The organism is Weizmannia agrestimuris, from assembly GCF_943193165.1.
GTDB classification, from domain to species: Bacteria; Bacillota; Bacilli; order Bacillales; family Bacillaceae_C; genus Weizmannia; species Weizmannia faecalis.
Map to the genome: position 1 here is coordinate 1 of NZ_CALPDC010000015.1, position 55,219 is coordinate 55,219.

Genomic DNA, 55,219 nt, shown 5'->3' on the forward strand with positions numbered 1-55,219 from the left:
GGTAGCCGAAAGTGTACAAAAAGAGTGTCTAGGAATACCCGATATTTAAACCTTGTCGAGAAAAACTTGACACATACCGTTTTTCGTATTTCTTTCCCTGCCTAGGCGGACATTCGGTATAATGGAAGAAGAATGTGCATAGGAGGGAGGACTTCGGATGAAAAAATGGTGTGCAGCTTTGACGGCGATTCTACTTGCAGCTGGACTTTCCGCCTGCGGGAACGGATCTCCATCGTCAGACGGCGGGAAAAACACGGCAAGTGGCGGCGATGCCGAAAAACTGGTAGACCAAAAATGTTCTGCCTGCCATGGCGATCAATTGCAAGGAAATGTCGGGCCGAATTTGCAGCATATCGGTTCTAAGCTCAGCGAAAAACAGATTTTAAATGTCATTGAAAACGGAAAAGGAGACATGCCAAAAGGGCTTTTAAAGGGAGACGATGCCCAAAAAGTCGCGAAATGGCTTTCCAAGAAAAAATGACAAAAACGGACCGGAAAACCGGCCCGTTTTTTGGTAAAGGTGGAAAGTTTTTTCTACAGCAACTGCAAAAATACCGGCTCAGTAAGGGATAAAAAGGCGAGCGTTACGCGACCTTTTTGAAAAAAACGAAAAAAATAAAATTAAACGTTTACAAATATAAAAGTCATGTGTTATAATGTAAAAAAATTTCCAATAGGTTGTAATACAGGAAATAAATTCACATCATGTTTCTGTTATTCGTTTGTACCTTTGTACTACTTCTAACCATACGGAGATGGGTTTACAAAAACGGGAAGCCAAAGAGATAATGGATCTTTATGGAAGAATGGGGGAGAAAAATCATGGGGTTTTGGGTCATGCTTTTTTGCTTTGTTGTCGGAATTGTTCTTCTTGTGAACAGCTTTAAGTACAGGAAAAACAAGACAGCCAGATTTGGGATTGAACTTGTAGTCGGGTTCATTTTTTTGGCAATATCAGTATATATGGCACTGCCAAAATGAGAATGCTTATGATATAAAGGAATCATTTGTAACCATGCTATCTATATTACAATTGATTAGTAGTGGTTAGGTTCAGGCATTATTATGATCTTCGTACCAACTAACATTACAGGTCAAGGATATAATGAAAATAGATGAATAGGGACATTTTTAGTGGCGGACTGTGTTGTAAGCGTAATTTCTTTTATTACCGGGTTTTTTTCGAAAAAGTGAATGCGAGGACACAGTGAATGAAAATAGGGATTCCCATACGACGGGAATCCCTATTTTTTGTCGAGGGAGGGAGAATGATGGGGAAGTGTCAACGGTATTCATTTATAGTTTCAGACAAGGCTTAAAAAGTTCCAAAATGCGAAGCGATCCTCAAAAAAATGTTCACCCCCATTAGAAAATTTGAAACAAAACTGTAATGTCGCTTAAGGCAAGGGATGCTATAATAGTTAATGTGCGAATTTCGAGCAATTATGCGGATTCTCGCGCGTTGAAAAGAGAAAAAAGTCAAATTTTATGCAGAAAGGCTTTTACGCAGCCTTTTCTTACAGCAAATCATCCCGTGCGGATCTTTTACTGGGACGGGTGTATGGGTATTGCAAAAATTGGCGTTTTTTGCCGGTGCCGTTGACACATTTTTCATTTCGGCACGCTACATTGAAAAAGCCAGGTGAGGAAATGATAGAATTAAAGGACGTCTATAAAAAGTACCCGAACGGCGTCATGGCCGTGAGCGGGTTAAATATAAAAATCAACCAGGGCGAATTTGTTTATATCGTTGGCCCGAGCGGCGCAGGCAAATCCACGCTCGTCAAACTGATTTACCGCGAAGAAAAGCCGACAGCAGGGGATGTCATCGTGAACGGCGTCAATCTTTCAAAGCTCCGGGACAAACGGATTCCTTATTTCCGGCGGCAGATCGGTGTCGTATTCCAGGATTTTAAGCTGCTGCCGACATTGACTGTATATGAAAATATCGCGTTTGCCCTCGAAGTGATCGAGCAGGAACCTTCCTATATCCGGAGCCGCGTTATGGAAGTACTCGACCAGGTCGGGTTGAAAAATAAAGCAAGAATGCTGCCTTCTGAGTTGTCCGGCGGTGAACAGCAGCGGGTTTCCATCGCCCGTTCCATCGTCAACATGCCGAAAGTGGTTATTGCGGACGAGCCGACTGGAAACCTCGATCCAGAAACTTCATGGGACATTATGAAAATCCTCGAAGACATCAACGTAACCGGGACAACGATTGTCATGGCTACCCATAACCGTGATATTGTAAACACAAACAAGCACCGCGTCATCGCCATTGAAGGCGGGAAAGTGGTACGCGATGAGCAGCTGGGAGGTTACGGTTATGAAGATTAATACGCTTAAACGCCACTTCCGGGAAAGTTTTAAAAGCCTTGGCCGGAATGGCTGGATGATGTTTGCATCGGCAAGTGCCGTAACGATTACCCTGCTTCTGGTCGGCGTATTTTTTGTGATCATCCTGAACATGAATAAATTTGCTTCCGATATTGAAAACGACGTGGAAATTCGCGTCCATATCGATTTAGCGGCAAAGGCTGCCAACAGGGAAAAATTGAAAAGCGAGATTGAGAGTCTGAACGCCGTCAATTCTGTCAAGTTTTCTTCTAAACAACAGGAATTAAAAGAATTGGTTAAAAGAATGGGTGATGATTTTAAACTGTTCCAGCAGGACAACCCATTGTATGATGTATTTATTGTCAAAACAAAGCAGCCGACAGACACGCCGAAAGTTGCAGCGCAAATTCAAAAAATGGACCATGTCGAATCCGTCATTTACGGTAAAGGAAAAGTGGAAAAGCTGTTCCATGTTTTAAGTATCTGCCGCAATGTCGGGGTTGTGTTAATCATTGCCCTGCTGCTTACGGCGATGTTCCTTATCTCGAATACGATTAAAATTACGATTTTTGCCAGAAGAAAAGAAATCGAGATTATGAAACTGGTAGGGGCGACAAACTGGTTTATCCGCTGGCCTTTTCTTCTCGAAGGGCTCTGGCTCGGGATCCTGGGGTCCATTCTGCCGATTGTGCTGATTTCCTTCGGCTATTACTCCGTTTATAAAATCGTGGAGCCGAAGCTTCAAAACAATATTATCCATATGCTTGATATCAGCCCGTTCATTTACGGCGTAGACGGCCTGCTGCTCGTGCTTGGCGTCTGCATCGGAATCTGGGGAAGTTCGATGTCGATCCGCCGTTATTTGAAAGTGTAACGGGAACGGCAGGGATGTATTCCGGTCCCGTCCGCCTGATTTTTATGCTATACCCTTTTCCGTTCGTTTTAAAACATAGGAAAAACGGGGCGTTGCGTCCCCGGATACATAAAACAAAACCATATTGCTCTGAGGGGGAAAAAGATGAAGAAGCGTTCCATTCTGCCTGCTGCCGTTGTATGCACGCTCAGCTTGGGCGGCCTGTTCGGCTACCAGTCCAATGCGAGTGCGGCAGGAGATTTGCAGCAGAAAAAAAGCGAGATTGAGAGTAAACTTTCCAATGTCCAATCCGAAATGGACAAAAAAGACAACCAGATTTCCAACATTCAAGACAAGCAGGCTTCTCTCGGCAGCCAGCTTGAGGCGATTGAGTCTAAAATTCAATCGGCGAACAAAAAAATCAGCGAGCAGGAACAGAATATCAGCACAACGAAAAGCCAGATTGCTGATCTGAAGAAAAATATCGCCGAAATCAAAAAGCGGATTGAAGACCGAAACGCCATTTTAGAAGACCGCGCCCGCGCAATGCAGAAAAACGGCGGCGGTTCGGTTAATTATTTGGATGTTTTTTTGGAAGCGAAAAGCGTCGGTGATTTTATTGACCGCTTTTCGGCAGTGAAGACATTGGTTGAAGCAGACCGGCAAATTTTGGAAGAACAGAAAAAAGATGAACAGGATTTAAAAGACAAACAGGCATCAGTAGAGAAGAAACTGTCCGATTTGGAATCGATGCTGTCTGATTTACAATCATTAAAAGACAGTCTGAAACAGGATGAGAGCGAGAAATCGGCGTTAATCAAACAGCTGGACAAACAAAAAGATAGCCTCAAAGAAGAGAAAATGTCGCTGAGCGAACAAAAGAGCATCCTGGCTGACCAGAAAGCTTCCATTGAAAAAGCGATTGCGTTTGCGAAAAAGCAGGCTGAAGCAAGAAAAGAGGCGGCGGCAAAAGCAGATGCAGCAGCAAAGGCACAAACGAATGCAGGATCAATAGGATCAGCAGGATCAAACGCAGGGACAACCCGCTCTGCATCGGTCAAGTCAAGTTCCGGGAGCCATTCCGGCGGATCCCTTCCGCAAGTATCTTCCGGGTCCTTTACGCGACCGGCATCCGGATATATTTCATCTGAATTCGGCGGGCGTTCCGGCGGGTTCCATCCGGGCATTGACATTGCCAACAGCATCGGGACACCGGTTGTCGCTGCAGCCGACGGTGTCGTGTTCAGGGCGTATCACTCTTCTTCATACGGGAATTGCGTCATGATCACCCATTACATTAACGGGAAGTTGTACACAACCGTTTATGCCCACTTGAGCTCGTACAGCGTCAGCACCGGGCAGCACGTCAGCAAAGGGCAGCAGATCGGAGCAATGGGAAATACCGGGGAATCAACAGGACCGCATCTTCACTTTGAAATTTATAACGGCCGCTGGACACCACCGCCACATACCGGTGCCCAAAACCCGAGAAACTACGTTAACTTTTAATAAGAACGAAAAAAAGAACCGTATCCATTGGTGCGGTTCTTTTTGCATGCAATGGCAGGGAAAGTGCTGTACGATAGGTAAGGCGCAAATATTATGGTATGATACAATTGTTATTTTTGCTGCGCAAACATATCCTATATCAATTCCAAAACACTTCACCGTGTTCCCGGATACCGGCCGGGAACAAACCTCAAGCAGGAACAAAGGGTGTACGAAAAGGAGAACGCAATGATTATAACGGTACTACTAGTTATCTTGTTTCTTTTGAATTTTATTCTGGCGGGAACCGTTATTTTCCTTGAACGGCGGGATGTCGGCGCAACTTGGGCATGGCTTTTGGTTCTGTTATTCCTGCCGATTGCCGGCTTTATCCTGTATTTGGTATTTGGACAAAATTTAAGCCGCCGTAAAATTTTCGACTGGAAAGTACAGGAGAAGATTGGCATTAAGGAAATTTCCCAGCAGCAAATTGAACTGCTGCGCGAAAACCGGTTTCCGTTTCATGATGAGCGGACAATCCAGTACAAGGATCTCGTTTATATGCTGCTGATGAATGACGGGGCGATCCTTTCCCAGGACAATCACGTCGATATCTTTACAGATGGCAGGAAAAAATTCGAGGCTTTATTTGAAGACATCCGGAATGCAAAAGACAGTATTCATCTTGTATATTATATTTTCCGGAATGACCGCCTCGGCCATGAATTGATTGAACTGCTGTCGCAAAAAGCAAGAGAAGGCGTAAAGGTGCGGCTGCTTTATGATGATATGGGGTCGCGGATGCTGTTCCGCCGCAAATTTTTCCGGCCGCTTGTTGTTGCTGGTGGGGAAGTGGCGTCCTTTTTTCCTGCCCGGATCCCGCTCGTCAATTTGCGCGTCAATTTCAGGAATCACCGGAAATTGGCGATTATTGATGGGCAGATCGGATATATCGGCGGTTTTAACGTTGGGGATGAGTATCTTGGTCTGAATAAGAAATTCGGTTACTGGCGGGATACGCATCTACGGATTGTAGGGAGTGCTGTTTATGCCATGCAGACTCGCTTTATTTTGGACTGGAATCAGGCGTCACCGCATGATGTAAGAGATGAAGAACGTTATTTCCCGGTCATCCCATCGCAGGGTGAAACCGATATCCAAATCGTCTCAAGCGGCCCCGATTCTGAATGGGAGCAGATTAAAAACAGCTATATTAAAATGATCAATTCCGCCAAAAAATATATTTATTTGCAAACACCGTATTTTATTCCGGATGACAGCCTCCTGAATGCGCTGACGCTTGCCGCCTTATCCGGAGTGGATGTTCGGATTATGATTCCAAATAAACCGGATCATATGTTTGTCTATTGGGCGACGCTTTCCAACATCGGCCAGCTGTTAAAAACGGGCGTCAAAGTGTACATTTATCAAAAAGGGTTCATCCATGCGAAAATGATTGTCGTAGACGGGAAAATTGCTTCCGTTGGGACGGCCAATATCGATGTGCGCAGTTTCCGTCTCAATTTTGAAGTGAACGCCGTGCTGTACGACCGTGAGCTTTCCGGCACACTTGCCGGCGTTTTCCGGGACGATATGGCCGAATCAACCGAATTAACGCTCCATGATTACCAGAACCGGCCGCTTTATGTGCGGTTTAAAGAGTCCATTTCCCGGCTATTGTCGCCAATATTGTAGAAGAAAAAGAAAATTTTTTCAAAAAAAGGTTGACGGTTTGCCATTGTTCTTCTATAATCTTAAACAATAAGTCATTCAAAATTGAATTATGAAAAGAAACTCTTATCGAGAGCGGCGGAGGGACTAGGCCCTGCGAAGCCCGGCAACCTTCAGGCATTTGCCTGAAAAGGTGCTAATTCCTACAGACATGCGTCTGAAAGATAAGGGAGGAACTTACATACATTGTAACCCTCTTCCCTTACGAAGAGGGTTTTTTCATTTCCTCTTCCATCTTTCACGAAAAAATTTTAAAAAATCAGGAGGCTTTAAAATGACACAACCATCATTCCAACCGGAAACTTTATTGTTGCACGGCGGCCAGGAACCGGACCCGGCGACAGGATCGCGCGCCGTACCGGTATACCGGACGACTTCTTACGTTTTTCCGGATACAGAACATGCGGAGGGCGTCTTCAATTTATCAAAAGAAGGTTTCATTTATTCCCGTCTCGGCAATCCGACTGTGGATGTTTTTGAAAAACGTGTTGCTGCACTGGAAGGCGGAACAGCGGCTGTCGGTTTATCATCCGGCGCATCGGCCATTGCCTTTTCCATTTTGAACATCGTGCGTGCGGGTGATGACATCGTATCCGCCAGCAATCTTTACGGCGGCACCTATAATTTGTTTGCTGTGACATTGCCGAAATACGGCATTAACGTCAAGTTTGTGGACGGGTCCGACCCTGAAGCGTTCCGCCAGGCGATCACCCCGAAAACAAAAGCATTGTACGCGGAAATTATCGGCAACCCAAGCCTGCAGGTGCTCGACGTGGAAAAAGTGGCGGAAGTGGCCCATGAAAACGGTATTCCTTTGATTGTCGACAACACGTTTGCTTCTCCGTATGGCGCGAATCCGATCAAATGGGGCGCGGACGTGGTTGTCCATTCGGCGACAAAATGGATCGGCGGGCACGGAACGGCGATCGGCGGTGTTGCCGTTGACGGCGGGCGTTTTGACTGGAACACAGACAAATTCCCGGACTTTAGCGAACCGGATCCGAGCTATCACGGCTTGCGCTACGGCGTCGACACGGCACAGGCTGCGTTCGCCACAAAACTTCGCGTTCAGCTTTTGCGCGACTTCGGGCCTGCTTTAAGCCCGGACAACGCCTTTTTATTCCTGCAAGGGCTTGAAACGCTGCATCTGCGTGTGGAAAGGCATAACGAAAATGCATTGAAAGTCGCGGAATTTCTGAAAAACCATCCAGATGTTGCTTGGGTCAATTACCCGGGCCTTGAAGACCATCCGTCCCATGAGCTGGCGCAAAAATATTTGAACGGCGGTTACGGCTCCATTGTCAACTTTGGTGTGAAAGGCGGCCGGGAAACAGGAAGACGCGTGATCGACAATATTAAGCTGTGGTCGCATGTAGCGAATGTCGGCGACGCGAAATCGCTGATCATCCACCCGGCAACGACTACGCATTCGCAGCTGAGCGATGAAGAACTGGAAAAATCAGGGGTCACAGGCGATTTGATCCGCCTGTCCGTCGGGCTTGAAGCCGTCGAAGATTTGACAGCCGACCTCGATCAGGCCATTACAAAAGCAACAGCCGTTACAGCCCGGTAAAAGCGGGGAGCGGGTCCGGCAGATTCGTGCGAAGGCCGCCATGCGAATGCCAACAGGCGATCCGGAAAACTTATACGATGTTCTGGGCTGATCCCATTGAACAATGTTGCGGCCCGGACGGTCTGCATACCTGATCCAGATCGGGAGCTTCTGGATACCGGCTGCACCGAATACTGTCGGACCGCTTGACCGTTTTAAATGAACAAAACGCTTCAGAGGCGAAAGAGCGCTAGATGTAGGGAGGAGTTTGGATAATGAGAGTGATTAAAGCAGCGCTGCTCGGCTTTGGGACGGTCGGCCAGGGCGTGTACGAAGCGGTCCGGACCCACCGGGAGCAGCTGAAAGAAAAGCTGCATGCCGAGGTAGAGATTGCAGCGGTTCTGATCAAAAACCCCCGAAAAAAGCGGAACATTGACAGTTCTGTACTCGTTACGACGGACTTCCGGGAAGTTCTCGCCATTCCCGGCCTTGAAGTCGTGTTTGAAGCGATTATCGGGGAAGAACCAGGCTTTTCCTACTGTTTACAAGCGATTGAAAAAGGCTGCCACGTCATTACTGCCAATAAAGTCATGTTTGCACGATATGGGAATGTGTTGCTTGAAAAAGCGAAAGAAAAAGGCGTGTTTGTCGGTTACGAAGCGACAACTGCAGGCGGCATCCCTGTGATTCGGACGATTTCCCAGCAGCTTCAGGTTAATGATATCCAGCGTGTACAGGCGATTTTAAACGGCACATCCAATTTTGTTTTATCGGCCATGCGCGAAAAACATCTTCCGTTTGAAGAAGCGTTGGAAATTGCCAGGCAGCACGGCTATGCAGAAGCTGACCCGGGCAATGATGTAAAAGGGCAGGACGCCTTTTGCAAGCTGATGATCCTGAGTCGGCTCGTATTCGGAACCCAGCCGGACTGGGAGAAAGTAGAAGTTGAAGGCATAGGCGGCCTCTCGCTTGCGGATATTGAAAGAGCGGATCGGCAGGGACTCCGTTATAAGCATATTGCGGACATATACCGTGATGGCGGTACGCTGAAAGCATCCGTTAAGCCTGTCCTTGTCCCTCCCGAACACGCCCTTTATGCGGTGGAAGGCGTCAACAATGCCATCACGATTTACGGCAGCCTGATCGGAAAAATTACCCTTACAGGTCCGGGTGCCGGAAAATTTCCGACGGCAAGCGCCATGATTGAAGACTTTGCGGCGGGTTACCGGCCCGTTCCGCAATTGGATGCCGTTTCGTGAACCAAGGAAACGTATCCATATTTTTTGCGATGCTAAGATGTCATTTTAGCGCGGGGGGAGAACCCCTCAACCTCTTTACGGCTTCTTCCGTTTTTGCTTTGCCGGCTCTTAGCGGAAGAGGCTTCTTTTTTACATGTTGTGATGGTGGCTCCGTCCCGTTCGTGCTGTTTTGTGAACAGCATGGTCATGGCCGGATCGCGTATCCCCTAAAGAAACCAGAGCCCGTTTTGCATTACGCATTTTTTAGCTTCACGGCAGCCTGTTTGCATCCTCGGCGGGACTTTCGCCGTCTTTTTCCGCTACCCGGCATATGCCCCCCGGCTTGTACATATATTGAATTATCGAGATGAAGAACCCCGCTTTTGGCGGCGCTTCTTGTACAAGGAGGGCATCACCATGAAACGAAAATGGCTGGCGCTTGCGATTTCGGGATCGCTGCTTGCCGGTGCAGGCGGCGGCTATACGGCAGGCCAATGGTTTTCACAAAAGGACAAGGCAGCCCCCACCCGCCAGGAAACAACCGGTGGGACAAGCAATATGCCGGACCTCACAAAAATTGCCCAGGCATACCAATTAATCAAAAGTTCCTATGTCCGGAAAGTTGACGAAAAAACACTCGTGGAAGGCGCAATCAAAGGCATGGTCAGTACATTGGACGATCCGTATTCCGTCTACATGGACAAAGAGACAGCCGCGCAATTCAATGACACGCTGGATTCCTCTTTTCAAGGCATCGGCGCCGAAATTACCAAAAAAAACGGAAAAATACTGATTGTTTCTCCTTATAGAAACTCCCCGGCGGAAAAAGCGGGACTGCGCCCGGAAGACGTGATTACAACAATTAACGGAAAAAGTACGGCAGGCATGGACTTATACGAAGTGACAACACGAATCAGAGGAAAAAAAGGCTCCAATGTGAAGCTGGGTATTTCAAGGGCCGGATCCGGCAAACAGATGACAGTGACGGTCAAACGTGATGAAATCCCGCTTGACACGGTCTACTCGAAAATGAAAAAGGCAAACGGGAAAAAAATCGGTTATATCGGCATTACCCAGTTTTCAAAAGATACGGCAACAGATTTTGCACAGCAGCTCGAAAAACTTGAAAACCGCGGCATGGAAGGGCTTGTTATTGATGTACGGGGAAATCCGGGCGGCCTTCTTTCCAGTGTTGAAGCGATTCTCAAGCAGTTTGTTACAAGAAACAAGCCGTATTTGCAAATTGAGGAACGGAGCGGGCACCGTGTCCAGTATGTGTCCAAACTGAAGAAAAAGAAGGCTTACCCGGTTGCGGTTCTCGTCGATAAAGGCAGCGCGAGCGCTTCTGAAATAATGGCGGCTGCACTTCATGAAACGGAAAATTATCCGTTAATTGGCGTCCGGACATTCGGCAAAGGGACGGTGCAGGAAGCGGTGCCGATGGAAGATGAGAGCATCATCAAACTCACCATGTTTAAATGGCTTACGCCCGATGGCCATTGGATCCATCATAAAGGCATTGCCCCGACGATTGAAGTGAAACAGCCGGACTATTTTGATGCCCAGGCTTTGCAAATTGCACACATTTTGAAAAAGGATATGAACAACACCCAAATCAAAACCGCCCAGCAAATGCTAAAGAGTCTTGGTTTTTCACCGGGAAGGGAAGACGGTTATTTCGATATCCAGACGGAAAATGCCGTCAAGGCGTTCCAGTTTGACAAAGGCCTTCCGGTAACCGGCAGCATCAATCAAAAAACGGCCGATGAAATGGAAAAATCGCTGTACAAAATGGCGCACGCGGAAAAAAACGATTTGCAGCTGCAAGTCGCCTTAAAGGTTGTCAGTAAGTAACGACGCATCAGCGGGCCGGGTTGCAAGCCAACGTGCAGCAATTTGCTTTTTTGCCCTTAACTCTCATGTTTCTGTCTTACTGCCACTTTTGCGACTCCCAGCGCAGTTGTAAAAATAACGGAAAAATAAACGTGGATGCCGGTTTGGATAGAAAATCTATGAGTCTGAAAAAAATCCTTATGGTCATTGTCTTATGCCGGTAATATAATAAAGAAAAGATAACTATGCTTTGAAAAAGGGATTAATGATGTATTGGAAATTAAGAATTCCTTTATTGTTACTTGTTTTTGGTATTACAGCTGGTTTTTGTCAAAAGTATCCCACGCTATTTTTGGCGAACGTAAGCTACTTTTTAGCAAGTGCAGTATATATTGGATTGGTAGCAGTCATATTTCTCGTTTTGGAAAAAACAGGAATAAACGAGAAGAAGGTCCACTTCATTTTTGCAATCCTCTTAATTTGTGTGGGATACTTATTTGACAGGTGGATGGCATAAGGGCTTGCTGAACGAATCCGATTCTGAGTTTGTCTCCACTTTGTCAGTAAGCTCTAGAAGAATCCATCTTCGAAAATGCGATTCTGTCTTTTCTATACATTGAATCAGTTTTCAAGTGCAAGCTTTTCCCTGGATTTTTATCACACCCTTGCCTCTAATTTTTGCCAAAGCTGTCAGCATCCTTGCCAAATCTAGGAATTTTACTTATTTAGCAAGCCCTATGTTAAGGAAGCGCGGGAAAAAGAAGGCCTTTCTTCACATAGAGTCCGTCTACGTTAAGAAAGCAAGCAAAAACGAGACTCTTCCTTCACATAGGGCGCGTCTAGTTATGCCCCTTTGAACTGTCCTCCGGAACTCTTTGAAGTCCATCCCCGCAGCGAGGCACGAGCGAGGAGGCTCGCCGGCCGCCCACGAAAAGCGAGTGGATTTCGCGCGCATTAACACCCCTGTTATCCATCTTTATACAGAAATATTACGTCACTTCGGGGCAGCTTCCTCCTGAGCCAGGAAAGCAAGCATAGCGCGGTAGCCAAAAGTGTACAAAAAGAGCGTCTTAGAATACCCGATTTTAAACCCCTGTCGCGAAAAACTTGGTACATATCCCTATCGCTGAAAAACTTGACACATACAAAATCCGGAATTTCGAAGCGCTTTTCGCCAAAATCTGCTAAAATAATACTACAAATAGGTACGTGCGGGGGATGGTGTTTCGGTTGGAACAGATTTGGCTCATTGAAGTGTTAAAAGGCATCGGAAGATTTTTTCTCCATCCGATATTCTATTATGCGCTGTTGCTCGCGCTCGTTTCTGGTGCGGCAAGAGTGAAGCGGGAAAGAAACGATTTTCATATCAGGATTTATAAAGGATCGCTTGAACTGCGGTCTTTATTTCCTGCCGGGCTCATATGCGGGTTGATCCTTTCCGCTCTCTCAGTGGCGGCGGGGGTTGAAGTGTCATGGCCTGTTCTTGCTGCGGTGGCGGCTGCGACGATTTTATTTTCGCTCGTAGGCCAATTCCGGTTTCTCTCACCGGCATTTACCTTGGGCATACCGGTACTCCTGTTTTTTGTTTTCACATGGCTGCCGGTTCAACTGCCGGATTGGATGAGCGGCACAACCGATGCGATGGTTGCCGGGCTCTCCATTTTAGCAGGTCTTCTTTTGTTAGCGGAAGGCGTGCTGCTGAGGACAAGCGGCACGAAGCATGTTTCCCCGAAACTGCGGAAAAGCCGGCGCGGTTTGAATGTCGGTGCATTTGTGGCCAAAAAACTCTGGCTTGTGCCGGTCGTTTGTTTTCTGCCCGCAGGCCCGCTTTCGGTCACCGCTTCATGGTGGCCTGTTGTGAACTGGGGTGGACATACGTTTTCACTGGTGCTTGTCCCGTTTTTAATCGGTTTCCAGCACCAAATCCAGAGCACTTTACCGCAATCTGCATTGAAGCGGATCGGGACCTGGGTTATTTGGGCGGGCATCATGACGACCGCAATCGGAGCAGCAGGGCTCTATTTTCCTTATTTTCCTGCAGCAGCAGCCGTTTTTGCCATTGTCGCGAGAGCATGGATCTCCATTCGCCACCGGATGCGTGAAAACAACGCACCGTATTATTTTACACAGCAGAACAACGGCATGATCGTTTTAGGGATCATACCGGGTTCAAAAGCGGAGAAAATGGGGCTTTCCATCGGTGAAGTGATTTCCAAATGCAACGGCGAGCCCGTTCGCAATACGGATGAATTTTACCGTGCCCTACAGAAAAGCCCGGCTTATTGCAAACTTGAAGTCATCGATACGAACGGGGAAATGCGCTTTGCCCAGGGCGCGCTTTATGAAGGCGAGCATCATGAACTTGGCATATTGACCGTAGAAAATAACATCAACTGGGATCCGGACCAGGCGGGATGACCGGAAAATAGAAAGCGGCGGAAACTTCCAAAAGGAGGTCCCGCCGCTTTTTTCATCGACACATCGTAACCACAATTGCGTTTGTCACTGACCATCTCGTACGGAGGCGATTTCAAAAGGCCGGTTGCGTTTTTCGTTGACTATGATCCTTGCAATTCTATCTGTCAAAATTCAAAACCTGTTTTCTATGGAAAACACGTTAAAAATATTGAAAACTTAATTGACAATGATTCTCACTATCAATATAATTATAATTGATAATGAAAATCAATTACAACGAGCTGACAAAAGAAACGGGGGAGTACGAATGGAATGAAAAAAAGATATTTAGTGCCCCTGCTTGCCGTCCTGTCCATCATTTCAATTTTCATCGGCGCAGAAAATATCAGACCGGCGGATATGCTCCATTTAAGCAGGGAGCAGACGGAAATTTTGCTGGCAAGCCGCCTGCCGCGTCTGATCAGCATCATCATTGCAGGCATGGGCATGAGCATCTGCGGCCTTGTGATGCAGCAGTTGACGAGAAATAAATTTGTCTCCCCGACGACAGCCGGCACGATGGACTGTGCCCGGCTCGGCATTTTGGTTGCGATCATTCTGTTTTCGGCGGCAAGCCCGCTGATCAAAATTGCGGTTGCTTTTTGCTTTGCACTGGCTGGCACCTTGCTGTTCATGAAAATACTGGGCCGGATTAAATGGAACGATACAATTTTCATCCCGCTTGTCGGGCTGATGTTTGGCAATATCGTAAGCTCTGTATCGACTTTCTTTGCGTATAAATTCGATTTAATCCAGAGCCTGTCCTCATGGCTGCAAGGCGATTTTTCAGGCGTGCTGAAAGGGAAGTACGAGATGCTTTATTTAGCAGTTCCCGCCGTTTTTGTCGCGTATGTGTTCGCAAACCGGTTTACGGTCGCCGGCATGGGGGAAGATTTTGCCAAAAACCTTGGCCTGAATTACAAGCAGGTGGTCAATATCGGCCTTGCCCTTGTCGCGCTGATTACTTCGGCAACTGTACTGACAGTCGGCACCATCCCGTTTCTGGGCTTAATTATTCCAAATATTGTGTCCATTTACCGTGGCGACCATATGAAAAAAAGCATTACGGTGACGGCGCTGCTTGGGGCAGTGTTCCTGCTATTTTGCGATATTTTGGGGCGCCTTGTCATTTATCCATATGAAGTGCCGATCAGTTTAACAGCCGGCATCATCGGGAGTGGCATTTTTGTATATTTGCTGCTGAGGAGACACGCTTATGCATAGTCGTTCAAAACTGCTTATGCTTGCCGCAATCGCAGCGGGCCTCATTGCAGCGTATATTTGCATCGGATCTTACTGGGATTTCAACTATATTATCCCTTCAAGAATCCGGAAAATTTTCGCCATCATCCTGACCGGCTGTGCGATTGCCTTTTCAAGCCTTATTTTTCAGACGATTACAAACAACCGCATTTTAACGCCGAACGTACTCGGGCTGGATTCCCTTTATCTCATGATCCAGACGGCGGTCGTTTTCGCAATGGGAGCCAAAACGCTAACGATGATGCAGAGCCATGTCAATTTTGTGGTTTCACTCGTGGCGATGGTGCTGTTTTCTGCCGTTTTGTTCCACTTAATTCTTCGCCGGGGCAGGCAAAATATGTATTTTCTGCTTTTGATCGGGATGATTTTTGGCACTTTATTCGGCAGTTTCACTTCTTTTATGCAAATGCTGATCGATCCGAATGAGTTTCAGGTGCTGCAGGATAAAATGTTTGCCAGCTTCAACAATGTGAATGTCCATTTGCTGTGGGTTTCTTTTGTGCTTGTTGTATTGTGCGGGTTGTATTATCTGCGTTTTGCCAAGTTTATGGATGTGATGCTGCTCGGGCGGGATCAGGCGGTCAACCTTGGTGTCGATTATAACCGGGTAGTGCGGCATCTGCTTTTGATTGTCGTCATCCTTGTCTCCGTCTCGACGGCGTTGGTCGGGCCGATCACATTCCTTGGCCTGCTCGTTGTCAACGTCGCTTATCAATTTTTTGATACATACCGGCATACAATCCTTATACCGGGTGCGATGCTGATCAGCGTCGTCTTCCTGACAGGAGGGCAGCTGCTTGTGGAAAGAGTCTTCCAGTTCTCTGTTCCGCTCAGCGTCATCATCAATTTTGCCGGGGGCATCTATTTTATTTACTTACTTTTAAAGGAGAGTCGCGCATGGTAAATGTGATGAATGTCTTAAAAAGCTACGGGAGCAAGAAGGTCATTGATCATGTGTCTGTTAAAATTCCAAAAGGGAAAATCACTTCTTTTATCGGGCCAAATGGTGCCGGGAAAAGCACCCTGCTTTCGATCATCAGCCGGCTTGAATTTTCGGATGAAGGGGATGTATACATAGACGGGGAGGCCGTCAGCCGTACAAACAGTAAAAAGCTGGCGAAAAAAATATCCATCCTGAAGCAGTCCAATCATATGAACATCCGGCTGACAGTAAGGGAACTTGTCGCATTCGGGCGCTTTCCGCATTCAGAAGGACGGCTCACGGATTCGGATCAAAAAATGATTGATAAAGCGATTGCCTATATGGAACTGGAAGAATATGAGAACCAGTACCTGGATGAACTGAGCGGTGGGCAGCGGCAGCGCGCATACATCGCAATGGTGCTGGCCCAGAACACGGAGTATATTTTGCTTGATGAACCGTTAAATAATCTTGACATGAAACATTCGGTCCAGATTATGAAAGTGTTGCGCAAGCTTGCCGATGAGCTGGGCAAAACCGTTTTAATTGTCATTCACGACATTAATTTCGCCTCGTTTTATTCCGATTACATTGTGGCGATGAAAGACGGGAAAATCGTAAAACAGGGGAAAACGGATGACATCATTCGCCCTTCTGTTTTAAAGGAAATTTACGATATGGATATTCAAATTCAGGATTACTGTCAAAATAAGTTTTGCTTATATTATGGATGAAAAGGGGATTTGAGATGAGAAAGCGCTATTTGGCCGGAGTCATGATTTTGTTGTTAGCAGTATTTGCTGCCGGGTGCGGAACGAAAGAAAGCGCCGGGGGTAGCAGTGCCTCATCAAAGAAAATAACTGTAAAGCATGAACTTGGAACCACGAAAGTCACGGAAAACCCAAAGAAAGTCGTCGTGTTTGACTTTGGTGTGCTGGATTCGATGGATAAGTTGGGCATTAAAGTGACAGGTGTGCCGCAGGACAATCTTCCGTCATATTTGAAAAAATACAAAAGCAGCAAGTATGAAAATGTCGGCGGCGTCATGGAACCGGATTTTGACAAGATCAGTGAAATCCATCCGGACCTGATCATCATTTCCGGCAGGCAGCGGGACAACTACAAGGAATTTAAGAAAATTGCCCCGACGGTTTATATGGGGCTGGATACAACGAAGTATATGGATTCCTTTAAACAGAATATGGAAACGCTCGGCAAAATTTTCAATAAAGAAAATGCCGTGAAAAAGCAATTGGCCGATATTGATGATTCAATCAACAGCCTGCATGCAAAAGCGGAAAAAGTGAACGGCAAAGCGTTGATTGTCCTGACAACCGGCGGAAAAGTGAGCGCGTTCGGACCGGGTTCACGGTTTGGCCTCATACACGACGTATTTGGTGTACCGGCTGCGGACAAAAACATTAAAGCATCCATTCACGGGCAGAATGTGTCATTTGAATATATCGTGAAAACCAATCCCGACTATTTGTTTGTCATTGACCGCGATGCAGCCATTGGGCAGGGCGGAAACGCAAAGAGCGTCATCGAAAACGACCTTGTCAAGAAAACGAATGCTTACAAGAACAAACATATCGTTTATCTTGACCCGGGTTACTGGTACCTTTCCGGTGGCGGGCTCGTCTCCGTATCCGAAATGGTGAAGGAAGTTCAGAACGCGATCGATTAAGTCATTCAAAAGCCAATTTCAAAAAAACGGACGAATCGGAGGGCTACCGACTCGAATATGTCAAAGCCCAATTTCAAAAAAACCCCCGCATGATGCGGGGGTTTTTTTTCACTCTGCATAAAATTTGCGCGCTTTTTCCAAAAAGGCCATATCCGCTTCTTCCAGTTCTTCTTCATGATATATGGCTTCTACCGGACAAACTGCCTGACAAGCGCCGCAATCGATGCAAATATCCGGGTCGATAAAATACTGGTCTTCCCCCTCGGCAATACAATCCACGGGGCATACATCCACGCATTCGGCCGCTTTTTCACCGATGCACGGTTGGGTAATTACAAATGCCATTTTCCAGATCACCTTTTTCCTATATGTAATAATATCCGTCTAGCGTTGCGCTTATATACATCCATTTTGCCAGCTGGGCATCCCGGGCTGGCGGGGTGACAATACGCAATATTCGAAGCCGGGCGTCCATGCTTTATCTTTTAACGATCATTTTTAATATAACAAAATGGTACGAATCTTTCAATCAAAACTCTCTGCATATCGGCATATTGCGGAAAAAAACGAAACAACAAGCTTCTTAAAAGCAGGACATTTTACGATGAAGGCTGAATATAACAATAAAGAAACGGAGGGGGCAAAATTGAAGGCATATGCTTTTATAATCGGAATAATCATTGCTGCGATTGGCATCATTGCGGGGCTTTTTACCGGGGATTTTTCAAAAACCTATTGGCTCTACGGGATAGCGGCAGCAATTGGAATTGTATTCTCCGGCATCACGATGGGGGCGTTTGTGGGCGGCATGGAGACGCGGGCAAACTATTTTTCTGAAACAAATCAGCCTGACGATGCTATTTTTCCTGTTCGGATTGCCGAATCTGATTACCGTACTGGTGGGATTTCTCATCCAAATGTACGCTTAACATTTACATATTTCCCGGCCGCGCGTGGAATGCTTGAGATCCAGCTTTACAATGGAAAAGCAGGCACGATACAATGAAGAAAAACAAGTCGGGGAGCGGGGCTATAACAGATGGCTAAAAAAGTTTTGGTTGTGGATGATGAACCATCCATTGTGACCCTTTTAAAATTTAATCTTGAGCAGGCCGGTTTTGAAGTGCTGACTGCCAGTGACGGAAACGAGGGATATGATACAGCAAGGAAAGAAAAACTTGATGTCATTATTCTCGATCTGATGCTTCCGGGCATGGACGGCATGGACGTTTGCAAGCAGCTGCGGCTTGGGAAAATCAATACGCCCATTTTAATGCTGACAGCCAAAAGCGATGAACTGGATAAAATTCTCGGCCTTGAACTCGGGGCAGACGACTATATTACAAAACCGTTCAGCCCGCGGGAAGTGGTGGCACGTGTGAAAGCGATCCTGCGGCGGGCAGAAACAAAAACAGAAGAAGAAACCGCTGAGGCGATAAAAGTGGGCGACCTGCGCATTTTACCGGAACAATTCGAAGCCTATTTTAAAGAGAAAAAACTGGAGCTGACCCCGAAAGAATTCGAATTGCTTTTGTATTTGGCAAACCATGCAGGAAAAGTGTTAAGTCGCGACCAGCTGCTTAATGCTGTTTGGAATTTCGATTTTGCGGGTGATACAAGAATCGTCGACGTACACATCAGCCACCTTCGCGAAAAAATGGAAGAAGATACGAAACAGCCGCAATATATTAAAACAGTCAGGGGTTTTGGCTATAAAATGGAAGTGATGTAGCAGGAAAGGGCTATGCAATGAATAAATTATGGATCCGCATTTTTATTGCATTTTTATCGATTTTGGCCGCCGTATTGCTGGCTATCGGTTTTTTCGTTGCTGATATGATTCAACATACATATATGGACATGGCGCGCACGCAGCTTTCCCAGGATGCAGATCTACTGATGAAAACGATCCGTCCGCAAACATTCAAAGACAAGCCGGATGTACTGCAAGGAAAAGTCCGGCATTATTATTCCAACCACGAACCGCGTATTACCATCATTGATACAAACGGGAAAGTGCTCGCAGATTCGGACGATGATCCGGCAAAGATGGAAAATCACGCAAACCGACCGGAATTCAGGCAGGTTATTAGGCAGCATAAAGCAAGCGGTGAGTCCATCCGCTCAAGCCATACGCTCGGGTACAATATGATGTATGTCGCAAATCCGGTAAAAGAAAATGGGAAAGTTATCGCAGTCATCCGGACCTCCATTGCGCTTAACCGGATTGATGCTGTGCTAAAAGGATTGTGGTTCAGCCTCGGGCTTGCAATGGCGGTGGCCTTCCTCATTTCCGGCTGGATCAGCTATGTGCTGGCACGGAAATTTACGCGCCCGATTGAAGCGAGCATTGAGGTTAGCAACCGCCTGATTGAAAAAGATTATGACAGCCGTGTCCGTGTCAATGCAAGCGGGGAATTGCGGCAGCTGACAAAAGCCATTAATAATCTTGCCCATAACTTAAAGCAGCAAATGAACGAGATTGATGAAAACGAGCAGCAGCTGACCGCCGTATTGGAAAATATGGACAGCGGGGTCATGCTTATTCAGACATCGGGGCGGATCATGCTCGTGAACCGGGCAATGGAAGAAATGACGGGTTTGTCGTCCGGCGAATTGATTGGAAAGCGCCATATCGAAGCGGGAAAAAGTTTCGGGCTCAGCCAGCTGATCGATCGTTCATTAAAAACGGGTGAACGGTTTCGGGACGAGGTCCATCTTTATTACCCGAAAGAGCGCATTCTCGATGCCCATATTGCGCCATATGTCGGGGAGAGCGGAGAGCTGCGCGGCGTTGTGGCGGTCCTGCACGACGTAACAGAAACGAGACGACTTGAGCAGATCCGCAGCGAGTTTGTCGCAAATGTCTCCCATGAATTGAAAACGCCCGTCACCTCTGTCAAAGGGTTTGCGGAAACGCTTCTGGACGGTGCCATGTATGATGAAGCGACACTCAGGGAATTTTTAAAGATCATCTATGACGAGTCCGACCGGCTGCACCGGCTCATTTCCGACATTCTCGATTTGTCCAGGATCGAGCAGCACCGCATTCCGTTGAAAATGGAACAGCTCAATGTGGTCGATGTGATTACAGAGACCGCCCAAACGATGCGGAAGAGAATAGAAAAGAAACAGCTGGAACTTGTCCTGCCACAAAAGCGGCACGTCATGATGGAAGCAGACAAAGACCGTCTCCGCCAAATCCTGTTGAATTTGGTAACGAACGCGATTGCCTATACGCCGGATAAAGGCAGGATTGAAATCAGCCTGATCGAAAGGGAAAATGAACTGGACTTGATCGTAAGCGATACAGGCATTGGCATTTCTGAAAGGGATTTGCCGCGCATCTTTGAACGGTTTTACCGGGTCGATAAAGCCCGGTCAAGGCAGTCCGGCGGCACCGGGCTCGGTCTTGCAATCGTTAAGCATCTTGTTGAATCGTACCATGGCAAGATCCGAGTGGAAAGCGAGGAAGGAAAAGGCAGCACCTTTATAGTCACCCTGCCACGGACGCAAACCAGGCCGGACGCTGTTTAAAAGTGCCCGGCCTGTTGCTTTTTGCGGATATGGGAGGTGTTCATAAGCGGGATGAAAGACAAAAAAGCAAGAGCTGCGGACCGAAATGTCCTTCATAAGCGGGATGAAGGACAAAAGGGGGCGAACTGCAAATTTTGTCCATTCGGCAATACATGATTTACACATTTAAACTGCCCTGCTCCCTTAGTTTTTCCATTACCTTTCCCGCCGTTTCTTTTCCATTCACGATGCAATCGGCGATGCCGACGCCGTAGTAAGAGCAACCGGCGAGCACCACGTCCGGGTCGCTTGCTGATAGCTTTTTGGTTAGCGCTTCTACCCTCTGACGGTGGTGCAAATCGTACTTCGGCATCTTGCCCAGCCATTTTGTCACTTCCGCTGCCACTGGCTGTGCACTTATCCCGAGCGCCTGCCGCACATCTTTCAGCGCCGTTTCAATCAGGCCCTCCTGATCCATCGCATTCAGCCGGTTAAACAGTGCGGCATCCGCGTCTTTATAAAACAAGCGCAACAGCAGGCGTCCATTTTTCGACGTGTGTGGCCATTTCCGGCTTGTCCATGTGCAGGCATTGCAAACGAGCCCACTTCCGCCAGAAACAATAAAACCTGTCCCGTCTTTCGGCAAGACTGCATCCGGCACGTCAAAACCAAGATAAACGGTGATCACCGAAGCGGCCTTAAACTGATCCCATTCCTTATCCAAAGCAGGGTTCGCAAGCAGTTTCTTCGCTGCAGCATGCGGTACGGCAAGCACCACCACATCTGCTTTAAGCCTGCGCCCGTCCGACAATACAACAGTATAGCCTTTTTCGTGCCGTTCAAGCGCATCTGCTTTCACGCCTTTTATGATGTCAGCGCCCGCTGCCTTTTCCTCAAGGCGGTCAGCCAGTTCGGACAAACCGTTTTTAAACGATACAAATTTTTTCTTCTCAGGAGACAAGAAAGTTTGCTTATGTTCGGACAAACCTTTCATAATGCTGCCATACCGATTTTTATAATCGACAAGAAACGGCATTGTTGTCGCCAATGTCAGTTCATACAAATTGCCGGAGTAAACGCCGGACAGCACCGGCGCAATTTGTTTCTCCACCAGTTCTTTGCCGAAAAAAGCCTCCAAAAATTCTCCGGCTGAACTGTCTTTTGTAAAAGAATGGTTTTTCGTAAACAAATCTTTCAGCGCCGTCAGTTTCCCTTTCGTTGAAACAAGTTCACTGCCAAAAAGGGCATCCAAACTTGCCGGAATGCCAAACACTGCCTCTCGCGGAATCGGTTTTAACCCATCTTCCCGGTAAAGATACGAGATGCCGGTAGCATTGTGGCGGATCCGGTTTTCAAGCCCAAGTTCTTTCAAAAACCCGGCTACCCCTTTTTTGCGGGCAACGATCGAATCCGCGCCCGTTTCCATAATAAAACCCTCTTTCCGGACGGTACGGAGCTTTCCGCCGGCTTCCGGATTTTCTTCCACAAGGGCCAAGGATACCTGTGCCCCTGTTTTTTCAATCTGTTTATGAAGCTCGTACAATGCGGTAAGGCCCGTAATGCCCCCGCCAATGATCACGACCGATTTCAATTTTATACCTCCGTTCAGCCTCTGTTACTTCTATTATAAACAAACCGGTTTCTTCTATTTTTTATGTTTTTGCCTAAAATGTGACAATCACCCTTTAAAATCTTACACCTGGTTCTATCATCTTTACAAACTCTTAACATTCCATTCATATCTGCTTAATACCGCACGATTATCTTTAAAAGTGCAAGGAGCAAGCCAATAAAAAACAGGGGGCAAAAAAATGAAGAAAAAGTTTGCAGCGGTATTTGGCTTATTCACGATTTTCGCAGTGATTGCAGCCGGGTGCGGGAACACAAAAGAGACGACAGTATCCGGCAAGGGCGCAAAACAGGAAAGCATCACGGCTGTCGGTTCAACCGCACTCCAGCCGCTTGTGCAGGAAGCCGCGACACAATATATGAATGATCATCCTGAAGCAACCATTAACGTACAGGGCGGCGGCAGCGGAACTGGATTGAGCAAAGTTGCGGAAGGCGCTGTCCAAATCGGGAATTCTGACGTTTTTGCCGAGGAAAAAGACGGCATTGACGCAAGCAAAATTACGGACCATAAAGTTGCGGTTGTCGGATTTGCGCCGGTTGCAAATCAGGATATCGGCGTCGATAACCTGACAAAACAGCAGCTGATCGGCATCTTCACTGGAAAAATTAAAAACTGGAAAGAAGTCGGCGGAAAAGACCTAAAAATCGTTGTGATCAATCGTGCGGAAGGATCTGGCACACGGGCCGTCTTTGAAAAACAGGCTTTAGATGGCGCTACTGCAGTGAAAGCGCAGGAACAGGACTCTTCGGGCACTGTGCAAAAAATTGTCAACGAAACACCGGGGGCTATCAGCTATCTCGCATTCTCTTATATGAACAATAAAGTCAAAGCTTTAAAAGTGGACGGCGTTGAACCGACAGAAGAGAACGTCAAAACAAACAAATGGAAAATTTGGGCTTATGAACATATGTACACAAAAGGAAAGGCAAAAGGCTTAACGAAAAAGTTTATAGATTACATGCTTTCGGATGAAGTGCAAAAAAACTTCGTTCCGAAACTCGGGTACATGCCTATTTCTGAAATGCAAGTTGAACGGGATGCAAGCGGAAACGTTACAACAAAATAAAGTGGATTTAAAACTTTGCGGAGCTCTGAACTGATGCAAGCAGCAGAATGATCGCCAGAACGATACGGTTTCCGGTTATCCGGGGCACGTCCGGCGGCACATTTCTGCTTGTCTTGTCCTTTTTTGAAAACCGCAACTGAAAAGGATAGACCATGTAAAAGCACAAACAGCCGAGCGGGCAAAGCAGGTTGCTCGCAAAGTAGAAATTCATCCGGAAATCAAAGCGGCAACCATGCCCGTTTTTAGAAACCGTAACCGGAAGGGGATTTGAACAACGTGAGTGAAAATGCACTCAAATGGACAGAACAGGTTGTCAAAAATAAAGCTAAGCCGCGTTCGAAAATCAAAATAGAACGGCGCGGGAAAATGATGACACTGATTTGCATTGCTTTGATGGCGGTTGTTGCCGCATCGATTTTTATTTTTGTCGCAACAAAAGGGCTTGCCCTTTTCTTTGAACATCATGCCAGTGTCCTAGAATTTTTCACTGGAAAAGACTGGAACCCGGGCAAAAAGGATGCTGCCGGAAACCCGGTTGCGGGGGCTTTGCCTATGATAACCGGTTCCTTTGCCGTCACATTTCTTGCCGCTATCGTCTGTGCGCCGCTTGCAATCGGCGGGGCTGTATTTATGACGGAAATTTCCGCTAAACGGGGGCAAAAAATGTTGCAGCCGGTCATCGAATTGCTTGTAGGCATTCCGTCGGTTGTTTACGGATTTATTGGATTAAGCGTCGTCGTTCCTTTTCTTCGTGAACATATATCAGGAAGCGGCTTTGGCATTGCGGCAGGAACTATTGTGCTTGCGGTCATGATTTTGCCGACTGTGATGAGTCTGTCGGTGGATGCAATCCGGGCTGTGCCCGATTCGCTCCGGGAAGCCTCGCTTGCACTTGGGGCGACGCGCTGGCAAACGACTTACAAAGTTGTGCTGCGGACGGCGCGGCCGGGCCTGTTAACGGCTGTTATTTTCGGGATGGCCCGGGCATTCGGCGAAGCACTCGCGGTGCAGATGGTGATTGGCAACGCAACGGTGATGCCCCGTTCATTGTTCGAACCGGCATCCACTTTAACAAGCATTTTAACGATGGGCATGGGCAATACCGTGATGGGAAGCGTGGAAAATAACGCGCTTTGGACGCTGGCGCTCGTGCTGCTGCTCATGTCGCTCGTCTTTATCATCATCGTCCGTTTTATCGGCCGCAGGAGGGATGCAGCATGAAAACAAAAATGGCAGACCGTATCGCAACATCTGTTCTTTACTTCATTGCCATGTTTATCGTCGCCATTCTTGCGGGGCTCGTCGGATACATTCTTGTAAAAGGGCTGCCGCACGTCAGCTTGTCATTCATTTCGTCCCCTCCCCAAACCTTTAAAGAAGGCGGGGGAATCGGGCCGCAGTTGTTCAATTCCTTTTATTTACTCGTGCTGACAATGGCGATCAGCATGCCAATCGCACTTGGCGCAGGCATTTATATGGCAGAGTATGCACGGAAAAACCGGCTGACGGATTTGCTCAGGACGGCGATTGAAGTGTTGTCTTCGCTTCCGTCTATTGTGGTCGGGCTGTTTGGTTTTCTGTTCTTTGTCCTGTCGATGGGCTGGGGATTTTCGATTTTGTCCGGCGCGTTTGCATTGGCGCTTTTCAATTTGCCACTGCTGGTCCGGGTCGTGGAAGATTCGCTCCGTGCCATTTCGCCAGCGCAGCGGGAAGCAGGCCTTGCACTTGGGGTGTCAAGATGGGAAACGATTCAATCGGTGCTGCTTCCGGCTGCGTTGCCGGGGATCATCACCGGGATTATTTTGGCCTCCGGGCGCGTTTTCGGCGAAGCGGCAGCCCTAATTTATACAGCAGGCATGAGCTCGCCGAATCTTGATTTTTCAAACTGGAACCCGTTCAGCATGAACTCTCCGCTGAACCCGCTCCGCCCGGCTGAAACATTGGCTGTGCACATTTGGAAAATCAACGGGGAAGGCCTCATGCCGGATGCCGCGTCCGTATCAAGCGGCGCGTCCGCAGTGCTGATCCTGTTTGTGCTTATCTTTAATTTTTCAGCAAGGTTTATCGGCAAATGGCTCCACAACCGGATGACTTCGCAATGAAGGCACCGTATCCATTTGGAAACGTGCCGTGCCTGCTTTCAAATCGGTGCATGGCAGGATTAAAAGCAACAGCTTCGCAACCGGATAAGTGGGGATGTTCAAAAACTAACAACGCTACGTCTGTTTGGCATCATAGCTCGTTTTTACTTAGCGAGAATGAGAAGCAAACAGCTCGACAATCGGTTGAGTTCGCCATAAGAGGTTGGGCATGTACCGTTCCAAAAACTGGTAACGGCCATCCGTATCAAACGCTAGGCTTGCACACGTTTCCTTTTAGCCAAGACAAAAAACAGATCCACCTGAATCATTTCACAATAAAAGGAGGAATGACTCATGGCAGTATCGATGCTGGCACGGAATGAAAAAATAGTGCTACCCGCGGTTGAAATCCCTGGGCAGATGCCGGAAGCACAGAACATTATCATCGAAACCAAAAATTTAAGTGTTTTTTACGGGGAAAAAGCAGCGATCCAAAATGTTAGCCTCGCGTTTCCCGAACATCAGGTGACGGCATTAATCGGCCCGTCCGGATGCGGAAAATCCACCTTTTTGCGGAGCCTGAACCGCATGAATGATGAAATTGCAGGCTGCAGGATGTCCGGCGGAATTTTTTATAAAGGAGCCGACATCACCCTTTCGTGCGCGGACGTTTTTGAAATCCGAAAGCATATCGGCATGGTGTTCCAGCGCCCGAATCCGTTCGCAAAATCGGTTTTTGAAAATGTCGCGTTCGGCCCAAAGCACCATGGCGTGAAGAAAAAAGCATGGCTGGAAGAAATTGTCGAAGAAAGCTTAAAAAAAGCTGCATTATGGGATGAAGTGAAGGACCGCCTGCATACGTCCGCGCTTGCCCTATCAGGCGGCCAACAGCAGCGGCTCTGTATTGCAAGGGCGCTCGCCATGAACCCAGATGTCCTGCTTCTTGATGAACCGGCATCGGCGCTCGATCCGGTCTCAACCGGTAAAATTGAGGAACTGATGCTCGAACTGAAAAAAGATTATACCGTTGCCATTGTCACGCACAATTTGCAGCAGGCCGCCCGCATTTCTGACAAAACCGCCTTCTTTTACATGGGTGCACTGATCGAAGCGGGGGACACGACGAAAATGTTTACTAAACCGGAAAAACAACAAACAAGGGATTACTTATCCGGCTTTTTTGGCTAAATCCTGGTGGAAAAGGAGAAATGCAAAATGGCAACAGTATTGGAAAAACGGGCAGATAACCAAACGGCTATCCGGGCTGAGCGTGTGAATGTGTTTTATAAAAACTTTCAAGCCCTTTACGATATCAATCTGGCATTTCCAAAAAAGCATGTAACAGCACTGATCGGCCCGTCCGGATGCGGAAAATCCACGTTTTTAAGGACGTTGAACCGAATGAATGACAACATCCCCGGTTTCCGAATGGAAGGCCATGTTACGATTGGAGACGAAAATATTTATGCGCCGAAAACGGATGTTGTCCAATTAAGAAAAAAGGTCGGCATGGTCTTCCAGCGCCCGAATCCGTTTCCGATGTCCATTTACGATAATGTCGCGTACGGACCGCGCATCCACGGCGTTAAAAACCGGCATGTGCTTGATGAAATGGTAGAAAGATGTTTGCTTCAGGCTGCGCTGTGGGATGAAGTGAAAGACCGCCTTCATACATCTGCCGCGGGGCTTTCCGGCGGGCAGCAGCAAAGGCTTGTGCTTGCGAGGGTGCTCGCGGTTGAACCGGGTATTATTTTAATGGACGAACCGGCATCGGCGCTTGATCCGGTATCGGCCGCAAAAATTGAGGAGTTGATCCTTGAGTTGAAGGCGCAATACACAATCATCATCGTCACCCATAATATGCAGCAGGCGATGCGCGTGTCCGGACATACCGCTTTCTTTTTGAATGGCAGGGTGGTGGAATTCGCTGAAACAACCAAAATGTTTACAAATCCTGCATCGAAGCAGACAGAAGACTATATTTCAGGACGGTTCGGCTAATCCTTTCCAACGCTTGACAGGTGAAGGAAAGCACTTCCATTCAAGTTCAGCTGAGAGGGTGACTGTTTGGCTGTTCTTTTCCATTTTCTTATGCGTAAAAACATATAAAAAATGTCTTTTACTCATTCTTTTTCATAAAAAATCATCTCCGATAAGAATTGAATCTTGATATTGGCGGTGTTCTCTATGTATTAGGGGCATTGCTGAATATTCAGTTGCTGAAAATGATGCCGTATACGATTGTGTATCCATTAACCTCCATCACCTATATTTGGACCTTGATCCTTTCTTCCCTTTTTTTGTCGGAAAAAATGAACAGGAGAAAATGGTTCGGGATTCTGCTGGTCATTACAGGGGCATTTTTCCTTACCATGTAGATTTTAAACCCAGTTGCTTGACGCTGGGTTTATTTTTTTCTAGAATAGTGGAAATATCAAAAAACCAGTCCCAATCCTATAAGAAAAGAAAATCGGACAGCAAGGAGGGAGCAGGATGGGGGTTCACCAATATTTTAAAAGTTTGTCTGACCTGGAAAAAATTTACCGTTGCCCGGGCAAATTTAAATTTCAAGAACATTCGGTGGCAGCCCATTCTTTTAAAGTGGCAAAAATCGCCCAGTTTTTCGGCCATGTGGAAGAGAAAGCCGGCAATAAAGTGAACTGGCGCGCGCTCTACCAAAAGGCGCTGAATCATGATTATCCGGAACTGTTTACAGGCGACATCAAAACGCCGGTCAAATATTCTTCAAAAGAGCTGCATGAGTTGTTCAAACAAGTCGAGGAAGAAATGACGAAAAACTTTATCAACGGCGTGTTTCCGGAAGAATACCGGGATATTTATTTTGACTTGTTCAAAGAAGGCAAAGACGATACGTTAGAAGGAAAAATATTATCCGTTTCCGACAAAGTCGATCTTTTGTATGAATCTTTCGGGGAAATCCAAAAAGGCAATCCGGAGCCGCTGTTTCTGGAAATTTACGAGGAATCGCTGCGGACCATTTTGCGGTTTTCGGGGCTTGCATCCGTCCAATACTTTTTAACGTCCATTTTGCCTGATCTGCTCGCAGAACGTTTTATCGAACGGAGCCAGTTGCGCGGCATTACAGATGAAATCATTGAAAATGAATTCAAAAGATAATTCATTTTCAATGATTTTTCTTGTATTTTCGGGTGGAATGTTAAAAAATAGGGATAGCAGAAGTAAGGGCTTGGAGTGGGGTGAGGATGATCGTTCAATTGGTGGTAGCCGCTGTTTTTCCATGCTTTCTCGTCATCTTTTTTTCGCGGGTTACGTTTAACCAGGTGATTGGGCTGATCCTTACGGTTGCGCTCATTGTCGCTTCCGTTTATAAAGGCTATACGCGCACGTGGCCGGTGTATATCGTGGATGCAGCTTCATTGACAATCGGGTTTTATTTTGCTAATACAATGATACGGAAGGCAAAGATGAAAAAAGGAATGAAAAAATGAAGACGGAGGCGCCCATGACCGGATTCAAAATGGACCCTGCAGAAAAGCAGCGGGTTCTGCGGGAAATACAGCAATTTGTCTGGGAACAGACAGGTGAAGAAATCGGCGTGATTGCCGCACAGGCGTATTTTGACTTTTTTCAGGAAAAGCTTGCGGCACACTACTATAATAAGGGAATTGAGGATGCGAAGAAAATATGGGAAGGGCAAAATGCACGTCTTGAAGAAGAATGGTACGCCCTGGAAATCCCGGTGAAATAACGGCCATCCGTTCCTGAAAGCGGTAGGGAAAATCCTTACCGTTCTTTCTTATGAAAAGATAGAAAACTTGTTCGCTTTTTGTTGGAGACAGGGCAGGATTTATGTTAAAATAAAAAGACTGAAAGACGAAGAACGCCTTTTAAGGTTGAAATAGATGATGCCGGTTAAGGAGGCTCATGGATGGAACAGCATGCTTTTGAACTTGTTTCGAAATACAAGCCGGAGGGGGACCAGCCGGAAGCGATCCGCCAGCTTGTGGACGGCATCCGTGCAGGCAAAAAGATTCAGACACTGCTCGGGGCGACCGGAACGGGAAAAACGTTTACGGTTTCGAATGTGATTAAAGAAGTGAATAAGCCGACGCTTGTCATTGCCCACAACAAAACGCTGGCCGGGCAATTGTACAGCGAGTTTAAGGAGTTTTTCCCGAACAATGCAGTAGAGTATTTCGTCAGTTATTACGATTATTACCAGCCTGAAGCGTACGTGCCGCAAACCGATACGTATATTGAAAAAGATGCAAGCATTAATGATGAAATTGACAAACTGCGGCACTCGGCAACGTCTGCCCTGTTTGAGCGCAATGATGTCATTATTATTGCGAGCGTCTCCTGTATTTACGGCTTAGGTTCGCCGGAAGAATACCGCGAGCTTGTCGTCTCGCTCCGGACCGGGATGGAAATTGAGCGGAACCAGCTGCTGCGGCGGCTTGTCGATATTCAGTATGCCCGCAATGATATTGACTTCCAGCGCGGGACGTTCCGCGTGCGCGGCGATGTCGTCGAAATTTTCCCGGCTTCGCGCGATGAACACTGCATTCGTGTCGAGTTTTTCGGTGACGAAATTGACCGGATCCGCGAAGTCGACGCGCTGACCGGCGAGATTATCGGTGACCGCGACCATGTGGCGATTTTCCCGGCTTCCCACTTCGTTACGCGCAATGAGAAACTGCAGATTGCGATACGGAATATTGAAGCGGAACTTGAAGAACGGCTGAAAGAGCTCCGCGATAACGGTAAACTGCTCGAAGCGCAACGGCTCGAACAGCGAACGCGCTATGATCTGGAAATGATGCGGGAAATGGGCTTTTGTTCCGGGATTGAAAACTATTCCCGCCATTTGGCGCTGCGCCCGCCCGGTTCGACGCCGTATACGCTTCTGGACTATTTCCCGAAAGATTTTCTGCTCGTCATTGACGAATCCCATGTTACGCTCCCGCAAATCAGGGGAATGTTTAATGGGGACCAGGCGCGCAAGCAGGTGCTCGTCGACCACGGGTTCCGGCTGCCGTCTGCGCTTGACAACCGGCCGCTCCGGTTTGAGGAATTTGAAAAACATATTTCGCAAATGATTTGCGTATCCGCTACACCGGGGCCGTATGAACTTGAGCATACGCCGAAAATGGTGGAACAAATTATCCGCCCGACAGGCCTTTTGGATCCGCAAATTGATGTGCGGCCGATCGAAGGGCAAATCGACGACCTACTCGGGGAAATTCAGGACAGGATTGAAAAAAATGAGCGCGTGCTTGTCACGACACTGACGAAAAAAATGGCGGAAGATTTAACGGACTACTTGAAAGAAGTGGGCATTAAAGTCCAGTATCTCCACTCCGAAGTAAAAACGCTCGAACGGATTGAAATTATCCGCGACCTCCGTCTTGGCAAATATGATTGTATTGTCGGCATCAACCTGCTCCGGGAAGGGCTGGACATCCCGGAAGTGTCGCTTGTTGCCATTCTCGATGCCGATAAGGAAGGCTTCCTGCGTTCCGAACGGTCACTGATTCAGACGATCGGCCGCGCCGCCCGGAATGCAAACGGCAAAGTGATCATGTACGCCGACAGAATCACGGATTCGATGGAAAAAGCGATCAGCGAAACGAAACGGCGCCGTGCCGTCCAGGAAGCCTATAACAAAAAACATGGCATCACGCCGAAAACGATCCAAAAAGATATCCGCGATACGATCCACGCGACCTATGCGGCGGAAGATGCAACGCCGTATGAAGCGGAAGAAACGAAAAAGCCGCTGACGAAAGAAGAACGCATACGGATGATTGCAGAACTGGAAGAAAAGATGAAAGAAGCGGCAAAAGCGCTTGACTTCGAGCAGGCCGCCCGGTACCGTGATGCCCTTTTAGAACTGAAAGCAGGTGACGACCACAATGGTATTAGATAAAATTGAAGTAAAAGGGGCCCGCGTCCATAATTTAAAAAATATTGATGTAACCTTGCCGCGGGACCAGCTTGTTGTGCTGACGGGATTGTCCGGGTCCGGAAAATCTTCGCTCGCATTTGATACGATTTATGCGGAAGGGCAGCGGCGCTATGTTGAATCGCTGTCCGCCTATGCCCGGCAATTTTTAGGGCAGATGGACAAGCCGGATGTGGATGCGATTGAAGGCCTTTCCCCGGCAATCTCCATCGACCAGAAGACAACGAGCCGCAATCCGCGTTCCACCGTCGGGACGGTAACAGAAATTTATGATTATTTGCGGCTTCTGTATGCCCGCGTCGGCCACCCGATCTGCCCGAACCATGGCATTGAAATTGCTTCGCAGACGGTCGAACAAATGGTGGACCGGATCATGGCATACCCGGAACGGACACGGCTCCAGGTGCTTGCCCCGGTGGTATCGGGGAAAAAAGGCCGGCATGTGAAACTGCTGGATGATATTAAGAAACAGGGTTTCGTCCGTGTCCGCATTGACGGGGAAATGCTTGACCTCGGCGAAGAAATTGAGCTGGACAAAAACAAAAAACATTCCATTGATATCGTTGTTGACCGTATTGTCGTAAAAGACGGAATTGAGCCCCGCCTGGCCGATTCGCTTGAAACAGCGCTGAAATTGGCGGACGGGCGCGTGGTAATTGATGTGATCGGGGAAGAGGAACTGCTGTTTAGCGAGCACCTTGCCTGCCCGATTTGCGGCTTTTCGATCGACAAACTGGAACCGCGCATGTTTTCGTTCAACAGCCCGTTCGGCGCCTGCCCGGAATGTGACGGGCTCGGGGCAAAGCTTGAAGTGGATCCAAGCCTTGTCATTCCGGACGCCTCACTTACGCTCAATGAAGGCGCGATCGCCCCGTGGGAACCGATCAGCTCACAATATTATCCGCAGCTCTTAAAAGCGGTGTGCGAGCATTTTGGCATTGATATGGACACGCCTGTAAAAGATTTGCCAAAGCATCAGATGGAGATCATTTTATACGGATCTGGCAACGAACGGATTTATTTCCATTATGAAAATGATTTCGGCCAGGTGCGCGACAATATGATTCAATTTGAAGGCGTACTGAACAATATCGAACGCCGTTACCGCGAAACCAGTTCCGACTTCACGCGCGAGCAGATGGAAAAATATATGGCCCAGCAGCCATGCCCGAAATGCAAAGGCTACCGCCTGAAACCGGAAAGCCTTGCTGTGAAAGTGGGCGGTAAACATATCAGTGAAGTGACGGATTACTCGATCGCGGAAGCCCGCACCTTTTTTGCCCATCTTGAATTGACGGAAAAAGAGCAGGCGATCGCCCGGCTGATCCTGCGCGAAATCGAATCCCGGCTCGGTTTTCTCGTTAATGTCGGCCTTGATTATTTGACGCTGAGCCGTTCTGCCGGTACGCTTTCCGGCGGCGAAGCCCAGCGTATCCGGCTTGCGACGCAGATCGGGTCGCGGCTTACAGGCGTTTTATACATTCTCGATGAACCGTCGATCGGCCTCCATCAGCGCGACAATGACCGCCTGATTGCAACGCTCAGGCAAATGGCTGATATCGGCAATACGCTTATTGTTGTCGAACACGACGAAGATACCATGCTTGCCGCAGACTATTTAATTGACATCGGCCCGGGGGCAGGCGTCCATGGCGGAAAGGTTGTTGCTGCCGGCACGCCGCGCGAGGTGATGAAAAATCCGGATTCACTCACCGGCCAGTATTTATCCGGAAAGAAATTCATCCCGCTCCCGCCTGAACGGCGGAAAGGGGACGGCCGTTTTGTTGAAATCAGGGGCGCGAAAGAAAATAATTTAAAAAACATCAATGTAAAATTCCCGCTCGGCCTGTTTATTGCTGTAACCGGCGTCTCCGGCTCCGGAAAGAGCACGCTTGTCAATGAAATTTTGCATAAGGCGCTTGCCCAAAAATTGCAGCGTGCAAAAGCAAAACCGGGCGCTTACAAAGAAATCAAGGGTATTGAACATCTCGACAAAGTCATTGACATCGACCAGTCCCCGATCGGCAGGACGCCGCGGTCCAACCCGGCGACCTATACCGGCGTGTTCGATGATATCCGCGACGTGTTTGCTTCCACGAACGAAGCAAAAATCCGCGGCTATAAAAAAGGGCGGTTCAGCTTTAACGTCAAGGGCGGCCGGTGTGAAGCCTGCCACGGCGACGGGATTATCAAAATTGAAATGCACTTTTTGCCGGATGTGTACGTACCGTGTGAAGTATGCCACGGCAAACGGTACAACCGCGAAACGCTCGAAGTTCAATACAAAGGCAAAAATATTGCTGATGTACTCGATATGACGGTGGAAGATGCGATTTCCTTTTTCGAAAACATTCCGAAAATCAGGCGGAAACTGCAGACCATTGCGGATGTCGGCCTTGGTTACGTCAAGCTCGGTCAGCCGGCAACAACTCTGTCCGGCGGCGAAGCGCAGCGCGTGAAACTCGCATCTGAACTGCATCGGCGTTCGACCGGCCGTTCTTTCTATATTTTGGATGAACCGACAACCGGCCTTCACGTCCATGATATTGCCAAACTGCTTGATGTGCTGCAGCGGCTGGTGGAAAACGGCGATACGGTGCTTGTGATCGAGCATAACCTCGATGTCATCAAAACCGCCGACTATATCATTGACCTCGGCCCGGAAGGCGGAGATGGCGGCGGAACCGTTGTTGCTACCGGTACGCCGGAAAAAGTTGCGGAACACCCAACCTCCTACACCGGAAAATATTTGAAACCGGTGTTGGAACGCGACCGGGAAAGAATGGAAAAAGAAATAGAAAACCTGGCGCGCTGAGGCATGCTTACCGTTTTTTCGGCTAATAGGAAAGTATAAATTTTTCAGTTTCTACTTTCCTAGCGCATAAGTGCAACTACGGTTTTGCTCTCGCCTAAAGGCCCGGACGCCCGCGTTTTCTTTACGCCGGATGAATAACTGAATGCGGGATGTACGGCGCCTTTTGGCAATTTTTTCTATTATGTGGGAAATCGGGGTGCTAACTTTATGGTGCTCCTCCCCCGCTAGCGGGAGGGGGTCTCTTGTACGTAGGGCACTTATTAAAGAAGTATTTGAATTCTGCTTGAAATAGACATATAATAAGTAAAGATTAGGGAAAAATAATGAAAAGTGTCGCATTGTGCAGGAATGTTGCCTATTACATTTAGCAGGGAGAGAACTGTATGAAAAAAGTAATCACATATGGAACTTTTGACCTTCTCCATTGGGGGCATATCAATTTACTGAAACGCGCAAGAGCATTAGGCGACTATTTAATCGTCGGCCTTTCATCGGATGAATTTAACGAAATCAAAAATAAAAAATCGTACCACAGCTATGAAAACCGGAAATTAATTCTGGAAGCGATCCGTTACGTTGACCAGGTCATTCCGGAACATTCGTGGGAACAAAAATTAGACGATATTAAAAAATATAATGTCGATGTTTTCGTCATGGGCGATGACTGGAAAGGCAAATTTGATTTCCTAAAGGATTATTGCGAAGTGGTTTACCTGCCGCGAACGGTCGGCATCTCTACGTCAAAAATTAAGAAGGACCTCTTCTCTGTGAAAAATGGTTAGGGAACTGTTCATTTCCTTATACTTACTGCTTTTTCGCGTGCTGTTTACATTGTGTAAAATTTTTCCTTTGAAAAGGAAAATCACATTTGTCGTTTCATTTGAGCAGAACAGTTTATATGTGTATGAGGAATTGAAAAAGCATCCTGATCCTTTTCAGGTAGCGTTCGTTTGTACTTCTTCCTGCTACCGCCGTGTTGCGGAAACCGTCCGGCAAGAGAAGGTATTTCTGTTTGAAATGAAAAATTTGCAGCATTTTATCCGTAGCATATACAACATTGCGACATCGAAATTTGTGATTGTCGATAATTATTACGGTTTCCTGGCTGCCGCCCGGTTTAAAAAAGGGGTGGAATGCATCCAGCTCTGGCATGCAGCAGGGGCTGTTAAAACGTTTGGCCTTGAAGACAAAACGATCCACACGAGGGGCAAGCGTGCATTGAAACGGTTTAAAAAAGTGTATGCCCATTTTGACCGGGTAGTGGTGGGGTCTGAAAAAATGAAGCATATTTTTATGAGGGCTTTCGGGCTTCCTCCTGAAAATTTTCTTTGCACAGGCATACCACGGACCGATCTTTTTTTTGACCAAAACAGGATCCGGGACATAAAGAGGGAGCTGTACAAACGGTATCCTGCCTTTCAAAAGAAAAAAGTGATCTTGTATGCCCCGACTTTCAGGGACCAGCATCTGGATCATTTTGAAGTGCCGCTTGATTGGGACCGGCTTTATGATGAACTGAAGGATGAGTATATTTTTGTTGTGAAATTTCATCCGGCTGTCAATAAAGGGGCGGGTTTGAACCAACGTCATGATTTTATCATTGACTGCCCGAAGGACGTGGATGTAAACGAATTATTGCTCGTAACTGACTTTTTAATTACCGATTACTCATCCATTCCCTTTGAGTTTGCGCTTTTAAATAAACCTATGATATTTTATCCGTATGATTTAAAATATTATCAGGAAAATCGAGGTTTTTGGGGAGAATATGAGCGAATGGTACCTGGACCTTTAGCTTTTTATACTGAAGAGATTATTCAGTACATTAAAGCAGATAATTTCGACATGAAGCGGATTATTAACTTTTCAAGCATTTGGAATCACTACTCTACAGGAAATTCCAGTTATAATTTAATCACATATTTGTATCAATATAGTAGGAAACCTGCTTCCGGGAGGAGTTAAAATACATATGGTGGAAATAAAAAGATGTACTTTGAAAGAACTAAAATTTCAGCATGATGATTATTTCCTTGAAATATATGTTCCATTGCATATTGTTGAAGACCAGTCTCCGCTGCAGCTTACCCTCATTAGCCGTTATAGAGGGTTAAAAAAAACATATAGCATACAAGAACTATCAAAAAGTGAGGAAGTTTGTGTAGTTTGTTCAAAAATAGAAAAAAATGAGCTTGATCATTTTGTGCTTACTGACGATATTTGGGATGCATATATAACAAAAGAGAAAATAACAGAGCTGGAAACGGAAGAAGATGAAGAAACAGTAGAACCTTCCAAATTTAGATTGAGAAGTAATAATCAGCATATTGAGTTATTACATTATGTTAATCGTCAAGAAAATAAAATTTTTTTGCCGTATTCAACGAATAAAAGAAACGTTTCGTTTCGGATAAAGAATCCAGGAGTAATTGCGAAAGTTGAAAGAGTGTCCATTGATAAAACAGGGCTAATTTCATTGAGCGGTTTTGTTGTAGATCCAACAGGAAAAGACCGATTGGAAGAGAGAGAATTTATTTTAAAGAATGCTGGGCAGGGAATTGAAATTAAATACCCGGTTCAATTTATTGAGCGTGCGGATTTAACAGAAGGTTATAGCCATCATGGGTTGGATTTTAGTCATGCGGGCTTTTACGTTGAAATAAAGGCTCAAGATATCGCTCTCTTAGGAGAGGGAAAAGTCCGATATAAATCGTATTTAAAAATAAATGTAGACGGACAGGTAAAAGAGTCGGCACGTCTAAAGTTTATCCCAGACAGCCCATTTACTAAAGGAAAAAAATACATTAAAAAATTTAATGGTCAAAAGAAAAAACTGCTTGTGACTAGGACAAAAAAAAAGAAGTTTTTATCAATTTCTGTAGATGATTACCGTTTTTCTACTCATATGAAATTAATTATAAAGAGAAGACTGCGGAAAATTAGGAAAAGCAGATATACAAAACGAGCATATCAGTTTGCATTTAAATTTGTTGGAATGTTTCCGGCAAATAAAAAGCTCGTTATGTTCGAAAGTTTTCTTGGAAAACAGTATAGCGATAACCCTCGCGCGATTTATGAATATATGAAGGAAAAGTATCCGGAATTTAAATTATATTGGAGTGTTGATAGGAGATTTTCTTTTAATTTTGAGAATAGGGATTTGGTTGTTGTAAAACGACTTTCGATCAGATGGCTGTTTGCAATGGCAAGAGCAAAATACTGGGTTGTGAATACCAGGATGCCGCTTTGGATACCGAAACCGGCCCATACAGTTTATCTTCAAACCTGGCATGGAACGCCTTTAAAAAAACTAGCGGCCGATATGGAAGAAGTTCATATGCCTGGTACAACAACTGAGAAATATAAACGTAATTTCCTTAAAGAAGCGAGCCGTTGGGACTACCTTATTTCCCCAAATGCTTATTCTACGGAAATTTTCAGACGAGCATTCCGCTTTGACAAGGAAATACTTGAGACGGGGTATCCTCGTAACGATTTTCTTTTTAAACAAAATCACACTGAAGAAATAAGGGCACTTAAACTTAAATATGGGCTCCCGGAAGATAAAAAAATCATTCTATATGCTCCGACATGGAGAGATAATAAGTTTTACGGGAAGGGTAAGTACAAGTTTGATTTGCCATTAGATTTGGAAAAACTTAAGGAAGAATTAGGTGATCAATACGTCATTGTGATGCGGATGCACTATCTTGTTGCCAGTAAATTGGATCTAACTCTTTATACTGAGTTTGCTTACGATTTTTCAAATCATGAGGATATTCGAGAACTATACCTTATAGCCGATTTGTTAATTACAGATTACTCATCCGTGTTTTTTGACTATGCAATTCTAAAGCGGCCAATGATCTTTTTTGTTTATGATATTGAGGAATATCGAGACAATTTGCGTGGGTTCTATTTTGATTTTGAAAATAGCGCTCCAGGACCATTAGTAAAAACAACTGATGAAATCATTAATGAAATTAAAAAGCTTGATGCGAACGACTATAAACTTCCGGAAACTTTCGGAGCTTTTTATAAACAATTTTGTTATTTGGAATCCGAAAGATCATCTGAAAAAGTGGTAAATCGCGTTTTTCTAGGAAGGAAAGAATTATGAAATCAGCTATTACTGTTATAAAGGAACAAGTAAGTAGTTTTTATCTGATCCTAAGATTGTCGGCTTATGAAATGAGGAGCCAAAATAAAAGTAATTACCTGGGAGTTTTATGGGAAATCATTAACCCGATGATTCAAATATCTATATATTGGTTTGTATTTGGTTTTGGTATTAGAGGAGGGCACCCTCGCCCTGAATTTATTCCATGGCTGCTTGCAGGTATATCTGTGTGGTTTTTTATTTACCCTTCCGTCATGCAGGGTTCTAGATCTGTTTATTCAAGAATTAAAATGGTAGCTAAGATGAATTTTCCACTAAGTGCTATTCCCAGTTATGTAATTTTGTCAAAGATCTACCAGCATTTCATGCTTTTAGCGATTATTATTGTGATCTTGAATTTAAAGGGGTATACGATTTCAATTTATTATTTTGGTATAGCTTATTACTTTATTAGTGTCTATATTTTTGTATTTGGGTTGTCTCTTGTTACTTCTACTTTATCAACTATTGTTAGGGATGTACAAAATATAGTTCAGGCTCTTATGAGAATGATGATTTATCTCACGCCGATATTGTGGAATCCGAATACGCTTTCTCCCAAAATACAAGCAGTTTTAAAGCTAAATCCTTTTTATTATGTCATTGAAGGTTATCGATCCTCATTACTTGGAAATGAAGGGTGGTATTTTATTAATCATTGGCACTATACATTATATTTTTGGGGAATGACCATTGTTATTTTTATTATTGGCAGCAGCTTACATGTAAAATTTAGAAACCGGTTTGTTGACTTTCTTTAATTTAACCTTTTGATAAAAGGAATATCTAAAAAAGGCTGGGATTGTTGTGGATGAAAAACAATTGCTAGAAAAAAGGAAGATTTTCGAGAAACAAAATAATATTAAGTATAACTGGGAAGGTTATTTTGTTAAAAATAAAAAATACTTTTTGAAGACTAATGTTTATCCTAAGGTTACAGTAGTAACGCCGGTTTATAATGCGGAGAAGAATTTAAGAAAGACAATTAATTCAGTAATTGATCAAACGATTGGTTTTGAAAATATTGAGTATATCCTAGTAGATGATTGTTCGAACGATAATTCCAGGGAAATCTTACTGGAATATAGTGAAAATTATTCAAACATTGTAGTTGTTTTTTTAAAGAAAAATACAGGCACACCTGCACAGCCTAGAAATTTAGGGATAAAGTTGTCAAATGCAGATTATATAACGTTTTTAGACGCTGATGACTGGCTTGATCCAAATGGTATAAAGGTATTGTATGATATTTTAGAACAAACAGGAGATGACTACATTGTAGGTAAAACGATTGAAATGAATTCAAAGGGGATAAAAATAATAGGAGAACATGAGTCATGCGAGGAAAGAAGGAGTGTTTCTCCATTTTCAATTCCACATATTTTTCAACATTTGGGACCAAGAGCCAGAATGATGAGAACAAAGTTATTAAAGGAAAATAAAATAAAATACCCTGAAATGCGATTTGCAGAGGATAAACAATTTTTTATAGATGTTCTTATCAATTGTAAAGCAATCTCTACAACGACTACGCCAATTTATTATCTAAACAGGCTTGATGAAAATAATGATTCCTTAACAAAAAAAACGGATATTACTGAGAAAATGGAGAGCAATATTGCGGTAATCAATTATGTTATCAAGAAACGTTTAGATGTAGAAAAAGAAAAAATGATATTAAATCGATTATATGAATTCGATTCCATTACTCGGCTCTTTAATAGGCATCACTTTTTAAAGAGCAAAAATAAAAATATATATTTCAAAATATTTGGGGACGTATTAAAAACAACTAAAAAGTTAAGGTATGATTTTTCAGAAAACTTTTTTAAACCAATCAACAAAGTCGCGTATGAACTTTTTAAAGAAGGACGATATGACGATATTGAAAAATTGTTCAAATGGGAAAAAGGTGAGAAGGTGAAAGATGTATTAATTAGAAACCAGCTTCCTTATGTTGTTTCTCCTTTAAAAGATGAAAAATATAAATTCATCAGAGTTCCAATGCTCGCTGTTTTTCAAAAAGACTATTTTGAAGACAATTACTACCATTTAATGTTTAATGTTTATGGGGACTATGTAGACAACGTAAAAGATGTTTTGTTTGTTGATAAACAGAATGCGCTTTACCAAAAAAATTATCCTATTGATATTGACGAAAACGGAACTGCTCATCTGATGGTGAGTATGGAGGAATTAAAAAATCTTCCGACTTCTAGTTTTACAATATATTTGCGATATAATGATTATGAAAAAACAAATATAAGAAGAATTAATGAAAATAAAATTACTTATGAAGGAAGAAACTATTCTTTTTATACAACTGTCAACTCTAATATCGCCCTTAAAATAAAATGATTAAAAAGCGACTTCCAATAAACTGGCCCCATGACACAATAAAAAAGTTTAAGCAGCTGGGAGATGATTCCTATTATATTAAATAGGGGTCATTTTTTTAACATTGATAACGGTAATTGTTGTAATAAACTATTTAAGGCTTGCTGAATAAGCAAATATACCAAGTTTGACAAGCATTTCGGACGCTTTTGTCGAATATAAAGTATAAAGGATGAAATTGAAATATAACATGATCTTGGCTTTTTTAGCACACAATAATTTGAACATAAACTTATGATCGAATATGTTACAAATGCTTGAAAGATGAAACTTTCCATCCTTGCTTTTCGTAATACACTTTTAATATACAAATAAGGAGGCCCCCCATGGAAAACAAACGAAAACGGATTTTGGATATGGTGAAGGATGGGAAATTGTCGACGGATGAGGCGCTGATGCTGTTGGAGGCTTTGGACCGGGAAGAGGCGGGACAAATGGCGGCGGAAGAGGATCCGGCAGAACACGGGGAACAGGCTGCAAACGGCGGCAACGGAGAGGCTGGCAGCGATACGGGGCAGAAAAAGTTCCGCGATACAGACCGGAATTTTAATGAAACGAAAGAAAAGCTGTTTGATCTTGTCGGTGGCGCGCTGAAAAAAATAAAGGACTTTGATCTCCAGCTGGGCCAGTCTGCCGAAGTTTCCCATGTTTTCCAGCAAAGCCTGCCGGAAACCGATACCATTGAATTAGATATCGCAAACGGACATTTAACGTTTAAACAATGGGATCAGGAAGATGTGCGGGTGGAATGCCAGGCAAAAGTGTACCGCACCAATGACAGGGAAGATGCCCGCAGTTTTCTGCTGAACAATAGCACGTTTTCGGTGGAGGGCGGCAGGCTTGTGTTTTCTACGCAATCCAAATGGATGAAAGTGGATACAGCCGTTTACGTTCCGGCGTCCCGCTACCGGAAAATCACGTTGAGCACTTTTAATGGAAACGTCCAGGTGAAAGACATTCAGGTAGACCAGTTAAAAGTGAAAACACTCCACGGAAAAGTACTGGTGGAACATGCCGATTTGGAAACGGCGGAAGTCGAAACGGGAAACGGCACCGTTGATTTTGACGGAAATACAATCGGGCAAGTTGAAGTACAGACGATGAACGGGGACATCCGGTGGAACGGAGCGTGCAGGCGGTCAGACTTTGAAGCATTTAACGGCAATATTACGGTAAAAATGGCTCCGGGCGCCGATTCATTGCACAGCAAGACCGTCTCCGGAAACATTGAAATGGCCATCCCGGAAAACATCTCCGTACACGGGGAAGGAAAAACCAACTTCGGCAACTTTGCAATTGACCTTCAAGGCATGGAAAAATATGAAGAACGAAAAGAAATGATTCAGAAAGTGGCGCGCTTCAGCAGAAAAGGCACCGCTGAGTCCGCATTATATATTTTTGCCGACGCGAAAACGGGGTCCATCACGATCAACGAACAAAAGCCGGAGGAAGAAGAAAGCCCGGAAGCATAATCGTTTTTTTGCCTAGAAAGCAGAAATTTCGCGAAAAAAAGATGCGTACCTGCTGTGCTGCTGGAATCCACTGCTGTACCGTTATATACTGTAAAAAGAACCACACAGAAAAGGTTTGATGATCATGCGCTGGTTACTTGGAATTTTGATCAATGCGGTGTTATTTATTGCACTTTCCGGCTATTTTCATGGCTTTTATGTCGAAAATATTGGGGCTGCCGTTATGTCAAGTCTCGTCTTGTCCATTTTAAATATTCTGGTACGGCCGATCCTGATTCTGCTTACATTGCCGATCACAATTCTCACGCTGGGCATCTTTTTGCTCGTCATTAACGCCATTACACTCGTGCTGACGGATGAACTGATGGGTGCAAGCTTTGAAATTGACAGCTTCGGCATGGCGCTTTTCGTTGCGATCATCATGGCGATCGTAAACTTAATTTTACAGGAAACCGTATTCCGAAAATAAGACAGGCGGCGGCCCGACACCGGAGCTTTGAAAAAACGGCGGCGAAAACCCGCCGTTTTTTCATGCCATGGCCCGATGGATATAGGGTAAATCATTTTCAGGCAGCCAAACTATTTTTAAAATGAAAAATGCACCACACGGCATTTATCTCAAAAGAAGTAACAGGGTGGCGACTTTTCGTTCATTTATAGCATCGTCCTTTTGGAAAAGGAGAAAAGCAGCGTCCGCTCTGATTTGCCATTAGGCCCTGAACCGCTTTAACGCAGTTTTACACGGCACAGGATGATTTTTGGTTGAAAAGGGTGGAACGGGCCCTTTGGGAAATGATAAAATAATAAGAAGCCTTTGAATCATCAACAAGCCGTTCCGGTGGTTTTTATCCGGACTTAACAGGAGGAATTACAGTGGCAAAGGTGCGCGTAGCAGATATGATTAAACATTTTAATCTGGAATTGATCAGTGGGGAAGAGGGCATCCATCGCCCGATTACCACAAGCGATATTTCAAGACCGGGGCTCGAGATGACGGGATTTTTCGATTATTATCCAGCCGACCGGATCCAGCTGCTCGGGATGACGGAAATCACCTTCAGCAAGAGGCTCTCGCCGGAAGAACGGAAGAGCAGGATGGACAACTTATGCAGCGATATTACACCGGGCATCGTGATATCACGAAATTTGGAAGTGCCAGATGAGTTAATAGAAGCTTCCGAAGAAAAATCGATCCCTGTGATGCGGACCCCGATGAAAACAACCCGGTTTTCAAGCCGCTTAACCAATTATTTGGAATATAAGCTCGCCCCGGCAACAGCCATCCATGGTGTGCTTGTAGATGTGTACGGGGTCGGCGTTCTGATCACCGGCAAGAGCGGGGTCGGAAAAAGCGAAACAGCGCTTGAACTTGTCAAAAGGGGGCACCGCCTTGTCGCGGATGACTGCGTGGAGATTGTCCAGGAAGAAGAAGGGTCTCTGATCGGGCATGCGCCGGAATTGATCGAGCATTTGCTTGAAATCCGCGGCCTTGGCATTATCAATGTTATGACGCTGTTTGGCGCTGGCGCGGTCCGGAGCCATAAAAAAATTACCATGATCGCCAATCTCGAGCTGTGGGACGAGCATAAGCAATATGACCGGCTCGGGCTGGATGAGGAAAAAGTCAAAATCCTTGATACCGAAATTACAAAGATGACGGTACCGGTACGGCCGGGGCGGAACCTTGCCATTATCATCGAAGTGGCGGCGATGAATTACCGTCTGAAAAATATGGGCGTCAATGCGGCGCGGCAATTTACGGCCAAGCTCGCAAACGTCATCGAAGAACACGAGCAGGGAACGGAAGAAGAAAAGAACGAACCGTAAAAATGGCCGGCTGTATTTTAGGCTGGCCTTTACGGCGCGGAAAAGAAGGAGTGGTTGTGAAAAATGGATTCGAATATTACCCCGCTGAATCCGATTGCGTTTCATTTAGGCGGGTTTAGTGTGCACTGGTACGGAATCATTATCGGCTGCGGCATTCTTTTGGGTCTTGCCCTTGCGATGCGGGAAGCTGACCGGCTTTCGGTTGACCAAAATATCATTGCCGATTTATGCATTTGGGCGATTCCGGTTTCCATTATTTGCGCCCGCATTTACTATGTCCTGTTTGAATGGGAGTATTATGCCCAACATACAAGTGAAATCATTAAAATTTGGAATGGCGGCATTGCCATTCACGGCGCGCTAATTGGGGCGGTGGTCACCGCCATTCTTTTTACACGTGCAAAGGGCGTTTCTTTCTGGAAAATTGCGGATATCGTTGCGCCGAGCCTGATTTTAGGGCAGGCGATCGGGCGCTGGGGCAATTTTATGAATCAGGAGGCGCATGGCCGGGCTGTGTCCAGGGCTTTTCTCGAGAACTTGCATCTCCCGGACTGGATCATTAATCAAATGTACATAAACGGCACTTATTACCAGCCAACATTTTTATACGAATCACTTTGGGATCTTGCAGGTTTCATCTTTTTGCTTTTGTTGAGAAGGCGGGCGGCGATGCACAGGGGCGAAATTTTTCTAACCTATCTTATCTGGTACTCGATCGGCCGGTTTTTTATCGAAGGTTTGCGGACGGACAGCCTGATGTTGACTGCGCATATCCGCATGGCGCAAGTTGTATCCTTCATCCTGATTGTTTGCGCGCTTCTTCTCTGGTTTTACCGCAGAAAAACAGGCTTATCGGCCAAACGATACGATGAAGAGTGAAAAAGGCTTAATTTTTCCGGATGGTTCAGCCCGTTTCAGAGAGGCAAACAGGCTTTCCGGCCAAACGGAGCCAGGAAAAGAAAGAGGGAAGCAGATTGAAAAACCGGATTACGACATTGTTGTTTGACTTTGACGGCACTTTAATTGACACGAACGAATTGATTATCCAGTCCTTTTTGTATACGCTCAATGCGTACTATCCGGGCCGTTACAGCCGCGAGGACGTGCTCATTTTTAACGGCCCGCCTTTAATCGACACGTTTCTATCGATCGATCCGGAACGGGCGGAAGAAATGACCGCCAAATACCGGACGTATAATATTCAGCAGCATGATGCGCTTGTAAAGGAATTTCCGGGCGTATATGACACGATTAAAATGCTCAAGGAACACCGCTTTAAGCTCGGAATTGTTTCAACAAAAATGAAGGACACGATCAAGAAAGGACTGAAACTGGCAAAACTGGACCCGTTTTTTGATGTGATTGTGGCGCTTGATGATGTCAAAAAGGCCAAACCGGATCCGGAGCCTGTTCAAAAAGCGCTCCGCCTTCTCGGTTCAAAGCCGGAAGAAGCGATGATGATCGGCGACAATTACCATGATATCGAAGCGGGGAAAAATGCCGGCACCTTTTCGGCCGGTGTGGCATGGTCGGCAAAAGGGCGCGCTTTTCTCGAGCAATACAACCCGGATTTTATGCTCGAAACGATGACGGATCTTGCTGAAATTGTCGGGGTCCATGTGAAATGAGAAATACAAAGCGGTATCCGGTTAAAGGATCGAATGCCCTTTGGCAAATTTATAAAACCGTTTCATTCTGGAAAGTTTTTAAAAACGTGCTTGTCATTGAAATTGCGCGCTTTCTTCCGTTTTTGCGTCTTAAAAACCAAATGTACCGCATCTTTTTGCACATGAAAGTCGGGGACAGGACGGCTTTTGCCTACAAAGCGCTTGTCGATATTCTGTTCCCGGAGATGATCACAGTCGGCAAAAATTGCGTGATCGGCTATCATACGACCATTCTCGCGCATGAATATTTGATTGATGAATACCGAATCGGTGAAGTTGTGATTGGCGATGATGTGATGATCGGGGCGAACACGACGATCCTTCCAGGTGTAACGATCGGAGACAGGGCGGTGGTGGCCGCCGGTTCTGTCGTCCATAAAGATGTGCCGGCTGGTGCCTTTGCTTGCGGGAATCCGCTTCAAATCAGGCAGAAAAGTAGCGAAAAGAAAGACCCGGAACAAACAAAACGATAAAAAAGGGAAGAATTACTTTATCCCAAAAGGTTAAAGGCTTTCCAATTGTATGTTATACTACAAGAAACGATGAATGTTACTTGTTTGTGAGGGAACAACATGAGCAAAGATTCCAAATTAAGGCAGGAACATGACAATGTGCTGTCTTTTGTACCAACGGGAGAATACTATTTTAATAAAGGTGTCCAGGCTTATGACCGCCATGACATCAAAAAGGCATTGAAATATATGCAGCGCGCTGCCCAGCTTGACCCGTATGATCCGGTCATCGCCTGCCAGCTTGCGATCATTTATACCCATTGTGAAGCGTTTCGGAAGGCGATTGACATTTTTCGCCATATTTTAGCAAAACTCGATCCCGGCATGGTCGAATGCCATTATTTTATTGCCAATAATTATGCGGATCTCGGATTTTTTAACGAAGCTTTATACCATGCGCGAAAATATCTTGAACTGGACCCGTTTGGCGAGTACAGGGAAGAAGCAGAAGAACTCATTTATGTGCTTGATTTGGAAGAAGAGGACGAAACGGGCGCTATTTCGTATGAACAGGACGAACTCATGGCCAGACAAGAGGAAGCAAGGCGGTATCTCGAAGCGGGACATTTCGATACGGCGCTTTCGGAGTTGCATAAACTGATCAAGAAATACCCCGATTTCTGGTCTGCCTACAACAACATGGCGCTTGCGTGTTTTTACCTTGGCCAGACGGAAAAAGCGGTCGAGGTACTGATGGATTTGCTCGAAAAGAACCCTGGCAACCTTCATGCACTTTGCAATTTAGCGGTTTTTTACTACCATAAACGCGATGACGAAAAGCTGGAACAGATTTTACGCGGCCTTGAAAAAGTTCGGCCGGTGTTACTGGACCATCAATATAAACTCGGTGCAACATTTGCAATTGTCGGGCGCTATGAAGAGGCGTACCTTTGGCTGAACCGGTTGAAAAAAGTTGGATTTGACGGGGATGCTTCGTTTTACTACTGGCTTTCGCGGGCGGCTTACCATACGAACCGGCAACAGGCAGCAGAAGCCGCCTGGGAGCAGCTTGTGGAACTGAATCCGGAGAAAAAAGGCTGCGAACCATGGAACCGGGAAATGGAAAAGAAAATGAACGAGAAAAATGTCCAGTTTATTTTGGACAGGTTGAACAGCACGGAGTTGCCCGAGCGGTTCTTCGGAATTTTCATGATCGGATTGTCTTCCAATCGTTCGGATATCGTATCGCATCCGGATTTTAAACCGCTTGACGATTTTACGCTGACCGAAAAAATTTATCTCGCCCATGTGCTGGAGTCGGATATTCGCGAATCGTTTGACCCGGATGAGGTGTTTGTGCGCGGCCACAATATTGCATGTATCCTCCACAGCCATTACGGTCCGATGTTTCCGGGCTATACGAACTTAATGCTCGCCTGGTTTTCGATTTTTTTAACCGGTCTGAAACGCGGGGAACGGTTTCAAAATGAGTCCGGTTTTGCCGCCGCTATCGATTACTTGTGGCATCACCAAAAAGGCGATAAAGTATCCCAACAGGCAATCGCAAGGGAGTACCGGATTTCCGTCTCCACATTAAGGAAATACGCAAACCGGATCAAATCGCTCCTTTAAGCACAAAAATAGACGATAAACCAATATTCCTTTACTATAGAGAATGAAAGAAAACCCCACTGCATAAAAGAGAGTGGGTTTTTTTCAAAAAAATCGTATGGAATTGCATCTTTGTGGAACGATGAAAACAGGCGGCCTGCGGTTTCCCGGCCGCGGCCTTTCAATAAGGAGTGGTACAAACGATGAGTGAAGAACAAATTTATGATGTGATCATTATCGGGGCGGGGCCTGCCGGGATGACAGCTGCCGTTTATGCATCGCGGTCAGACTTGAAAACCTTGATGATCGAGCGTGGCGTTCCAGGAGGCCAGATGGTCAACACGGAAGAAGTGGAAAACTATCCGGGTTATGAATCGATTCTCGGTCCGGAGCTATCAAATAAAATGTTTGAGCATGCCAAAAAGTTCGGTGCCGAGTATGCATACGGCGATATTAAAGGCATTGAGATAGACGGGGATTATAAAATTGTCAAAGCAGGCGCAAAAGCATACAAAGCGCTTGCTGTGATTATCGCAACGGGCGCCCAATATAAGAAACTCGGTGTCAAAGGCGAAAACGAACTGGGCGGCCGCGGCGTTTCTTATTGTGCAGTGTGCGACGGCGCTTTCTTCAAAGGAAAAGATCTCGTTGTCGTTGGCGGCGGTGACTCGGCTGTTGAAGAGGGAAATTACCTGACGCGCTTTGCCAATAAAGTGACGATTGTGCACCGGCGTGATCAGCTGCGGGCGCAAAAAATCCTGCAGGACCGGGCTTTTAAAAATGAAAAAATTGACTTTATCTGGAATCATACGGTGAAAGAAATCCATGAAGAAAACGGAAAAGTCGGCGCTGTGACGCTCGTTTCGACTGTGGACGGATCAGAAAAACCATTTAAAACGGACGGCGTTTTCATTTATATTGGCATGGTGCCTTTGACCAAGCCTTTTGAAAACCTGGGCATTACGAATGAAGCCGGTTATATTTTGACGAATGAGGAAATGGAAACGAAAATTCCGGGCATTTTTGCAGCCGGCGATGTCCGTGAAAAAACGCTCCGCCAAATCGTCACGGCAACGGGCGACGGCAGCATTGCCGCACAAAACGCCCAGCATTATGTAGAAGAAGTGAAAGAAGCCATGAAAGCCGGTTGATTGCTGGATAAAAAGGCGTGTATCCCCGGCATTTTGCTAAAAACAGGGAAAACGTCAAGTGGTTTTAACGTGTTTGTAACCCGCATGAAATAAACTTGCGGTATGATGTAAATATAAATTGACCCCCTTTTTTATATGTTTGAACCAAGAACACTTATGGCTCCGGCTATAAGCGGTTCAAGGAACCTATCTCCCAGGCACAGGAAAATCCTGTGCTCTTTTTTTTTTTTTTGCGCAAAAATTGCGGTGCGGATATTGCGCTGCTTTTTCCGGCTGATAAATGCGCTGGCTCGTTTATACGGGAGATGAAAGACATTTTAAAGGGTGGCGGGCGCCTATTTGTCCTTCACCGGTTTGATGAAAGACAAAACAAAGCGCGACTGCTTGCCATTTGTCCCTCATCGATGCGATGAAAGACAAAACAAGGTATGACGGGTATCGATTTGTCCTTCATCACCCCGATGAAAGACATTTTATAAGATGGCTGCCAGTATTCTGTCCTTCACCGGCATAATGAAAGACAAAACAAAGCGCAGCTGCCAGCCATTTGTCCTTCATCTGCCCGGTGAAAGACAAATCAAAGTTCAGGAGCCACGGACTTGTCCTCACCCATGCGATTTTCACGATTGGGGAAAACTTGACACAAACGGGGCAGGTGCATTCATTGTTCAACCATTTCATTAATAGTATAATAAAAAGGTACATGGTTTTACGCACGGGAAAGGTTTATCCATCGGTTGAATAGATGCGGATTTGTCCGCATCATTCCGGTTCAGATATGAGGTGACTCCTTTGCAAAGAATAACAAATTGTGTATTCATCAAAGACGGACAGGTTTTATTGCTGCAAAAGCCGCGGCGCAACTGGTGGGTTGCACCCGGTGGGAAAATGGAGCAAGGAGAAACGGTCCGTGAAGCTGTCATTCGTGAATACCGTGAAGAAACGGGCATCTATTTAAAACATCCTGATTTAAAAGGCGTTTTCACCATTGTCATCAAAGACGGGGATAAACCCGTGTCTGAATGGATGATGTTTACGTTTGTTGCCACAGACGGCGACGGCAAAAACTTCGAGCAATCTGCTGAAGGAATTTTGCAGTGGCATGCCATTGATGAAATGAAGAACTTGCCGATGGCGGCGGGGGATACCCATATCTTGGAATATATGGTTCACGGAAGCGGCATCATCTACGGCCAGTTTACGTACACGCCCGACTTTGAATTGCTTTCATACAGGCTCGATCCAAGCTGAAACGCCATGCTAAATTTTCCGTCAGGGGGAAAAAGAATGGGTTTAGAAGGAAATCAAATGCAGTTTGTCATCATTACCGGCATGAGTGGGGCCGGAAAAACAGTTGCGATCCAAAGCCTGGAGGATCTCGGGTTTTTCTGTGTCGATAATTTGCCGCCGACGCTTTTGCCAAAATTTCTGGAACTGATGAAAGATGCCAGTAATAAAATGAATAAAGTCGCGCTTGTAATGGATTTGCGCGGCCGTGAATTCTTTGATGACTTGTTCCGGGCGCTGGATGAACTTGACAAGTCTTCGTGGGTTACGCCCACCATTTTATTTTTAGATGCGGATGATTCTGTGCTCGTACGCAGGTATAAAGAAACGCGCCGTTCACACCCGCTTTCGCCGGATGGGACGCCGCTGGAAGGGATACAGCAGGAAAGAAAAATCCTTGAGGAGCTGAAAGGGCGCGCACAGCTTATTCTTAACACATCCAATTTAAAACCGCGCGAACTTCGCGAAAAAATCGTGTTGGAGTTTTCGGCGAATAAGCAGTCGTTTTTCACGGTTAATGTCCTGTCGTTCGGCTTCAAAAATGGTATTCCGATTGACTGTGATCTTGTTTTTGATGTCCGGTTTTTGCCGAATCCATTCTATATTGAACATATGCGCCCGAAAACCGGACTGGACGAAGAGGTATACACTTACGTTTTAAAATGGAATGAAACGCAAAAATTTCTTGAAAAGCTGACCGATTTGCTTGCTTTTATGCTCCCGCATTACAAACGGGAAGGGAAAAGCCAGCTGGTGATCGGCATCGGGTGCACGGGCGGACAGCACCGTTCCGTAGCGCTTGCCGAGTATATCGGCCATTTTTTTGAAAAAGACTATCATACAACGATTTCTCACCGTGATATTAAAAGAAAAGAGGAGCGTAAGCCATGAGGCATCCGAAAATTGTACTGATCGGAGGCGGGACGGGGCTTCCCGTGCTTTTGCGGGGGCTGAAAAAATACCCGGTTGAGATCAGTGCCATTGTAACTGTTGCAGATGACGGCGGGAGTTCCGGAAGAATCCGCAATGAAATGGACATTCCTTCACCGGGGGACATCCGCAATGTGCTTGCGGCTTTATCCGATGTGGAGCCGCTGCTTGAAAAAATGTTCCAGCACCGCTTTGAAACCGGCGATGAACTTTCCGGGCATTCGCTTGGCAATCTGATTATTGCGGCGCTCACTTCGATAACTGGAGATTTTGTGCACGCCGTAAAGGAACTGAGCAAAGTCCTGAATGTACGGGGGCAGGTTTTACCATCCGCCAACCAAAGTGTCGTGTTGCACGCCGAAATGGAAGACGGATCGATCGTTTCCGGAGAATCCAAAATTCCGTGTGCCGGCAAAAAAATCAAAAGGGTGTTTTTGACCCCAGAAGTCATTCAGCCGCTTCCGGAAACATTAACGGCCATTCAGGAAGCTGACTTGATCGTGATCGGCCCAGGCAGCCTTTATACAAGTATTTTGCCGAATTTAATGGTGCCAGGTCTTGGAGAAGCAGTATGCCAGGCAAATGCGAAAAAAGTGTATGTATGCAATTTGATGACGCAGGCGGGCGAGACGAATCATTATACTGCCGCGGATCATGTGCAGGCGATTTTCAACCATATGGGTAGTGCCTGTATTGATACGATCCTCGTTAATGATGAAGATGTGCCGGAACCGATTATGCACCGGTATCGCAAGGAGTTGGCACAGCCTGTTGTATACGACGTGAAGCGTTTAATGGGGCTCGGCCTGGAGGTGGTTTCGGGAAATATTTTAACGTATAAAGGCGGGGTCATCCGCCACGATACGGAAAAAGTTGCCGAAATCCTTTATGATATTTTGAAAAAGCAGCAATGGCTTTCACGCTCCAGTGCCCGGTGAAAGGATAAAGGTGGAACATCCCCTTTTCATGTGCATTTTTTCGCATAGCTCTAAATTTTGCCAAGGGAGGGGCCTGGAGGATGTCATTTGCATCAGAGATCAAAAAAGAGCTGACCAATTTAGCAGTAAAAGATTGCTGCGTGAGATCCGAATTATCGGCACTGATCCGGATGAACGGATCTTTATCTTTTTCCAACAAGGTGCTGGTTGTCAATGTGCAGACGGAAAATGCCGCCATTGCTAGGCGAATTTACGTCCTTGTAAAAAGATTATATGACGTCCCGGTGGAATTATTAGTCAGGAAAAAAATGCGCCTGAAAAAAAACAATGTCTACATTGTCAGGCTAAAGGCCCGGGCAAAAGAAATATTGGAAGATTTGCATATTCTCGGTGAACATTTTACCTTTACCCGGAACATTTCCCCGGAACTGCTGAAGAAAAAGTGCTGCAAACGTTCCTATTTGCGTGGGGCTTTTCTGGCGGGCGGATCCGTTAACAATCCGGAAACTTCCTCTTATCATCTGGAAATTTCCTCCCAATACAAAGAGCACAACGATGCGCTATGCCGCCTGATGAACGGGTTTCATTTAAACAGCAAGACGCTTGAAAGAAAAAAGGGCTATATTACGTATTTAAAAGAAGCGGAAAAGATTACGGAGTTTCTCAATATTATCGGTGCCCATCATGCCCTGCTCCGGTTTGAAGATGTCCGGATTGTTCGGGATATGCGCAATTCCGTCAACCGGCTCGTCAATTGCGAAACGGCCAATTTGAATAAAACGATCGGAGCCGCCCTCCGTCAAGTGGAAAACATTCGCTATATTGAAGAAACGGTCGGCCTTGATGCACTGCCGGAGAAACTGCGCGAGATTGCAGTATTGCGCGTGAACCACCAGGATGTGACTTTGAAGGAACTCGGCGAAATGGTGTCCGGCGGGCATATTAGCAAATCCGGCATCAATCACCGGCTCCGCAAAATCGATGAAATTGCCGAGAAACTGCGGGCAAACGGGCCTGTCAATAAAAATTCATAATGGGTACCAACATCTATATATTATAAGCTTTAGTTTTTCGCGCAAATTACGAGCAGGATAAGACATGGCTTCTCATAACATGTAAAGAAGTAGTTATGTTAAAATTCAACTTATCTAAGATGAATAGGTTTAAAAAGTACAAAGATGGGGGGCGTATTGGCAGCGCCCCTATCCTGCTACTTGAAAGGAGAGGGTTATCGTGATCGAAAAACAATTGGAAGTGAAATTAAAATCCGGTTTGCAAGCGCGTCCTGCAGCCCAATTTGTCCAGGAAGCCACCCGCTTTTCATCGGAAATTTTTCTTGAAAAAGAAGGAAGAAAGGTGAATGCAAAAAGCATTATGGGGCTGATGACCCTTGCCGCAGGCCATGGAGAAACTGTTACGCTGAGCGTGGACGGGAGTGATGAAGAAGAAGCATTTGAACATTTGGCAAACTATATTGAAGGAAAAGAAAAACTTCCGTCCTAATGTAAGCGCATGCGCCGGAATCAGCCTGCAGGTTTCAAACACAGTACAAGGCCGCCCGCTTGCGGACGGCCTTGTTCAATTTTATTTCAATTCTTTTTTTGTCATAATATGGTCAATCAAACCATATTCTTTTGCTTTTTCCGCGCTCATGAAGTTATCGCGGTCTGTATCCCTTTCGATCACTTCAATCGGCTGGCCGGTATGGTCGGACAAAATTTTGTTTAATTTCGCGCGCGTATACAAAATATGTTTTGCCGCGATTTCAATTTCTGTTGCCTGGCCTTGGGCGCCGCCTAATGGTTGGTGAATCATCACTTCGCTGTTCGGCAGGGCATAACGTTTCCCTTTCGTGCCGGCGGTCAACAGCACGGAGCCCATTGATGCAGCCATCCCGACGCAAATCGTTTGCACGTCCGGTTTGATGATCTGCATGGTGTCATAAATGGCAAGGCCCGCAGTGACACTCCCGCCAGGACTGTTAATATAAAGATAAATATCTTTTTCAGGGTTTTCCGCTTCCAGGAACAAAAGCTGGGAAACAATCGAGTTGGAAACATTGTCGTCAATCGCGCTGCCAAGCATAATAATCCGGTCTTTTAACAGGCGGGAATAAATGTCGTATGCGCGTTCCCCGCGGTTTGTTTGTTCAATTACTGTGGGAATTAAATTCATATTGAGTATCCTCCTTCTTCTCTTCGGAATGGTCCATCATATGCTATATCATGGATGTTAAAGGAATTATTCTCCATCCTTATGTACTGATCATACAATATTGGTCAATGAAGGTCAAAAGAATTGCCTTCACCTGAACTACAATACCCATCATAACCAAATTCCGATAAAATAAAACCAAAAAGGGGCTTGCTTTTTTGTTCATTGTCCTTTATAATCTATTATTGTTGAATCACTTATTGCCCTCGTGGTGCAAAGGATAGCACGTGAGATTCCGGTTCTCAAAATGTGGGTTCGATTCCTGCCGAGGGCGTTTTCTAAAAACTGAACAATTAGCTTAAAATTTTTTAAACCCTTGATACGACTGCATTTGCAGTCGTTTTTCTTTTTCTCTGATACGGAAAAATAAGGCGAAAATTGAATGAATTTTGCACCACAAATCTCATTCATTGCGCCACCTGCGACATTTCCTTCATAGTGCCATATATTCAGGTTTTGAACAGTTTTTGTATAAATCATGGAGGGCTTTATTGGTTACGATAAATTGATAAGAAATATGCAAAAGGAGAATGCCGGACCAAATTTGCAAAATCCACTTGAAAAACGAACGTTTGTCCTTTATAATAAAACTGAAAAATGAGAAAAGGGGTGTTGCCATTGGAACTTGTAATGGAAAAACATGCCGGTTATCACGTGCATGATCGTTTTTTTAAGGAGCTGATCCAAAACTTTTT

49 protein-coding genes, 1 tRNA gene, 1 pseudogene and 1 riboswitch are annotated in these 55,219 nt (G+C 45.7%); of the genes and pseudogenes, 48 read left to right on the plus strand and 3 right to left on the minus strand.

Going from position 1 to position 55,219, the window contains the following annotated elements; genetic code table 11:
• Nucleotides 1-157 precede the first annotated feature (157 nt).
• From cccB to NFR98_RS07935, 13 genes are all read left to right on the plus strand, one after another.
• Complete coding sequence (cccB, locus tag NFR98_RS07875) at nt 158-481, plus strand: cytochrome c551 (protein WP_052123294.1); 324 nt, start codon at nt 158-160, stop codon at nt 479-481.
• 1,169 nt (nt 482-1,650) lie between these two features.
• The gene (gene ftsE, locus NFR98_RS07880; RefSeq protein ID WP_013858633.1) at nt 1,651-2,337 is read left to right on the plus strand and encodes a cell division ATP-binding protein FtsE; all 687 of its coding nucleotides are present in this window, start codon (nt 1,651-1,653) and stop codon (nt 2,335-2,337) included.
• Entirely contained in the window at nt 2,327-3,211 is an 885-nt protein-coding gene (gene ftsX / locus NFR98_RS07885) for a permease-like cell division protein FtsX (RefSeq protein ID WP_251459907.1), read from the plus strand. Before ftsE ends, ftsX begins: the two co-directional genes overlap by 11 nt.
• Before the next feature lie 144 nt (nt 3,212-3,355).
• Nucleotides 3,356-4,699, plus strand: coding sequence for a murein hydrolase activator EnvC family protein (locus NFR98_RS07890; RefSeq protein WP_251459909.1), 1,344 nt, complete (start codon nt 3,356-3,358; stop codon nt 4,697-4,699).
• A gap of 228 nt (nt 4,700-4,927) precedes the next feature.
• A complete protein-coding gene (gene cls / locus NFR98_RS07895; RefSeq protein ID WP_014095865.1) occupies nt 4,928-6,373 on the plus strand; it encodes a cardiolipin synthase in 1,446 nt (481 codons plus the stop codon).
• Between the two features lie 99 nt (nt 6,374-6,472).
• A riboswitch (SAM riboswitch) is annotated at nt 6,473-6,580 on the plus strand.
• A 103-nt stretch (nt 6,581-6,683) separates the two neighbouring features.
• Nucleotides 6,684-7,982, plus strand: coding sequence for an O-acetylhomoserine aminocarboxypropyltransferase/cysteine synthase family protein (locus NFR98_RS07900; RefSeq protein ID WP_035189099.1), 1,299 nt, complete (start codon nt 6,684-6,686; stop codon nt 7,980-7,982).
• 254 nt (nt 7,983-8,236) lie between these two features.
• The gene (locus NFR98_RS07905; RefSeq protein ID WP_035182209.1) at nt 8,237-9,220 is read left to right on the plus strand and encodes a homoserine dehydrogenase; all 984 of its coding nucleotides are present in this window, start codon (nt 8,237-8,239) and stop codon (nt 9,218-9,220) included.
• A 396-nt stretch (nt 9,221-9,616) separates the two neighbouring features.
• Nucleotides 9,617-11,053 (plus strand): S41 family peptidase, encoded by a 1,437-nt coding sequence (locus tag NFR98_RS07910; RefSeq protein WP_017551675.1) that lies wholly within the window; start codon nt 9,617-9,619, stop codon nt 11,051-11,053.
• A gap of 1,200 nt (nt 11,054-12,253) precedes the next feature.
• Nucleotides 12,254-13,450 (plus strand): PDZ domain-containing protein, encoded by a 1,197-nt coding sequence (locus NFR98_RS07915; RefSeq protein ID WP_235601113.1) that lies wholly within the window; start codon nt 12,254-12,256, stop codon nt 13,448-13,450.
• 312 nt (nt 13,451-13,762) lie between these two features.
• Nucleotides 13,763-14,713 (plus strand): ABC transporter permease, encoded by a 951-nt coding sequence (locus NFR98_RS07920; RefSeq protein ID WP_251459911.1) that lies wholly within the window; start codon nt 13,763-13,765, stop codon nt 14,711-14,713.
• On the plus strand, nt 14,706-15,656 hold the full coding sequence (locus NFR98_RS07925; protein WP_277613376.1) for an iron chelate uptake ABC transporter family permease subunit: 951 nt from the start codon (nt 14,706-14,708) through the stop codon (nt 15,654-15,656). Before NFR98_RS07920 ends, NFR98_RS07925 begins: the two co-directional genes overlap by 8 nt.
• A complete protein-coding gene (locus tag NFR98_RS07930) occupies nt 15,650-16,408 on the plus strand; it encodes an iron ABC transporter ATP-binding protein (RefSeq protein ID WP_014095858.1) in 759 nt (252 codons plus the stop codon). The genes NFR98_RS07925 and NFR98_RS07930 overlap by 7 nt, the downstream gene beginning before the upstream one ends.
• 14 nt (nt 16,409-16,422) lie before the next feature.
• A complete protein-coding gene (locus NFR98_RS07935) occupies nt 16,423-17,361 on the plus strand; it encodes a siderophore ABC transporter substrate-binding protein (protein ID WP_251459913.1) in 939 nt (312 codons plus the stop codon).
• A 108-nt stretch (nt 17,362-17,469) separates the two neighbouring features.
• Here the strand turns inward: NFR98_RS07935 and fdxA are convergent, their stop codons facing one another.
• Nucleotides 17,470-17,706: a 4Fe-4S ferredoxin gene (fdxA, locus tag NFR98_RS07940; protein WP_026684169.1), complete on the minus strand. Its 237-nt coding sequence runs from the start codon at nt 17,704-17,706 to the stop codon at nt 17,470-17,472.
• A gap of 301 nt (nt 17,707-18,007) precedes the next feature.
• On the opposite strand from fdxA, the gene NFR98_RS07945 reads away from it, so the two are divergent.
• The 3 genes from NFR98_RS07945 to pnpS are packed head-to-tail and all read left to right on the plus strand — an operon-like array spanning nt 18,008 to nt 20,898.
• The gene (locus tag NFR98_RS07945; protein WP_251459915.1) at nt 18,008-18,367 is read left to right on the plus strand and encodes a DUF5316 family protein; all 360 of its coding nucleotides are present in this window, start codon (nt 18,008-18,010) and stop codon (nt 18,365-18,367) included.
• 33 nt (nt 18,368-18,400) lie between these two features.
• A complete protein-coding gene (locus tag NFR98_RS07950) occupies nt 18,401-19,093 on the plus strand; it encodes a response regulator transcription factor (protein WP_013858648.1) in 693 nt (230 codons plus the stop codon).
• Nucleotides 19,094-19,110: 17 nt separating this feature from the next.
• Nucleotides 19,111-20,898, plus strand: coding sequence for a two-component system histidine kinase PnpS (gene pnpS / locus NFR98_RS07955; RefSeq protein ID WP_017551680.1), 1,788 nt, complete (start codon nt 19,111-19,113; stop codon nt 20,896-20,898).
• A 157-nt stretch (nt 20,899-21,055) separates the two neighbouring features.
• On the opposite strand, the gene hemG is transcribed toward pnpS, so the two are convergent.
• Entirely contained in the window at nt 21,056-22,468 is a 1,413-nt protein-coding gene (gene hemG, locus NFR98_RS07960; RefSeq protein WP_251459917.1) for a protoporphyrinogen oxidase, read from the minus strand.
• Nucleotides 22,469-22,688: 220 nt separating this feature from the next.
• Between hemG and NFR98_RS07965 the strand changes: the two genes are divergently transcribed.
• The 30 genes from NFR98_RS07965 (at nt 22,689) to NFR98_RS08110 (ending at nt 53,813) form a co-directional block, all read left to right on the plus strand.
• On the plus strand, nt 22,689-23,576 hold the full coding sequence (locus NFR98_RS07965) for a phosphate ABC transporter substrate-binding protein (protein ID WP_014095851.1): 888 nt from the start codon (nt 22,689-22,691) through the stop codon (nt 23,574-23,576).
• A 366-nt stretch (nt 23,577-23,942) separates the two neighbouring features.
• On the plus strand, nt 23,943-24,797 hold the full coding sequence (pstC, locus tag NFR98_RS07970) for a phosphate ABC transporter permease subunit PstC (protein ID WP_235601115.1): 855 nt from the start codon (nt 23,943-23,945) through the stop codon (nt 24,795-24,797).
• Nucleotides 24,794-25,678: a phosphate ABC transporter permease PstA gene (gene pstA / locus NFR98_RS07975; protein ID WP_251459919.1), complete on the plus strand. Its 885-nt coding sequence runs from the start codon at nt 24,794-24,796 to the stop codon at nt 25,676-25,678. The genes pstC and pstA overlap by 4 nt, the downstream gene beginning before the upstream one ends.
• Nucleotides 25,675-26,040, plus strand: coding sequence for a hypothetical protein (locus tag NFR98_RS07980; RefSeq protein WP_179234285.1), 366 nt, complete (start codon nt 25,675-25,677; stop codon nt 26,038-26,040). The genes pstA and NFR98_RS07980 overlap by 4 nt, the downstream gene beginning before the upstream one ends.
• The gene (pstB, locus tag NFR98_RS07985; protein ID WP_225621024.1) at nt 26,024-26,845 is read left to right on the plus strand and encodes a phosphate ABC transporter ATP-binding protein PstB; all 822 of its coding nucleotides are present in this window, start codon (nt 26,024-26,026) and stop codon (nt 26,843-26,845) included. The genes NFR98_RS07980 and pstB (NFR98_RS07985) overlap by 17 nt, the downstream gene beginning before the upstream one ends.
• Before the next feature lie 27 nt (nt 26,846-26,872).
• Nucleotides 26,873-27,658 (plus strand): phosphate ABC transporter ATP-binding protein PstB, encoded by a 786-nt coding sequence (pstB, locus tag NFR98_RS07990; protein ID WP_251459921.1) that lies wholly within the window; start codon nt 26,873-26,875, stop codon nt 27,656-27,658.
• Nucleotides 27,659-27,816: 158 nt separating this feature from the next.
• Nucleotides 27,817-28,035 carry an EamA family transporter gene (locus NFR98_RS07995; RefSeq protein ID WP_237682149.1) on the plus strand — a complete coding sequence of 73 codons (219 nt, stop codon included), beginning with the start codon at nt 27,817-27,819 and terminating at the stop codon, nt 28,033-28,035.
• Nucleotides 28,036-28,150: 115 nt separating this feature from the next.
• Nucleotides 28,151-28,795, plus strand: coding sequence for an HD domain-containing protein (locus NFR98_RS08000; protein ID WP_071451775.1), 645 nt, complete (start codon nt 28,151-28,153; stop codon nt 28,793-28,795).
• A gap of 86 nt (nt 28,796-28,881) precedes the next feature.
• Nucleotides 28,882-29,127: a CsbA family protein gene (locus NFR98_RS08005; RefSeq protein WP_014095840.1), complete on the plus strand. Its 246-nt coding sequence runs from the start codon at nt 28,882-28,884 to the stop codon at nt 29,125-29,127.
• Between the two features lie 14 nt (nt 29,128-29,141).
• Complete coding sequence (locus NFR98_RS08010; RefSeq protein WP_225620972.1) at nt 29,142-29,387, plus strand: DUF2164 domain-containing protein; 246 nt, start codon at nt 29,142-29,144, stop codon at nt 29,385-29,387.
• Between the two features lie 180 nt (nt 29,388-29,567).
• Complete coding sequence (gene uvrB, locus NFR98_RS08015) at nt 29,568-31,568, plus strand: excinuclease ABC subunit UvrB (protein ID WP_035190590.1); 2,001 nt, start codon at nt 29,568-29,570, stop codon at nt 31,566-31,568.
• Nucleotides 31,555-34,419, plus strand: coding sequence for an excinuclease ABC subunit UvrA (gene uvrA / locus NFR98_RS08020; RefSeq protein ID WP_071451777.1), 2,865 nt, complete (start codon nt 31,555-31,557; stop codon nt 34,417-34,419). The genes uvrB and uvrA overlap by 14 nt, the downstream gene beginning before the upstream one ends.
• Nucleotides 34,420-34,802: 383 nt before the next feature.
• Nucleotides 34,803-35,201: a glycerol-3-phosphate cytidylyltransferase gene (tagD, locus tag NFR98_RS08025; protein WP_251459925.1), complete on the plus strand. Its 399-nt coding sequence runs from the start codon at nt 34,803-34,805 to the stop codon at nt 35,199-35,201.
• Entirely contained in the window at nt 35,194-36,384 is a 1,191-nt protein-coding gene (locus NFR98_RS08030) for a CDP-glycerol glycerophosphotransferase family protein (protein WP_350346237.1), read from the plus strand. The genes tagD and NFR98_RS08030 overlap by 8 nt, the downstream gene beginning before the upstream one ends.
• 7 nt (nt 36,385-36,391) lie before the next feature.
• Nucleotides 36,392-38,539, plus strand: coding sequence for a CDP-glycerol glycerophosphotransferase family protein (locus NFR98_RS08035; RefSeq protein ID WP_251459929.1), 2,148 nt, complete (start codon nt 36,392-36,394; stop codon nt 38,537-38,539).
• Nucleotides 38,536-39,339 carry an ABC transporter permease gene (locus NFR98_RS08040; RefSeq protein WP_019721732.1) on the plus strand — a complete coding sequence of 268 codons (804 nt, stop codon included), beginning with the start codon at nt 38,536-38,538 and terminating at the stop codon, nt 39,337-39,339. The genes NFR98_RS08035 and NFR98_RS08040 overlap by 4 nt, the downstream gene beginning before the upstream one ends.
• A 46-nt stretch (nt 39,340-39,385) precedes the next feature.
• A complete protein-coding gene (locus NFR98_RS08045; protein WP_157775932.1) occupies nt 39,386-40,936 on the plus strand; it encodes a glycosyltransferase family 2 protein in 1,551 nt (516 codons plus the stop codon).
• 365 nt (nt 40,937-41,301) lie between these two features.
• Entirely contained in the window at nt 41,302-42,447 is a 1,146-nt protein-coding gene (locus tag NFR98_RS08050; protein ID WP_251459931.1) for a DUF4097 family beta strand repeat-containing protein, read from the plus strand.
• Nucleotides 42,448-42,571: 124 nt separating this feature from the next.
• On the plus strand, nt 42,572-42,916 hold the full coding sequence (locus tag NFR98_RS08055) for a phage holin family protein (protein WP_014095831.1): 345 nt from the start codon (nt 42,572-42,574) through the stop codon (nt 42,914-42,916).
• Nucleotides 42,917-43,320: 404 nt separating this feature from the next.
• On the plus strand, nt 43,321-44,274 hold the full coding sequence (gene hprK / locus NFR98_RS08060; protein WP_014095830.1) for an HPr(Ser) kinase/phosphatase: 954 nt from the start codon (nt 43,321-43,323) through the stop codon (nt 44,272-44,274).
• A gap of 63 nt (nt 44,275-44,337) precedes the next feature.
• Entirely contained in the window at nt 44,338-45,153 is an 816-nt protein-coding gene (gene lgt / locus NFR98_RS08065; RefSeq protein ID WP_014095829.1) for a prolipoprotein diacylglyceryl transferase, read from the plus strand.
• Nucleotides 45,154-45,248: 95 nt separating this feature from the next.
• Nucleotides 45,249-45,902, plus strand: coding sequence for a pyrophosphatase PpaX (gene ppaX / locus NFR98_RS08070; protein WP_014095828.1), 654 nt, complete (start codon nt 45,249-45,251; stop codon nt 45,900-45,902).
• Complete coding sequence (locus tag NFR98_RS08075) at nt 45,899-46,414, plus strand: acyltransferase (protein ID WP_014095827.1); 516 nt, start codon at nt 45,899-45,901, stop codon at nt 46,412-46,414. Before ppaX ends, NFR98_RS08075 begins: the two co-directional genes overlap by 4 nt.
• 99 nt (nt 46,415-46,513) lie before the next feature.
• Nucleotides 46,514-48,025 (plus strand): tetratricopeptide repeat protein, encoded by a 1,512-nt coding sequence (locus tag NFR98_RS08080; RefSeq protein ID WP_014095826.1) that lies wholly within the window; start codon nt 46,514-46,516, stop codon nt 48,023-48,025.
• A gap of 182 nt (nt 48,026-48,207) precedes the next feature.
• Nucleotides 48,208-49,155: a thioredoxin-disulfide reductase gene (gene trxB, locus NFR98_RS08085; RefSeq protein ID WP_014095825.1), complete on the plus strand. Its 948-nt coding sequence runs from the start codon at nt 48,208-48,210 to the stop codon at nt 49,153-49,155.
• Between the two features lie 792 nt (nt 49,156-49,947).
• A complete protein-coding gene (locus NFR98_RS08090; protein ID WP_014095823.1) occupies nt 49,948-50,406 on the plus strand; it encodes an NUDIX hydrolase in 459 nt (152 codons plus the stop codon).
• Nucleotides 50,407-50,442: 36 nt separating this feature from the next.
• A complete protein-coding gene (gene rapZ / locus NFR98_RS08095; protein ID WP_061564965.1) occupies nt 50,443-51,333 on the plus strand; it encodes an RNase adapter RapZ in 891 nt (296 codons plus the stop codon).
• Nucleotides 51,330-52,310, plus strand: a complete 981-nt coding sequence (locus NFR98_RS08100; RefSeq protein ID WP_014095821.1) for a gluconeogenesis factor YvcK family protein — start codon at nt 51,330-51,332, stop codon at nt 52,308-52,310. The genes rapZ and NFR98_RS08100 overlap by 4 nt, the downstream gene beginning before the upstream one ends.
• A gap of 80 nt (nt 52,311-52,390) precedes the next feature.
• The gene (gene whiA, locus NFR98_RS08105; RefSeq protein WP_014095820.1) at nt 52,391-53,344 is read left to right on the plus strand and encodes a DNA-binding protein WhiA; all 954 of its coding nucleotides are present in this window, start codon (nt 52,391-52,393) and stop codon (nt 53,342-53,344) included.
• Nucleotides 53,345-53,543: 199 nt separating this feature from the next.
• A complete protein-coding gene (locus tag NFR98_RS08110) occupies nt 53,544-53,813 on the plus strand; it encodes an HPr family phosphocarrier protein (protein ID WP_014095819.1) in 270 nt (89 codons plus the stop codon).
• Between the two features lie 81 nt (nt 53,814-53,894).
• On the opposite strand, the gene clpP is transcribed toward NFR98_RS08110, so the two are convergent.
• Nucleotides 53,895-54,485: an ATP-dependent Clp endopeptidase proteolytic subunit ClpP gene (clpP, locus tag NFR98_RS08115; protein WP_013858693.1), complete on the minus strand. Its 591-nt coding sequence runs from the start codon at nt 54,483-54,485 to the stop codon at nt 53,895-53,897.
• Nucleotides 54,486-54,726: 241 nt separating this feature from the next.
• Here clpP and NFR98_RS08120 point away from each other — a divergent pair.
• Nucleotides 54,727-54,798, plus strand: a tRNA-Arg gene (locus tag NFR98_RS08120).
• Between the two features lie 344 nt (nt 54,799-55,142).
• A pseudogene (locus NFR98_RS15885) lies at nt 55,143-55,219 on the plus strand (Rpn family recombination-promoting nuclease/putative transposase); the annotation flags it as partial.

Coding starts and splice junctions, on each gene's coding strand:
- cccB (WP_052123294.1), top strand. CDS start 158: ATGAAAAAATGGTGTGCAGCTTTGACGGCGATTCTACTTGCAGCTGGA.
- ftsE (WP_013858633.1), top strand. CDS start 1,651: ATGATAGAATTAAAGGACGTCTATAAAAAGTACCCGAACGGCGTCATG.
- ftsX (WP_251459907.1), top strand. CDS start 2,327: ATGAAGATTAATACGCTTAAACGCCACTTCCGGGAAAGTTTTAAAAGC.
- NFR98_RS07890 (WP_251459909.1), top strand. CDS start 3,356: ATGAAGAAGCGTTCCATTCTGCCTGCTGCCGTTGTATGCACGCTCAGC.
- cls (WP_014095865.1), top strand. CDS start 4,928: ATGATTATAACGGTACTACTAGTTATCTTGTTTCTTTTGAATTTTATT.
- NFR98_RS07900 (WP_035189099.1), top strand. CDS start 6,684: ATGACACAACCATCATTCCAACCGGAAACTTTATTGTTGCACGGCGGC.
- NFR98_RS07905 (WP_035182209.1), top strand. CDS start 8,237: ATGAGAGTGATTAAAGCAGCGCTGCTCGGCTTTGGGACGGTCGGCCAG.
- NFR98_RS07910 (WP_017551675.1), top strand. CDS start 9,617: ATGAAACGAAAATGGCTGGCGCTTGCGATTTCGGGATCGCTGCTTGCC.
- NFR98_RS07920 (WP_251459911.1), top strand. CDS start 13,763: ATGAAAAAAAGATATTTAGTGCCCCTGCTTGCCGTCCTGTCCATCATT.
- NFR98_RS07925 (WP_277613376.1), top strand. CDS start 14,706: ATGCATAGTCGTTCAAAACTGCTTATGCTTGCCGCAATCGCAGCGGGC.
- NFR98_RS07930 (WP_014095858.1), top strand. CDS start 15,650: ATGGTAAATGTGATGAATGTCTTAAAAAGCTACGGGAGCAAGAAGGTC.
- NFR98_RS07935 (WP_251459913.1), top strand. CDS start 16,423: ATGAGAAAGCGCTATTTGGCCGGAGTCATGATTTTGTTGTTAGCAGTA.
- fdxA (WP_026684169.1), bottom strand. CDS start 17,706: ATGGCATTTGTAATTACCCAACCGTGCATCGGTGAAAAAGCGGCCGAA.
- NFR98_RS07950 (WP_013858648.1), top strand. CDS start 18,401: ATGGCTAAAAAAGTTTTGGTTGTGGATGATGAACCATCCATTGTGACC.
- pnpS (WP_017551680.1), top strand. CDS start 19,111: ATGAATAAATTATGGATCCGCATTTTTATTGCATTTTTATCGATTTTG.
- NFR98_RS07965 (WP_014095851.1), top strand. CDS start 22,689: ATGAAGAAAAAGTTTGCAGCGGTATTTGGCTTATTCACGATTTTCGCA.
- pstC (WP_235601115.1), top strand. CDS start 23,943: ATGATGACACTGATTTGCATTGCTTTGATGGCGGTTGTTGCCGCATCG.
- pstA (WP_251459919.1), top strand. CDS start 24,794: ATGAAAACAAAAATGGCAGACCGTATCGCAACATCTGTTCTTTACTTC.
- NFR98_RS07980 (WP_179234285.1), top strand. CDS start 25,675: ATGAAGGCACCGTATCCATTTGGAAACGTGCCGTGCCTGCTTTCAAAT.
- pstB (WP_225621024.1), top strand. CDS start 26,024: ATGCTGGCACGGAATGAAAAAATAGTGCTACCCGCGGTTGAAATCCCT.
- pstB (WP_251459921.1), top strand. CDS start 26,873: ATGGCAACAGTATTGGAAAAACGGGCAGATAACCAAACGGCTATCCGG.
- NFR98_RS08000 (WP_071451775.1), top strand. CDS start 28,151: ATGGGGGTTCACCAATATTTTAAAAGTTTGTCTGACCTGGAAAAAATT.
- NFR98_RS08005 (WP_014095840.1), top strand. CDS start 28,882: ATGATCGTTCAATTGGTGGTAGCCGCTGTTTTTCCATGCTTTCTCGTC.
- NFR98_RS08010 (WP_225620972.1), top strand. CDS start 29,142: ATGACCGGATTCAAAATGGACCCTGCAGAAAAGCAGCGGGTTCTGCGG.
- uvrB (WP_035190590.1), top strand. CDS start 29,568: ATGGAACAGCATGCTTTTGAACTTGTTTCGAAATACAAGCCGGAGGGG.
- uvrA (WP_071451777.1), top strand. CDS start 31,555: ATGGTATTAGATAAAATTGAAGTAAAAGGGGCCCGCGTCCATAATTTA.
- tagD (WP_251459925.1), top strand. CDS start 34,803: ATGAAAAAAGTAATCACATATGGAACTTTTGACCTTCTCCATTGGGGG.
- NFR98_RS08030 (WP_350346237.1), top strand. CDS start 35,194: ATGGTTAGGGAACTGTTCATTTCCTTATACTTACTGCTTTTTCGCGTG.
- NFR98_RS08035 (WP_251459929.1), top strand. CDS start 36,392: ATGGTGGAAATAAAAAGATGTACTTTGAAAGAACTAAAATTTCAGCAT.
- NFR98_RS08040 (WP_019721732.1), top strand. CDS start 38,536: ATGAAATCAGCTATTACTGTTATAAAGGAACAAGTAAGTAGTTTTTAT.
- NFR98_RS08050 (WP_251459931.1), top strand. CDS start 41,302: ATGGAAAACAAACGAAAACGGATTTTGGATATGGTGAAGGATGGGAAA.
- NFR98_RS08055 (WP_014095831.1), top strand. CDS start 42,572: ATGCGCTGGTTACTTGGAATTTTGATCAATGCGGTGTTATTTATTGCA.
- lgt (WP_014095829.1), top strand. CDS start 44,338: ATGGATTCGAATATTACCCCGCTGAATCCGATTGCGTTTCATTTAGGC.
- NFR98_RS08075 (WP_014095827.1), top strand. CDS start 45,899: ATGAGAAATACAAAGCGGTATCCGGTTAAAGGATCGAATGCCCTTTGG.
- NFR98_RS08080 (WP_014095826.1), top strand. CDS start 46,514: ATGAGCAAAGATTCCAAATTAAGGCAGGAACATGACAATGTGCTGTCT.
- trxB (WP_014095825.1), top strand. CDS start 48,208: ATGAGTGAAGAACAAATTTATGATGTGATCATTATCGGGGCGGGGCCT.
- rapZ (WP_061564965.1), top strand. CDS start 50,443: ATGGGTTTAGAAGGAAATCAAATGCAGTTTGTCATCATTACCGGCATG.
- NFR98_RS08100 (WP_014095821.1), top strand. CDS start 51,330: ATGAGGCATCCGAAAATTGTACTGATCGGAGGCGGGACGGGGCTTCCC.
- whiA (WP_014095820.1), top strand. CDS start 52,391: ATGTCATTTGCATCAGAGATCAAAAAAGAGCTGACCAATTTAGCAGTA.
- clpP (WP_013858693.1), bottom strand. CDS start 54,485: ATGAATTTAATTCCCACAGTAATTGAACAAACAAACCGCGGGGAACGC.